The organism is Pseudomonas antarctica (genome assembly GCF_001647715.1).
Classification (GTDB): Bacteria; Pseudomonadota; Gammaproteobacteria; order Pseudomonadales; family Pseudomonadaceae; genus Aquipseudomonas; species Aquipseudomonas antarctica_A.
Genome location: NZ_CP015600.1, coordinates 575,729 through 633,399, shown reverse-complemented (window position 1 = coordinate 633,399; position 57,671 = coordinate 575,729). Strand labels below are relative to the sequence as shown.

Sequence of the window (57,671 nt, the reverse complement as noted above, 5' to 3'; positions counted from 1 at the left end):
GATTTCCACCACCTGTTGCAACGCCGCTTGCATCGCATGGCTTTCGGCCTGGGCCTCGTCTGCCATTTGCGACAGCGCGCGCAAGCTCTCGGCCACCTCATCACGCTGCAAACCGGCCGCCTTGTCGGCACCGGCATTGCGCAAGGTCATGGCGCCGATTTCCACGCCGGTACGCTGGGCCACATCCCCCGCCTCACGCACGATCGGCTGCAACTTATCCACAAAGCGATTGACCGCCGAGGCCATGTCGCCGATTTCATCCTTGCTGCTGATCTGCACGCGCTTGGTGAGGTCGCCCTCGCCCGCCGCCAAGTCATCCATGGCCGCAATCAACAGCTTCAGGCGGTTGACCACACGACGCCCCAACACGATAGCGATCAGCAGCAACACGCCGAACCCCACCACGGCGAGCCCCATGCCGATACGCCAGCGCAAGGTGCCGGCGGCGTCCTGTACGGCGCTGGTGGTGTTGGCGGTCATCTGGGTGGCGGTGGCTTGCGCCGATTGCAGGCGCGCGCCCATGGCTGACGCACTGTCCGCGGCAGCCCCTTTGAGGCTGTCACCGACCAACTGATCACTGCTGGCGATCAGTGCGGCAAAACGTTTATCGAGCGCTTGCAGATCAGTCTCCACGGACGCCGTCGAAACCCCCATGCGGACTTTGCCGATCTCGACGCCGTTGGGGCTGATGGATGCCTCAACGTAGTAAACAGCAGGATCAGCCTTCGCAGCGTCCAGCACTTTATCCAGGGCGCGGTCGCCCTGCCCTTTCGCCAGCAATGCCTGGTTGATCGGGTTGTCACGGTTGAGATAACGGGTCAGATGCTCACCGGCAGCGTCGTCGTAGACCACGAACAACACGTTGGGATTGCGCTGGGCGCGCCGGGCAAACTCCGACAAGGTCGGCACGTCACTGTCCCACATGGCACGCGGCGCCACCGAGGCCAGCAGTTGCGCCATATCATTGGCGGAGTCTTGCAGGTCTTTTTCCAGGGTCGCACGCAATTGCTTCTGCTCTTCCTGCAGTCGCGTGGAAAGTCCTGCGGTCAGGCGCTGACGGGTGCTGGAAGACAGGCTATCCAGACTCGATGTGATTTCCTTGCCGGCTTGCGCCAGTTCACCGGAGAGTTTCTGGCTGTCGATACCCAGGCGATTGCCCAAATCAGCTTCCAATGCAGTGACCGTGCTCCTCGTCAGAGCGACAGCCACCAGCACTTGCACCAAAAGAGCGATACCTAGGGTAACGAACACCGGCCGCAACAGCCGGCTTTGTAACAGTGAGAGAACAGCAGACACTGGGAATCCCTCCACCACGGGTGCCATTAATTTGATAGCACCGCGAAAGAGAGAACCAAAGCAAGGGTCGTGCCGTTTGTCTGGCGCCAATAAAAAAGGGCTCCCGAAGGAGCCCTTTACTTTTTACATCAACAGCTTATTACGCGAACGGGTGACGCAGAACGATGGTCTCGTTGCGGTCCGGACCCGTCGAAATAATGTCAATAGGCGCGCCGATCAGCTCTTCAACGCGTTTGATGTAAGCACGGGCGTTGGCTGGCAGCTCTTCCAGGGTTTTGGCACCCACGGTCGATTCGGTCCAACCCGGCACTTCTTCGTACACAGGCTGCAGGCCTACGTAGCTGTCAGCGTCAGTCGGAGCAACGTCCTTGCCTTCTGCATCTTTGTAGCCGACGCAGATGTTGATGGCTTCCAGACCGTCGAGTACGTCCAGCTTGGTCAGGCAAATGCCCGAAATGCTGTTCACATCGATTGCGCGACGCAGGATAACGGCGTCAAACCAACCACAACGACGGGCACGGCCAGTGGTCGCGCCAAACTCGTGACCTTGCTTGGCCAGGTGCGCACCGACTTCGTCGAACAGCTCAGTCGGGAACGGACCCGAACCTACGCGCGTGGTGTAAGCCTTGGTGATGCCCAGGATGTAGTCCAGGAACATAGGACCAACGCCCGAACCGGTAGCAACGCCACCGGCGGTGGTGTTGGAGCTGGTCACGTACGGATAGGTGCCGTGGTCGATGTCGAGCAACGAACCTTGGGCGCCTTCGAACATGATGTCTTTGCCAGCACGACGCAAGTCGTGCAGCTCGGCAGTCACGTCCAGCATCAGCGGCTTGAGCAGCTCAGCGTATTCCTTGCACTCGGCCAGGGTGGTTTCGAAGTCGATGGCGGGTTCTTTGTAATAACCGACCAACATGAAGTTGTGGTATTCCACCAGTTCACGCAGCTTGTCTTCAAAACGCGGCATGTTGAGCAGGTCGCCCACACGCAGGCCACGACGAGCAACTTTGTCTTCGTACGCAGGGCCGATGCCGCGACCGGTGGTGCCGATCTTCAGCTCGCCACGGGCCTTTTCACGGGCCTGGTCCAGCGCTACGTGGAAGGACAGGATCAGCGGGCAGGACGGGCTGATACGCAGGCGCTCGCGCACCGGTACGCCTTTCTCTTCCAGCTTGATGATCTCGCGCAGCAGGGCGTCAGGTGCAACCACCACGCCGTTACCGATCAGGCACTGCACGCCTTCGCGCAGTACGCCCGACGGAATCAGGTGCAAGACGGTTTTTTCGCCATCGATGACCAGGGTGTGGCCAGCGTTGTGGCCACCTTGATAGCGCACTACGGCGGCAGCATGTTCGGTCAGCAGATCAACGATCTTGCCTTTGCCCTCATCACCCCATTGGGTGCCCAGGACTACGACATTCTTACCCATAACACTTGTCCTCATTCGCGCAAACTTGGTGCCGGCGATGGCCGGCAGGAATACTCAAGAAGCCAGTGGCGATACTTGCCAAAGCCCGTTCTGCAGAATCAATTGCTGGTCGCAGTCCGCTTCACGGGCGGCGGCCAATGGCTGCCCAGGCAGGGCCTGGACGACACGCTGACCCTCACTGCGCAACTGGCAAACCTGCTGCCAGAGTGCTGCGTCCGTACTGTCGGGCATCCAGATGCCACCAGACGGCAGCTCGACCTCAGCACGCCCCAGGGTCACCAGGGTTTTCAAATCGGTAGAAAAGCCAGTCGCCGGACGTGCGCGACCGAAGTCGGCGCCGATATCGTCATAACGACCGCCTTGGGCGATGGCCTGACCAACACCCGGCACAAAGACTGCGAACACCACACCGGTGTGGTAGTGGTAGCCGCGCAACTCGCCCAGGTCAAAATACAGCGGCAACTGCGGGAACCGCGCCGACAACCGTTCGGCAATCGCCAGCACGTCATCCAGCGCCGCCAGCACTGGCGCCGGCGCATTGGCCAGGCGCTCGCGTGCAGCCACCAACACTTCACGGCCGCCGCACAGGTCAACCAGCGCGCGCAGCATGCCGGCGAGGTCAGCAGGTACACCCTCGGTAAGGGCGATCACTTCATCGATAGCCTTGCGTTGCAGGGCATCGAACAACTGCTGCTCAACTTCCCCCGACAAGCCGGCCGCACGGGCCAGGCCACGGTAGATTCCGACGTGACCCAGGTCCATGTGCACATCCGGCACGTCAGCCAGTTGCAGCATGGCCAACATCAAGCTGATCACTTCAACGTCGCTGCTCGGGCTGGCATCACCGTACAACTCGGCGCCCAGTTGAATCGGGCTACGGGACGACGACAAGGCGCGCGGCTGCGCGTGCAGCACGCTGCCGGCGTAGCACAGACGGCTCGGACCTTCGCGGCGCAGGGTATGCGCATCGATACGCGCCACTTGCGGCGTGATGTCAGCCCGGAAGCCCATTTGCCGGCCCGATTGCGGGTCGATGACCTTGAAGGTGCGCAGATCCAGGTCCTGGCCCGCGCCGGTCAGCAGGGATTCCAGGTACTCGATATGGGGAGTTACGACAAACTCGTAACCCCAGCTCTGGAACAGATCCAACACCTGGCGACGCGCTACTTCAATGCGCGCAGCTTCCGGTGGCAGTACTTCTTCGATGCCATCTGGCAGCAGCCAGCGGTCTACCGTTGCCATTACGCCATTCCCCTATGATCCGGGCGGCCAGCCCTCGGCCGAGCCTTGAGTGAAGCAGAAAATACCCGGCTCCTGCATAAACAACGCGCAAGAACGACGTGACGAACGGCCTGCAAACGGCCTCGTCGGGCACTTTCCTCGAAAAACCTGTGGCGCCTGCGCAACCAGCAACAATCAAACATGCAGACGCAAAAAAGCCGGGAATTTCCCGGCTGCCGCATCATACACCCGTTTTCTGAAAGGATCACCCCGCCAGGCGTTTTAGCCGCCCGACGGAGTGCTTCCTACAGAGTCACAGGCTGATTACTTGGACTTTTCCAGGTAGCGGAAGAAGTCGCTGCTTGGGTCCAGCACCATGACGTCGGTTTTGTTCGCGAAACTTTCGCGGTAAGCGCGCAGGCTACGGTAGAACGCGTAGAACTCCTGGTCCTGGCCGTAAGCCTTGGCGTAGATCGACGCCGCTTGAGCATCACCATCACCACGGGCCTCTTCAGACTCGCGATAAGCTTCTGCCAGCAGTACACGGCGCTGACGGTCGGCATCCGCACGGATACCTTCAGCCAGCTCGTTACCCTTGGCGCGGTGCTCACGAGCTTCACGCTCACGCTCGGTGCTCATACGCTCGAACACGCTGCGGTTCACTTCCTTCGGCAGGTCGATCGCCTTGACCCGAACATCGATCACTTCGATGCCCAGCTCTTTCTCAGCCATTGCGTTCAACGAGCGCGTGATGTCAGCCATCAGCGCATCACGTTCACCGGATACCACCTCGTGCAGGGTGCGTTTACCAAACTGGTCACGCAGGCCCGACTCCAGACGGCGCGACAAACGCTCGTCGGCAATCTGCTTGAGGCCGGAAGTCGCGGTGTAGAAACGCTCGGCATCCTTGACGCGCCACTTGGCGTAGGCGTCAACCATCACGGCTTTCTTTTCCAGGGTCAGGAAGCGCTGTGTCGGTGCATCCAGGGTCATCAGGCGGCCGTCGAACTTGCGCACCTGGTTCACGTAGGGAACTTTCACATGCAGGCCCGGCTGGACATCCGCCTGGACCACACGACCGAATTGCAGCAACACCGCGCGCTCGGTCTGAGACACGATGTAGAAGCAGTTCCAGGCAGCGATGACCACGACGACGCCCACAATCAGGGCGGTCAGCGATTTATTGCTCATCAACGACTCTCCCTGGTACGTGTTTGCTGTTGCAGCAAGTCAGCGGCCGCACGGGCGCTCGCTTCGTTAGCAGCAGCGTTCGAACCGGTGGACGGCGCGCTGGTGCTGCTACGACCACCTTCGATCATCTTGTCCAGCGGCAGGTACAGCAGGTTGTTCTGCCCACCTTTGCTGCCGGTCACGAGAACCTTGCTGGTGTTGCTGAAGACTTCCTGCATGGTGTCCAGATACAGACGCTCACGCGTGACTTCCGGCGCCTTGCGGTACTCGGCGACCAGCTTGGTAAAGCGATCCGCTTCACCCTTGGCACGCGAAACCACTTCATCGCGGTAACCGTTTGCATCCTCAAGGATACGCTGGGCCTGACCACGCGCTTCCGGCACGACGCCGTTGGCATAGGTTTCGGCCTGGTTACGCGAACGCTGCTCGTCTTCACGGGCGCGGATCACGTCGTCAAAGGCTTCCTGTACTTCGCGCGGTGCAGCTGCGCTCTGTACGTTCACCTGGGTGACGGTGATACCGGTGCGATAGGTATCGAGGAACCGTTGCAGGCGCTCCTTGATTTCGCTGGCCATCAACTCACGACCTTCGGTCAGCACCTGGTCCATGGCGGTGGAACCCACCACGTGGCGCAGGGCGCTTTCGGTTGCGTGTTGCAGGCTGATTTCAGGCTGATCAACGTTCAGCACGAAGTCCTGCAGGTTGCTGATCTTGTACTGCACGGTCAGCGGCACTTCGACGATGTTCTCGTCTTCGGTCAGCATCTGGCCCTGCTTGGTGTAGGCACGCTCACGCGTGACGTTCTCCATGTACTTCTTGTCGATCGGCGGGAAATAGATGTTCAGGCCTGGCCCGACAGTCTCGTAGTACTTGCCGAAGCGCAGCACCACGGCTTGCTCCTGCTCGTCCACCACGTACACGGCGCTGTACAGCCAGACGGCAGCCAGCACGACAAGACCCAGGCCCAGCAGGCCATAGCCGCCGCCCTTGCTTGTGCGACCGCCTTCGTCACCACCGCGTTTTTTTCCACCACCGAACAACCCATTCAGGCTTTCCTGCAGCTTTCGGAAGGCCTCGTCGAGATCTGGTGGCCCCTTGCGGTCGCCATTATTGCGGCGCTTACCACCCCAAGGATCCTGATTATTCGAGTTGCCACCCGGCTCATTCCAAGCCATAGCGCTCTCCATCTGATAAAGCAAAGACGCACCCACGGCGCGCCGACCAATGCTACAGAATGCCTGCTACTGCGGCACAACCGCTTTAGGAGGCTTTTATTGCAAAGTGTGTTGTTCGATGAACTCGGCCGGTACCACACCTTCACGACTGACCAGCCGATTCAGCTCCGAACGCGGCAATCGAACGGCCAGCAAGCTGACACCTTCTTCGTCGTATTCTTCTTTCTGTACCGCGCCCAACTCAAAAAACTGTGCACGCAGTCGAGCAAAACGCTGAGGCAAGCGCAAGGTGCCGACAAACAAATCGCTGCCCAGCAACTCGGCAATGGCCTGTTCAAGCAAATCCAAGCCAGTACCATCGCGCCCCGAAAGCCATACCCGCTGGGGCTTGCCGTTCTCATCGCGCTGGATTTGTGGCTCTACGCCTTCAAGCAAATCGAGTTTGTTATAGACCTCGAGGATCGGCAAGTCCTGTGCACCAATCTCGCCCAGCACCACCATCACCTGCTCGATCTGCAACATGCGATCCGGTTCGGCCGCATCGATCACGTGCAGCAGCAGGTCGGAGTTGCTCGACTCTTCGAGCGTAGACCGAAACGCCTCGACCAGCTTGTGGGGCAAGTGACGAATGAAACCCACGGTGTCGGCCAGGACAATCGGCCCCAGGTCGTCCAGTTCCAGACGGCGCAAGGTCGGATCAAGCGTGGCGAAGAGTTGGTCGGCCGCGTACACGTCCGATTTCGTCACTTTATTGAACAGTGTGGATTTGCCGGCGTTGGTATAGCCCACCAGGGACACGGTAGGGATATCCGCACGCATCCGGCCGCGCCGCGACTGCTCGCGCTGGCTGCGTACCTTTTCCAGGCGACCCTTGATCTGGCGCAGGCGAACCCGCAGCAGACGGCGGTCGGTTTCCAGTTGGGTTTCACCCGGGCCACGCATGCCGATACCACCACCTTGACGCTCAAGGTGAGTCCAGCCACGAACCAGGCGGGTGCTCATGTGGTCAAGCTGGGCCAGTTCGACCTGGAGCTTACCTTCATGAGTGCGGGCGCGCTGGGCGAAAATATCGAGAATCAGACCGGTGCGGTCGATCACGCGACACTCGAAAACACGTTCGAGGTTACGTTCCTGACTGGGCGTGAGGGTGTGATTGAAGATCACCAGATCGGCTTCTTCAGCATGCACCAGATCGCGTAATTCCTCGACCTTGCCGCTGCCGATCAGGTATTTGGCGGTTGGCCGATGACGCGGTACGTTAAAAAACGCAACGGTCTCGGCGCCGGCCGAATTTGCCAACTCCTGAAACTCCTGCGGATCTTCGCGCGCCTCAGGGTCCTGTCCATCCAAGTGAACGAGGATTACTCGCTCACCACCACCGTGGCGCTCAAAGAACAAAGGAGACTCCTATCAGGCGTTACCTGGCTCAGCGTCACCCTGTTCGTCACCCGCTGCGCTAGGCAGACGGATAGGACGCACTGGAACGACTGTCGAGATAGCGTGTTTGTAAACCATCTGGCTGACGGTGTTTTTCAGCAGGATCACGAACTGGTCGAACGACTCGATCGTGCCTTGCAACTTGATACCGTTGACCAGGTAGATGGAAACCCCAACTTTCTCTTTACGTAAAGTATTCAAGTAAGGGTCTTGTAGCGAATGCCCTTTTGACATGTGCCGCACTCCTTTAAGGATCAATAATAAAATTCGGAAAATAGATAGCTTATGGCCGTCACACCCCCAAGGATAGACGGCAATTGCAAGGACTCAGCTCAATATGGAGACCGTTCCCAAGTATTTCAAGGCGCGTGACAGATTGTCGCTGTCCAGGCTGTCCAACCAGTGCAAATCGCTCCAGCTGCGCAGCCAGGTGAACTGGCGCTTCGCCAATTGGCGCGTGGCAATGATGCCGCGCTCCTGCATTTCGGCTGACGTCAGCTTGCCATCCAGATGATCCCAGACTTGGCGATAGCCAACAGCACGTATCGAAGGCAACCCAGCATGCAGATCACCTCTTGAACGCAGTGCTACGACCTCGTCCACAAACCCCTGTTCCAACATAATTGTGAATCTTTGTGCAATTCGCTCATGCAGCACCTGGCGATTTGCCGGAGCAATGGCCAGATTCGCCACAGTATAGGGCAATTGTGACTGTCCAGATGCGCCTGCTTGAGCACTTTGCGCAGTTTGTTTCAGCCTATGTTCAGTCATGGTCTGGCCGCTCACGCGCCAGACTTCCAGGGCCCGGGTGAGGCGCTGGGGGTCGTTGGGATGAATGCGCGCGGCGGACACCGGATCAATAGCCGCCAACTGGTCGTGCAGGGCTTGCCAGCCAAGGCGTGCAGCTTCTTCCTCAAGCTCGGCACGCACCTGGGCGTCGGCCGGCGGCATATCCGCCAGGCCTTCCTGCAAAGCCTTGTAATAGAGCATCGTACCGCCCACCAGCAGCGGAATATTGCCCCGCGCGGTGATTTCGGCCATGGCGGCCAGGGCATCGGTACGGAAATCCGCTGCGGAATAGCTCTCGGACGGGTCGATGATATCGATCAGCCTATGCGGATGCTCGGCCAACAGCGCTTTGGATGGTTTGGCAGTGCCAATGTCCATGTCCCGGTAAACCAGTGCAGAGTCGACACTGATCAGCTCGCACGGCAACACCTTGGTCAGCTCGATAGCCAGGTCGGTCTTGCCGGCGGCCGTGGGGCCCATCAGGAAGATGGCGGGGGGCAAGGCACTCATCACCGGCCGCGCAAGAACAGTTTGTCCAAATCGTCCAGGCCCATCTGGGTCCAGGTCGGTCGGCCATGGTTGCATTGCCCGCTGCGCTCGGTGTTTTCCATGTCGCGCAGCAGGCCGTTCATTTCCGGCAAGGCCAGGCGGCGGTTGGCGCGGATCGCACCATGACAGGCCATGGTACCGAGCAGTTCGTTGATATGCGCCTGGATGCGGTCGCTGGTGCCATATTCCATCAGATCGGCCAGTACGTCGGCGACCAAACGGTTGGCCTCAGCCTGCTTGAGCAGTGCGGGAATCTGGCGGATAGCCAACGTTTCAGGGCCCAGGCGTTGCAGTTCGAAGCCCAGTTTCTGGAACACGCTGTGGTGTTCTTCGGCGCAGTCGGCCTCGCGCTGGCTGACCGCCAGGGATTCGGGCACCAACAGGGGTTGGCCGCTGAGACCTTCACTGGCCATGGCGATCTTCAGGCGCTCGTACATGATCCGCTCATGGGCGGCGTGCATGTCCACCAGCACCAGGCCGTGGGCGTTTTCCGCCAAAATGTAGATGCCCTTGAGCTGGGCCAGCGCATAGCCCAGCGGCGGAATATCACCACCGCCCTCCGGCAACGCGACAGCGCCCGGCTCGGCACCCGGCAGCGGCGCGAAGAACTCACGATAGGCCGCCTGGGCCTCAGCTACCGGCACCGTCGACTGCGGACGCGGCGTGTATTGATACTGATAACCTGCGCCTGCCCCGGAACCCGGCGCGGTATAAGCCGGTTGTGGCTGTGGCGACTGCAGCAGGTTGGCCGCCAGGCTCATTTCGCCCTGAGGACCGAACTCGCCGGCTTCCGGACCACTCGGGCGCACAACGGCCGTCACGATTGGCGCAGACAGCTGATCATCCGGGCGCACATCGCCCAGGGCGCGGTGCAAGGTGCCATACAGGAAGTCATGCACCATGCGCCCGTCGCGAAAGCGCACTTCGTGTTTGGTCGGGTGCACGTTGACGTCGACCACCGACGGATCGACCTCAAAGAACAGTACAAATGTCGGATGGCGACCGTTGAACAACACGTCGCGATAAGCCTGGCGTACCGCGTGGGCCACCAGTTTGTCGCGCACCGCACGGCCATTCACAAAGAAATACTGCAAGTCCGCCTGGCTACGGGAGAACGTCGGCAAGCCTACCCAGCCCCACAGCCGCAAGCCGTTGCGTTCGATTTCAATCGGCAGCGCCTGCTCCAGGAAGCCCGCGCCGCAGATTGCCGACACACGCCGAGCACGGGCGGCATCGTCATGGGCTTCGTGCAGGCTGAGGATAGTCTTGCCGTTGTGGCGCAAATGGAACGCCACGTCGAAGCGCGCCAGTGCCAGGCGCTTGATGACTTCTTGCAGCTGATCGAATTCGGTTTTTTCGGCCTTGAGGAATTTGCGTCGCGCCGGAGTGTTGAAGAACAGGTCGCGCACCTCAACCGACGTACCCACCGGGTGCGCCGCTGGCTGGACCCGAGGCGCCATGTCGCGGCCTTCGGTTTCCACCTGCCACGCCTGCTCGGCGTCGCGGGTGCGGGAAGTCAGGGTCAGGCGCGCCACGGAGCTGATGGACGCCAATGCTTCACCGCGAAAGCCCAGGCTCATGACCCGTTCAAGGTCTTCCAGGTCGCGAATCTTGCTGGTCGCGTGACGGGCCAAGGCCAGCGGCAGGTCATCCGAAGAGATGCCACTGCCGTCGTCGCGCACCCGCAGCAGCTTGACGCCGCCTTGCTCCACGTCGACATCAATGCGTTTGGCACCCGAGTCGATACTGTTTTCCAGCAGTTCCTTGATCACCGATGCCGGGCGCTCAACGACCTCGCCCGCCGCAATCTGGTTGGCAAGGCGCGGGCTGAGCAGTTCGATGCGTGAACCGCTGTTCAGAACTGATTCGCTCATTACTGCGCCGCCAATTCAGTGCCAGGAATGGTCAATACCTGACCGACTTTCAACTCATCGGTTTTCAGGTTATTGGCGCTGCGCAAGGTCGCGGCCGAGACCTGGAAACGCACGGCGAGCATGGCCAGGGTGTCACCGGGCTGCACGCGATGGTCGCGCGGGCCCTGGGCGATTTTCCCGGAGTCACGCAGCCAGGCGATGTAGGTGCCCGGTGGCGGGTTCTGCTGGAAGAACTGACGAATACCCGCACTGATCGAGCGGGCCAGGGCCTGCTGGTGGCCGGCACTGGCCAACTTCGAGGCTTCGTTGGAGTTGGAGATAAACCCGGTTTCCACCAGGATCGATGGAATGTCCGGCGACTTCAACACCATGAAACCCGCCTGTTCCACGCGCTGTTTGTGCAGCGAGGTCACGCGGCCAATGTTGCTCAGAACCTTCTGGCCGACGTTCAAGCTGGACGTCAGCGAAGCGGTCATCGACAGGTCGAGCAGTACGCCGGCGAGCATTTTGTCCTTGTCATCGAGGGACACGTTGCCGGCGCCGCCGATCAAGTCGGAACGGTTTTCACTGTCGGCCAGCCAACGTGCAGTTTCGGATGTAGCACCGCGGTCCGACAGGGCAAACACCGAAGCGCCAAAGGCGGCGGCCGAAGGTGCGGCGTCGGCATGGATCGACACAAACAGGTCAGCGCCCTTCTTGCGGGCGATTTCGGTACGGCCGCGCAACGGAATGAAGTAGTCGCCGGTACGGGTCAGCTCGGCGCGATAGCCTTTCATGCCATTGACCTGACGCTGCAGTTCACGAGCGATGGCCAGTACCACGTCTTTTTCGTGCTGCCCGCGCGAGCCAGAGGCACCCGGGTCTTCACCGCCGTGGCCGGCGTCGATCACCACGATAATGTCGCGCTTGCCCGCAGGCGCTGGCGGCGGCGGTGGCAGCTTGACCTGTGGTTGCGACGGGTTGACGGGCACTGCCGGCACGGTCGCAACACTTGGGGTTGGCGCAGGCGGCGGTGCGGCATCGGCGGCGTTGTCGAACAGGTCGACCACCAGCCGATTGCCGTATTGGGCGTTCGGCGCCAGCACAAAACTTTTCGGGGTCACGGCCTTTTTCAGGTCGATGACCACACGCAGATCGGTCGGCGTGCGCTGAGCCGAGCGCATCGACGTAATCGGCGTATTGGCGGTGGAGACTTTCAGCGGCGCGGCCAGGGTCGCGCCATTGATGTCGATCACCAGGCGATCGGGCGCCGTCAGGGTAAAGACGCTGTGCTGGACCGGGCCAGACAGGTCGAACACCAGTCGCGTGTTATCCGGCGCTCGCCATAGGCGAACACTTTTCACCTGTGAAGCAGCCAGAGCATTGAAAGTCATTGCCGCAAGCAACACCCCTACGACAGCAACCATCGCGCGAAAGCGCATACCTAACCCCACCAATTTTATTTGAATTCCAATGCCAGAGCAGCGCACCACGACTCACCGCGCGCACTCTGGGGCAACAACTTCAGCTGACGTCCGTGATCGTGCGGCGTAATGGTAATGGTCAGGTCCGGCTTTGGCAAAAAGCCTGTGCCTTTATCTGGCCACTCGATCAGGCACAACGCATCTTCGTCAAAGTAATCACGGATGCCCATGTACTCCAGTTCTTCGGGATCTACCAGGCGATACAGGTCGAAGTGGAAGGCGCGAACATCACCGATCTCGTAAGGTTCGACCAAGGTAAACGTAGGGCTTTTTACCGCCCCGGCGTGACCCAACCCACGAATAATCCCGCGGGACAGTGTGGTTTTCCCGGCCCCCAAATCGCCCTTGAGAAAGATCAACCCGGCACCGGCCGTAACCTGGGCAATGCGATTGCCGAACGCGACCATGGCGTCTTCATCCGCCAGGAAAAGGGTTACTTCAGACACGGCGACTGCTCCTCCAGCAATTGACGAATGGCAGGTATCAGGTCGCTGGCAGCCAAGCCGCGCCCAAAGGTGCCCTGGCGATCCCCCGCCGTGGCGTGCAGCCACACGGCCAGGCAGCTGGCTTCATAAGCGGGCATGCCTTGGGCAAGTAATGCGCCCACCAAGCCACTCAGGACGTCACCCAAACCGGCGGTGGCCATCGCCGGGTGGCCTTGGTCACATCGCGAAACACGTCCGTCCGGGCTAGCAATCAAACTGCCAGCACCCTTGAGAATAGTCACTGCATTGAATTTCTGGCTCAACGCGCGCGCCACCTTAAGGCGATCGGCCTGAACCTCGACTGTCGTGATGTCCATCAAACGCGCCGCCTCGCCAGGGTGCGGCGTAATCACGCTGTTAGCGGGAAGGCTTACGCCGCCCGTGGCCAACTGATTCAACGCATCTGCGTCCCAGACTTGCGGCTGCGAGGCATTGGCGGCGACGGACAACAGGCTTTTACCCCAGGACGCAGCGCCCAGGCCCGGGCCGATGACAATGACTGAAATCTTTTCCAGCAGCCCCATCAACTGGTTGGCCGAACTCACGCCGACGGTCATGACTTCCGGCAAGCGCGCCAGTGCGGCCGGCACGTGTTCAGGCCGGGTCGCCAGGGACACCATGCCCGCGCCACTGCGCAAGGCGCTTTCGGCACTCAACAGTGCCGCGCCGCCAAAGCCTCGGTCGCCGCCAATGACCAACAGGTGGCCGAATTGGCCTTTATGGGCGTCCGGGGCGCGCGCAGCGAGTTGCGGCAAATGGCCGTGCAACAGGGGCTGTACGTCGGTTATTGCGTGTTTTGTCTGCGGCATGCGTCTTCAAGCTCCGATGTCTGGCAGAATTATACCTATCTAACCTGCGGTTTCCCTTGTCTCATGCCTGCCATCACCACCGATCTGCCCGCCCTCGCCCAATCGATCAAAGACTGGGGCCGTGAACTGGGCTTTCAACAAGTCGGCATCAGCGGCCTGGACCTGGCCGAGCATGAGCAGCACCTGCAACGCTGGCTCGACGCGGGCTACCACGGCGAGATGGAATACATGGGCGCCCATGGCAGCAAACGCTCCCATCCCGATGAACTGGTGCCGGGCACTCTGCGCGTGGTGTCGCTGCGCATGGATTATCTGCCAGGCGACACCCAAATGGCGCAACTGCTGGCAAAGCCAGAGAAAGCCTACATCTCCCGTTACGCCCTGGGCCGGGATTATCACAAGCTGATCCGCAAACGCGTGCAGCAACTGGCTGACCGCATTCAGGCGCAGATCGGCCCGTTCGGCTTTCGCGCCTTTGTCGACAGCGCGCCGGTGCTGGAAAAAGCCATCGCCGAACAGGCAGGCCTGGGCTGGATCGGCAAAAACACCCTGGTACTCAATCGCAAGGCCGGCAGTTATTTCTTCTTGAGCGAACTGTTTGTCGATTTGCCCCTGCCGGTTGACGCCCCTCACACCACCGAACATTGCGGCCGCTGCACGGCCTGCCTGGACATCTGCCCCACCAACGCCTTCGTCGGCCCCTATGTACTGGATGCACGACGCTGCATTTCCTACCTGACCATCGAGCTCAAGAGCGCAATCCCGGAAGACCTGCGCCCCCTGATCGGCAATCGCGTGTTCGGCTGTGATGACTGTCAGATCGTTTGCCCGTGGAATCGTTTCGCCCGCGCTACCGACGAAGGTGATTTCAAGCCACGGCATAATCTGGATAACGCAGAGCTGGCTGAACTGTTTATGTGGGACGAGGATAAATTCCTCAGCAGCACGGAAGGCTCACCGCTACGCCGCGCCGGTTATGAGCGCTGGCTGCGCAACCTGGCTGTGGGCCTGGGCAATGCGCCGTCGAGCATTCCGGTGCTGGAAGCCTTGAAGGCGCGCCGCGATTACCCCTCGGACCTGGTGCGCGAACACGTGGAGTGGGCGCTTAACCAGCACGCTACGCGCTAGTGCACGTCGTCGTTGTAGACGAATTTGGGCATTTCCCAGTGAAAACGGATCGCCAGCAGGCGCAGTAGAAAGCCGCTGAACAAGGTGAGCAAAATTGCCTGCTCGCTGGGCAGTTCCAGGTACAGGCACAGCATGTAGAACCAGGCGGCGAGGAACGACACGCTGGCATACAGCTCACGACGGAAGATCAGTGGGATGTCGTTGCAGAAGATATCCCGCAGGATGCCGCCGAAAACCCCGGTGATGACGCCGCTGACCGAGGCCACCAGCATGCCGTGGCCCATTTCCAGCGCCGTCATGCAGCCAATCAAGGTGAAGGCCACCAGCCCCACCGCATCCAGCGCCAGGAACAGCGAACGCAGGTGACGCATCAGCGGCGCAATAAAGATCGTCACCAGCGCGGCGATCGAAGTCAACACTAGGTATTCCGGGTGCTTGACCCAGGTCAGCGGGTAATGCCCCAACAACACATCACGCACCGAACCGCCGCCCAGCGCCGTGACGCAGGCGATCAGCACCACGCCAAACCAGTCCATGCCGCGCCGACCGGCGGACAGGGCACCGGTCATGGCTTCGGCGGTGATGGCGATGAGGTAGAGCATCAACAGCATGATGGCGATCCTTGCAAAGAGGCCGGCAGTCTAATCATTTGCTGGTGGCACCAAAAGAGGGCGCCAGGCGAAAGACCGAGGCACGCCCTTCGCGAGCAAGCCCGCTCCCACATTTAACCGCGTCCCTCCATTGGAATGCGGTCGAAGGTGGGAGCGGGCTTGCTCGCGAAGACGCCGGGCCGGGCGCCACAGATTCAAGCCTTGATGAAATGCTTGCGATAATGCTGCAGCTCGGCGATCGATTCGCGGATATCGTCCAGTGCCAAGTGAGTGCTGCCTTTATGGAAGCTGTCCTTAACTTCCGGCGCCCAGCGTGCGGCCAGCTCTTTCAAGGTGGACACATCCAGGTTGCGATAGTGGAAGTAGCTTTCCAACCCCTTCATGTGCGTATAAAGGAAGCGGCGGTCCTGGCAGATGCTGTTGCCGCAGATCGGCGACTTGCCCTTGGGCACCCATTTTTCCAGGAAGGCGATGGTTTCGGCTTCAGCTTCAGCCATGCTGATACGGCTGTCGCGCACGCGCTGGGTCAGCCCGGAGTTGCCGTGGGTGCGGGTGTTCCACTCGTCCATGGTGGCGAGTACGGCGTCGCTGTGATGGATGGCGATCACCGGACCTTCAGCCAAGGTGTTGAGGTTGCTGTCGGTGACAATGGTCGCCATCTCGATGATGACGTCGGTGTCGGGGTTCAGACCGGTCATTTCCAGATCGATCCAAATCAGGTTCTGTGGGTTTTGCATGGCTTGATTCTCTTGGCACCTTAGCGTAGCTGCGCAGTTTAGCAGGCGGGGCCGTGCTAGACTCGCGACCGTTTTACCCAACCTTTGCATTATCGACACGGAACACCAATGGCCAAACGCCAGCTCAATCGTCGCCAAAACTGGCGCATCGAAAAGATTCAAGGTGAACGCGCCGCCCGCGCCGCCAAACGTGAATCCTCCGCCGTAGAAGCGCTCGAGGGCGGCGACCTGGGCCCCGAACAAACGGGCCTGGTGATCGCACACTTTGGTGTGCAGGTCGAAGTCGAGGCGCTGGAAGGCGAACTCGCGGGTTCTGTTTCCCGTTGCCACTTGCGCGCCAACCTGCCTGCGCTGGTGACCGGCGACAAGGTCGTGTGGCGTGCCGGCAACCAAGGCATCGGCGTAATCGTCGCCCAGTTGCCACGCACCACCGAACTGCGTCGGCCTGACAGCCGCGGGCAGCTCAAGCCGGTGGCCGCCAACGTCGACATGATCGTGATCGTGTTCGCGCCGCTGCCCGAGCCACATGCCAACCTGATCGACCGCTATTTGGTTGCAGCCGAGCATGCCGGCATTCGCCCGTTGTTGCTGCTGAACAAATTCGACCTGATCGACGAGCAGAACGCCCCGGCGCTCAATGCGTTGCTGGCGGTCTATCGCACCCTGGGTTACCCGGTGCTGGAAGTCTCGGCGCATCACGGCAACGGCATGGAACAGCTGCAACAGCAGTTGGACGGGCGCATCAGTGTGTTTGTCGGCCAGTCGGGCGTGGGCAAATCGTCGCTGGTCAACAGCCTGCTGCCGGAAGTCGACACCCGTGTCGGCCCGCTGTCGGAGCTGTCCGGCCAGGGTACCCACACCACCACCACCGCACGATTGTTCCATTTCCCCGGCGGCGGTGAACTGATCGACTCCCCAGGCATTCGTGAATTCGGCCTCGGCCACGTCAGCCGCAGCGATGTGGAAGCGGGCTTCATCGAATTCAACGACCTGATCGGCACCTGCCGCTTCCGCGACTGCAAACACGACCGCGAGCCGGGCTGTGCACTGCTCAAGGCCCTGGAAGATGGCCGCGTACAGCAGCAGCGCATGAACAGCTATCGTTCGATTATTGCGAGCTTGCCCGAGAGCAGTTACTAAACTGCTGAGACAAAAAGGCCGCGATCATCGCGGCCTTTTTGCATGCGGCTTACGAGCCGGGCGCCGGTGCAGGCGCCGTAGGATCTTTCACCCCGCCATCATCAAACAGGTTCAGCTTCTGCCGCAGCTCATGGGCAGGCAACGGCTCCTGACCTGGTGGAATGGCGTTCGGATCAGCCGGCACTTCGCCTGGCGCACCGGCACCTTGGGTCGGTGCCGATGGGGCCGCGCCTTGATCGCCTTCGATCGCACGCTGGGCTTTTTTGGTCAGCACCACGATATCGATCCGACGGTTGATCGGGTTGAACGGGTCCTTGGGATCGAACAGCTGCGAGGAGGCAAAACCCACCACGCGCGCCACTTGCGGGTCCGGATAGCTGCCCGCCACCAGCGCACGCCGGGCAGCGTTGGCACGGTTGGCCGAAAGCTCCCAGTTGCCGAAGTCGCCCTGGCCTGCATACGGCTTGGCGTCGGTGTGGCCACTGATGCTGATCTTGTTCGGCACCGCTTTGATCGTGTCGGCCATGGCCAGCAGGATGTCTTCAAAGTACGGTTTCAAACGCGCACTGCCGGAGTCGAACATCGGCCGGTTGGCGGCGTCGGTGATCTGGATGCGCAAGCCTTCCGGCGTGATCTCGAAGGAAATCTGATCCTTGAATTTCAACAGCTGCGGGTTTTCTTCAACCTTGGTCTGCAGTTCCTGCAGCAACAACTCGAGGCGCTCTTTCTCGACCTGCTCGGCCATGCTCTCGACAGTGTCGCGCTCGATCGGGATGTTTTCCTGCGGCGATTCGGTCTTGACCTCGGGGTTGATGGTGCGCTCAGGCGCCAGCTGCGGCGAGCCGCCCAGGTCAATCACAAAGGGCGTACCACTCTCCGAAAAGCCTATCGGGTCCTTGAAGTAACCGGCGATGGCGATTTTTTGTTCCGGCGTAGCGGTCGACATCAACCACAGCACCAGAAAGAACGCCATCATCGCCGTCGCGAAGTCGGCGAAGGCGATTTTCCATGCGCCACCATGGTGCCCCGCAGCGAAGCGCTTGACGCGCTTGATGATTATCGGCTGGTTGTTTTCCATGGTTTAGCGACCGCGAACCGCTTGTTCCAGCTCGGAAAAACTTGGGCGATGTTTCGGGTACAGCACCTTGCGCCCGAACTCCACCGCCAGCGATGGCGGCATACCGGACGCCGAAGCCACCAGGCACGCCTTGATCGCTTCGTAGAGGTTGACCTCTTCCTTGGCATCATGGGCCAGGCAGGTAGCGAGCGGTCCAAAGAAACCATAGGCCGCCAGAATACCGAAGAAGGTACCGACGAGGGCCGCACCCACGTGCATGCCAATGGCCTTCTGGTCGCCTTCGCCCAGGGACGCCATGGTCACCACAATACCGAGTACCGCCGCGACAATACCAAACCCGGGCATGGCGTCAGCAACGCCGGTCACGGCGTGCGAAGGGTGTTCCAACTCTTCTTTAAGGCTGAACAGCTCCATGTCGAACAAGCCTTCCAGCTCGTGAGGCGCCATGTTGCCGGAGGACATGATGCGCAGGTAATCACAGATGTAGGCGGTCATGCGCTCATCTTTGAGCACGGCCGGGTACTTGGCGAAAATCGGGCTGGCGGCGGCGTCTTCGATATCGCCTTCGATGGCCATCATGCCTTCGCGGCGGCTCTTGTTGAGGATCTCGAATATCAGACCCAGTACTTCCAGGTAGAAGGTGTGAGAGAAACGCGAGCTGAACATGCCCAGCGACTTCTTGATCACATGCATGGTCATGTAGCCGGGGTTGGCCTGCAAGAATGCACCCAAGGCCGCACCGCCGATAATCATCACTTCGAAGGGCTGGATCAGCGCAGCAATTTTACCGTGGGACAGGACGTACCCACCGAGCACGCTTGCGATGACGACGATGATGCCGATAATTTTAGCCATAGGGGATTGGTACTTGCGCCGTCGGGTTCATGGACATATTGAGTGCAGCCGAAAACTCTTGTTCTACTTATCGGCAAAACTGCGCCAGACTATAGCCCGTTAAGGCGAAAAGCCAATTCGGCCCGTTCCGGGCGTGTTGAACGCAAGTGATGATCGCGCCCCAATCATGGCAAATGAAACGACAGTACCCACTGCAAAACCCACCACACTCGCCGCTTGGATAAAGCGTCTGGACGACGTGCCGCTGCCCGTGCCTCAGGCCAGTCACGAGCGCGTGTGCAAAGCCATTCGCGACAGCCGCAGCTCATTGCGAGACATTGCCGAGCTGATGCAAAACAGCCCGGCGCTGGTGCTCAGCGTGATGCGCGAGGCCAACAGCCATACGCACAACAGCATGGCGGAACCGGCGGAAAACCTCGAAGTGGCGCTTAACCGTCTCGGTTTGAAACGCGCCGAAGAACTGCTGGCGCGACTGCCCTCGGTTCCAGCCAATGAAATCCCCTTGGCCCTGCGCCAACTGCTGCTGGTGAGCCAACACGCGTCCCAGCAAGCCAGCGGTTTGTTCGCCAGCCGCCTGGCGCGTTTGTGGCAAGACATCCACTGGGGCAGCCTGCTGTTTCTGTCCCCGCTATGGCCATTGGCCGTCGCGTATCCCAAGCTCCTGGAAGAATGGGAACTGCGGGTTATCCATAAAGGCCAGTCGGCTTACAAGGTCGAGCGGGAGCTGTTCGGTGTGCGCCTGCTGGACTTGTGCCTCGGCTTGACCGAAGCCTGGCACCTGCCGATCTGGGTCTCCCAGGGCTATAACCTGCTGCTGACCGAGCAGCGCTTGCTGGTCAAGGCGCTGCACATCGCCCGTGAAGATGACGCGCTGCGCCAGCAGCAATTACTGGATGCCGAACCCAACCTGCGCCGCTGGCTCAACCAGCCGGCGAACACCGTGCTGCTGGCCAACGGCCTGGCGATGTCGGCCCAGGAATCGTGGACCTGCCCGCACGCCGAGCGCTGGCAATACCTCACCGCGCTGTACTTGCAGGAGCCGTTGAGTGACGTGCAGCAGCAGGTTCACCAGCAAGCGGTGGCCAGCGCCCGCACCACCCTGATGCCCGATCTTTGGCACCCGGCGCTGTCGCTGATCTGGCCGTGGCATGTACAGAAAATTCATCGCGGCTTGTTGCCTGCACCGCCGCCCACCGCCGAAGCATTGGCCGTGTGGCGCAAGCGCTGTACCGAATTGCTGGTCGAGCCGAGCCGCTTTGCCAACGCCATGCACCTGACTACGTGCGCCAAAGAAGCCCTGGTCGCCAGCGGCATGCAACGGGTGTTGCTGTTTATGGCGGACCGCGCCCTGAGCACCTTGCGCGTGCATCAAGCCGACGGTTTGCCCAGGGACGCCGCGAGCCTGAGCCTGGATGTGGTCAACAGCACGCTGCTGCAGCGCCTGCTGGAAAAGCCCGCCCAGGTGCGCCTCACGCCGGACAATCACGCGCAGTTTTCCGCGCTGTTACCGCCAGTCCTGCGTCGCCTGTTTACCGGCGAACACCTGCTGTTGCGCTCCCTGAGCTGTAACGGTCGCGTGGTGATGCTGATGGTCGCCGACCAGGGCGGCGGCCCCTTCTCGGAAACCACCGTGCAGGCATTCGGCAAAACCGCCCAATGCATCGAGAAAGCGCTGCACAGCTTTACCAACCGCAGCGCCTGATGCTTGCGCTACAATCGCCCTCCTTTATCGCCAACATTTGTGCCCAGGAGACCTCACATGCCTGACTTCTCTGGCTTGCCGCTGGTGATCGAATCCAGCGACCTGCTCGGTCAACTGGATGCCGAACACCTGATTCTGGTGGACCTCACCAGTGCCGCCCGCTACGCCGAAGGGCATATCCCCGGCGCGCATTTCGTTGACCCCAAGCGCACCCAACTGGGCCAACCGCCCGCGCCGGGTTTGCTGCCGAACAAGGCCGACCTGGAAAAACTGTTCGGCGAACTGGGGCACACCCCGGATGCCACCTACGTGGTCTACGACGACGAAGGCGGCGGCTGGGCCGGGCGTTTTATCTGGCTGCTCGACGTGATCGGACACCAGAAATACCACTACCTGGACGGCGGCCTGCTGGCGTGGCTGGACGGCCAACACCCGGTATCCACCGAGGTACCGGCCCCTGTCGGTGGCCCGGTCAGCCTGACCTTGCACGAAGGCCCCACGGCCACGCGCGAATACCTGCAAAGCCGCCTCGGCGCAGCCGACCTGGGTATCTGGGACGCACGCGGCCCGCTGGAGTATTCCGGTGAAAAGGTCCTCGCCGCCAAAGGGGGTCACATCCCCGGCGCGGTGAACTTCGAATGGACCGCCGGCATGGACAAGGCGCGCAACCTGCGTATCCGCCGCGACATGCCGCAAATCCTCGAAGACCTCGGCCTGACCAAAGACAAAGAAATCATCACCCACTGCCAGACTCACCACCGCTCTGGCTTCACCTACCTGGTGGCCAAGGCGCTCGGTTATCCGCGAGTCAAAGGTTATGCCGGTTCCTGGGGCGAATGGGGCAACCACCCCGACACCCCCGTTGAGATTTAAGGTTTAAGGACACTTAATGAAAAAGCAGTTGTTTATCCTCAGCCAATACTTGCTGCCGCACCACTTGCTGTCGCGCCTGGCCGGCTGCGTTGCCGAGTGCCGCGTGCGCTGGTTCAAGAACGCCTTCACCAGTTGGTTCGCCAAGCGCTACCAAGTGGACATGTCCCAGGCGCTGGTTGAAGACCTGACCGCCTACGAGCATTTCAACGCTTTCTTCACCCGTGCATTGAAAGACGGCGCCCGCCCGCTGGACCAAACCCCAGGTGCGGTACTGAGCCCGGCTGACGGTGCCGTCAGCCAGCTTGGCCCGATTGAACACGGCCGCGTATTCCAGGCCAAGGGCCACAGCTTCAGCGTGCTGGAACTGCTGGGCGGCGACGCGGCACTCGCTGCGCCGTTTATGGGCGGTGATTTCGCCACCATCTACCTGTCGCCGAAGGACTACCACCGCGTGCACATGCCGCTGGCCGGCACCCTGCGCGAGATGGTCTACGTGCCTGGGCGGATTTTCTCGGTAAACCAGACCACCGCCGAAAACGTGCCTGAGCTGTTTGCACGTAACGAGCGTGTTGTCTGCCTGTTCGACACCGAACGCGGCCCAATGGCGGTGGTGTTGGTCGGTGCAATGATCGTTGCGTCGATTGAAACGGTATGGGCCGGGTTGGTTACGCCGCCGAAGCGCGAGCTGAAAACCTTCCGCTACGACGAAGCCGCCCGCGCGCCGATTCACTTGGAAAAAGGAGCGGAACTGGGTCGCTTCAAGCTGGGTTCGACCGCGATCGTGCTGTTCGGGCCGGATCAGGTGAAGTGGGCAGAAGAGCTGGTGGCGGGTACGCCTGTGCAGATGGGCCAGGGCATCGCACTGCCGAAGGCCTGATTCAAAGCCGATTGAAGATCAAAATGTGGGAGCGGGCTTGCTCGCGAATGCGGTGTGACAGTCAATAGAGATACCGACTGATCTACCAAATTCGCGAGCAAGCCCGCTCCCACTTTGACCAGGGTGCTTCAGTTATTTCTGCTTACAGCTGACCGTCGCGGTCACGCAGGCCCAGCAGGTACAGCACGCCATCCAGCCCCAAGGTCGAAATCGCCTGCTTGGCCGATTGCTTGACCAGCGGCTTGGCGCGGAACGCCACACCCAAGCCGGCAATCGCCAGCATCGGCAAGTCATTGGCGCCGTCACCGACTGCAATGGTCTGTTCCAGACGCAAACCTTCCTTGTGGGCCAATTCCTTCAGCAGATCCGCCTTACGCTGAGCGTCGACAATCGGCTCGACGGCCACGCCGGTCACCTTGCCATCCACCACTTCCAGCTCGTTGGCGAACACATAGTCGATGCCCAGCTTGGCCTGCAACTGCTTGGCGAAGTAGGTAAAACCGCCCGACAGGATTGCGGTCTTGTAGCCCAGGCGCTTGAGTTCGGCGAACAGGGTTTCGGCGCCTTCGGTCAGGCGCAGCGAAGCACCGATGGAGTCCAGCACGCTGACATCCAGGCCCTTGAGCAATGCCAGGCGCTCCTTGAAGCTCGCGCGAAAGTCCAACTCGCCGGCCATTGCGCGTTCGGTGATGGCGGACACCTGCTCGCCCACGCCGGCAGCCTTGGCCAACTCGTCGATGACTTCGGCTTCGATCAGGGTCGAGTCCATATCGAACACCGCCAGGCGGCGGTTACGGCGGAACAGCGAATCTTCCTGGAAGGCGATATCAACATTCAGCTCCTGGGCCACGCTCAGGAACTCGGCGCGCAGGGCTTGGGGATCAGCCGGCTCGCCGCGCACGGAGAACTCGATACAGCCCTTGCCCTTGTCGGCCGGCGTGTCCAATGGCATGCGACCCGACAAACGGTCGATATGGTCGATATTCAGACCGTACTGCGCGGTGATTGAGCTGACACGCTGCAATTGCTCGGCCGTCACCTTGCGAGTCAGCAAGGTCACGATGTGGCGCTTTTTGCCCTGGCCGTCGACCCAGTGTTGGTAGTCCGCTTCGGAGACCGGGGTGAAACGCACCTGTTGATCCAGCTTATACGCCGTAAACAGGATGTCCTTGAGTACAGAAGACGCCTGTTCAGTGCTCGGGATTTCCACGAGAATCCCGAACGACAAGGTGTCGTGGATCACCGCCTGGCCGATGTCGAGAATGCTCACACCACCCTGGGCCAGAACACCGGTAATGGCTGCGGTGAGACCCGGGCGGTCTTCACCTGTGATATTTATCAGGACAATTTCGCGCAAAGCGCACCCCCAGGCTGGAAAAAAACCGCATTCTACCCACTTTCAGTGACCATCGGGCACAGGCAGCGCTTTGCCGGTTCTAGGCCTGTCGCTATACTGCGCGTCAACTTCACGGACCAAGAGCCGAGCGCAAGTGAACCGGCCCACGCCAGTAAAAACCGATAACTTCTTCCTGCTGATCTTCCGGGCACTGCGCCACCGCCGTGTACCGATCGCATTACGCATCGCCAGCCATAACGTGATCCTGGTCGCTCTGGCCTTGGTGATCTACGCCTGCGTGATGGGTTTGCAGTTCAAGCAGGCCATGCACGAGCAAGCCGACGCCCTGGGCGAAAGCTTGACCACCCAGACCGCCACATCGGCGACTGAGTTGCTGGTGTCCAACGACATCCTCAGCCTCAACGTGCTGCTCAATAACCTGACCAAGAACCCGCTGGTGGCTCACGCTGCTATCTATAGCGTGGACAACCGGATCATGGCCGAAGCCGGGCAGCGCCCGAAAAACGGCCTGCTAGGTGAAGCCGAAGGCCTGTATCAGAGCAATATCACGTTTCAGGACGTGAAAGCGGGCCAACTGCGTATCAGCCTCGACATGCAGCAATTCCAGCAGCCGATGACCATCAGCCTGCAAAGCATGGGCATTCTCAGCGCGATCCTGCTGGCATTGGCCCTGGCCTTGAGCCTGCGCCTGGGTCGGCACATCTCCACGCCGCTGATGCAACTGCGCATCTGGCTGCGCGACATCGACGAACACACCCCGGCCACCGACCGCCAGGATGAGATCGGCGACCTCGCCCGCCAGCTTCACGCCAGCTTCGCCCCGGAACCTGTCATCGTGCCAAAGGCTGAACCCGAGCCTGAATACGACGACACCGATTACGACGACGAGCCCGAGTTTGAAGTGCGCGACCTGCGCGATCCAGACTTTGACGAAAGTGCACCGGTGGCCGGTCTCAAGCCTGCCACACGCCAGGTGATCAAGGCCGAAGAGGATGAACTGGATGATGAAGATCCGTTCTCCGACCTGCGCGACACCTCGGCCGCCGCACCCGCTGTCGCCCCAAAGCCTGAGCCGGTGAAAAACACTGAACCGCAGCACAGCGCCGTATTGGCTGTGCAACTCGGTGCCCAGGACCAACTGCGCCGCCTGCCCCGCGCCCGCCTGACGGAATTGCTGGAACGCTACCGCGACTGCCTCGACCAGGCCGCTTCGCTTTATCAGAGCGAACTGCACACCCTGAATGATGGCAGTACGCTGATGCTGTTCCACAGCGAAGACAGCGGCGAAGACTACCTGACCAACGCCATCTGCTGCGGCGAACTGCTGCGCGCCCTGGGCCATGCCCTGCAGATGGAAGTCGCGGACAGTGGCATCACGTTGCAATTGCAATTGGGCCTGACGGTGGGTGACGATCTGTTCGGCATGAGCCAGATCGACCTGCTGCTGACCGAAATTGCCCAGGATGCACTGGCCTTGTCTCAACACAGCCGCAACCTGCTGCTGGTGGAGCGCAAGATCAGCGAAGATGCACTGATCCGCCAGCGCGCACGTATCCGCCCGATTGCCAGTCCTGAAGGCGCAAGCTGTGTGGAGCGGTTGATGGAACCGTACCCGTCGATGCTTGAGCGCCAGTTGGCGCGGATGCATGAGACCCGTACCAAGCCCTAAACAACACCGATGGATCAATGTGGGAGGGGGCTTGCTCCCGATAGCAGAGTGTCAGTGAGCACATGCATTGGCTGACCCACCGCTTTCGGGAGCAAGCCCCCTCCCACATTTGGTCTGTGCCAAGCTTCGAATCGCAGACACAAAAAAGGCCCGCTGAGTCAGCGGGCCTTTTTTGTGGGTCGGTTTCAGGTCAGAACCTGAACACTTCCATATCCGTACGAATCGGCGTTGCCATCGGCATCTTCGGCTTTCCCGGCACTGCCGGTTTGGCCTGAGCCGGGGCCTGCTTACGCGGTGCCTCGGCAACCGGCGGCTGATTAGCCAGCGGCTTGAGCGCCACCGACAACTGCTGCGCCAAATGCTGCAACAGCACGCCCTGGGCCTGAACCTGGGACGCGGTGGTGCCGGTGTGCTCTTCCTGCAGATGCACGATGCGGTTATCGCGCACTTGCCCACGACGGTCGATCAAACGCCACTGCGCATCCAGGATCGCCGGCTGCGAGGCCCCCGAGTCGAGCCGCGTAATCGTCAGCAACACCTGCACATCCGGTGTGAAGCCGGTTGGCGCCGGTGCAAGCACCACGCGCTGGCTGTCGAGATGGCCTGCAACCTGGCGCAGCATCAGTTGGTTGATATCGGACGACAAACTGCCCGCCCAACGACCATCTGTGGAACCTTGCAGGCTGCCGTCGTTCTGACGTTGCAGCAGGGTTTCACGTTGCAGGTAATCGGCAACGACGACCGGGCCAAGCAATACGGCCATACCCGCCGTTTGAGCGGGCTGAGCCGGACTTCCGCTGTCCAGCTGGTACAGCGACACAGGCTGGTGTGTGCTGCAGCCCGCCAGCCCCAAAAGGCCAGCGAGCATCAAAATTAAAGGAAGGCGTGGAGCAGTCATCATCCCATCCAGGTGGCTGCCACAAGGCGAACCACAATGTAATACTAAAAATAACCTAAACACGCTCGGCCACGCCGGCGCTGGAAAGGCCATATCATCCGTGAATATGCGCCCTGACTCCAGCGCCAAAGCGTCGATCTACGCGTTAAATCGTAGATCGAGGGCTCTAATCGGCGTTAAACAGGCGTTTCCACGAGCAAAGCATCCACTCGCTGGAAACCCCGCGGCAGTTTGTTGCCGCGTCGGCCACGCTCACCCTTGTAGTGTTCAAGGTCGTCAGGGCGCAACGACAGCGTGCGCTTGCCGGCCTGGAGCACCAGGGTTGAACCTTCCGGGATCACGGCGATGTCGGTCACGTACTCTTCGCGACTGGCCACACGCTCCCCGGGAATCCCGATTATCTTGTTGCCCTTGCCTTTGCCCAACTGCGGCAAGTCGCTGATTTTGAACACCAGCAAACGCCCCTCGGTGGTCACCGACGCCAGCCAGTTGCTCTCGCGGTCGTCCACGGTGCGCGGCAGGATCACCTTGGCGTTGTTGGGCAAGCTCAACAATGCCTTGCCCGCCTTGTTCTTGGCCTGCAGGTCTTCGCCCTTGACCACAAAACCGTAACCCGCATCGGAGGCGATCACATACAGCGAATCATCGTCCGGCAGCAGCACACACTCGAAATTCGCCCCCGGTGGCGGCGTGAGGCGCCCGGTCAGTGGCTCGCCCTGGCCCCGTGCCGATGGCAAGGTGTGCGCCGGCACCGAATAACTGCGCCCGGTAGAGTCGATAAACACCGCAAACTGGTTGGAACGCCCGGCCGCAGCGGTCTTGAAACCATCACCCGCCTTGTAGGAGAGGCCGGTGGCGTCAATATCATGCCCTTTGGCGGAACGAACCCAACCCTTTTCCGACAGAACGACGGTAATTTTCTCGTTAGGTAGCAGCTCGGTTTCTGTCAGAGCTTTGGCTTCAGCGCGCTCGACGATTGGCGAGCGGCGATCATCACCATAGGTTTCGGCGTCTTTGATCAGCTCACTGCGCACCAGCTTCTTGAGTTTGGCTTCGCTGCCCAGCAGGGCTTGCAGCTTGGCTTGCTCTTTAAGCAGTGCATCTTGCTCGTCACGCAGCTTCATTTCTTCCAGTCGCGCCAATTGGCGCAAGCGGGTATCGAGGATGTAGTCGGCCTGGATCTCGCTCAGCTCGAAACGCGCGATCAGCTCGGCTTTCGGGTGCTCTGCAGTACGGATGATGTGGATCACTTCATCCAGGTTGAGGTAGGCAATCAGCAAACCGTCCAACAGGTGCAAGCGACGCTCAACCTTGTCGAGACGGAATTGCAGGCGGCGACGTACGGTCTGCACGCGGAACTCCAGCCACTCCACCAGCAGGTTGCGCAGGTTTTTCAGCTGCGGCTTGCCGTCCAGGCCGATGATGTTGACGTTGACCCGGTAGCTGGACTCCAGGTCGGTGCTGGCGAACAGATGCTGCATCAGCACTTCGTGGTCGACGCGGCTATTGGTCGGGATGATCACGATGCGGCATGGGTTTTCGTGGTCAGACTCATCACGCAGGTCCGCAACTTGCGGCAATTTCGACGGTTTGGCCTGCATCAGCGCAGCGATCTGTTCCAGCACCTTGGCACCGGACACCTGATGCGGCAGCGCGGTGACGATAATGTCGCCATCTTCGATGTGATAAACCGCGCGCATGCGCACCGAGCCCTTGCCGGTCTCGTACATCTTCAGCAGGTCGGCGCGCGGTGTGATGATTTCCGCTTCGGTCGGGTAATCCGGGCCCTGGATATGCTCGCAGAGTTGCTCGACCGTGGCTTTGGGCTCGTCCAGCAAGCGCACGCAGGCGGTGGCCACTTCACGCAGGTTGTGCGGCGGCACGTCGGTGGCCATGCCGACCGCAATGCCGGTGGTGCCATTGAGCAGGATATTCGGCAAACGCGCCGGCAACACCAGGGGTTCGTCCAGGGTGCCGTCGAAGTTCGGCCCCCAGTTAGCGGTGCCCTGCCCCAACTCGCTGAGCAGCACTTCCGAATAACGCGACAGGCGCGCCTCGGTATAACGCATGGCAGCGAAAGACTTGGGATCATCCGGCGCACCCCAGTTACCTTGCCCGTCCACCAAGGTGTAGCGGTAGCTGAACGGCTGGGCCATCAGCACCATGGCTTCATAGCACGCAGAGTCGCCGTGGGGGTGGAACTTACCGAGCACGTCACCGACGGTACGCGCCGACTTCTTGTGCTTGGAATCAGCGTCCAGGCCCAACTCACTCATGGCGTAGATAATGCGCCGTTGTACCGGCTTCAGGCCGTCGCCGATATGCGGCAAGGCACGGTCCATGATCACGTACATGGAGTAGTTGAGGTAGGCATTTTCGGTGAAGTCAGCCAGCGATCGGCGTTCTACGCCATCTAAGCTGTCTGCGAGGATGTCACTCATGCGGGCCTCATCATTGTTTGGTCTGGCGCAGCAGCAATGTGCCGCTGCGCTGGGTAAATTCAAGTTGTTTCAATGCACTCATGCCCAACAGCACCTGTTCCCCGCCCAAGCCCGGCGCCACCAGCGCACGGACGTCCTGAAGGACGATATCGCCCAGTTTCAGGCGGTCGAGCTGGGTACGGTAGCCCTGACTCCGCCCATTGGCGGTGCTCAAGGTCACCGGCATGCCACGCTTGAGCCCGAGACGGTCGGCCAATTCGGCCGGAACCGCCACGTCGGTCGCCCCGGTGTCGAGCATAAACTCCACCGGTTGACCGTTGATCTGGCCGCTGGCAACAAAATGGCCTTGGCCGTTGCCGAGCAATTTCACTTCGATGTAACCCTCGTGCTGTTCCGAGGTCACCACGGCATTCGGGTTTTGCTGACGCGCTTCCCACTGCCCAAAAAACCGTGTGGCCAAAAACAGCCCCGCTCCCCACGCCACGAACATCAGCACACGTCCGGCGCGCTTGCCGGGCGGTTGTGCACTCATGGCTGAGCGCCCCAGCCACCGGCCGGCGCGGCAAAACGATAGACCATCGGCCGTTTTTCACCATCGGCACGAGGGCCGAAATTGTTGTCGATCCCCAGCCAGGCTCCGTCGGCATCCACCACCAGTGCTTCGGCCAAACCATAAGGCTGGGCATAACGCCGATTCGGCGTCAGGGTCTCGTCGGCAAACGACCAGCACAACTCGACTTTTGCAGTGACCGCATCGCGCCGGCAAATCTGGAACGCATTGCGTTCCAGCGTAAACAGCTTGCCGTTGAACAGCGCGAGGTCGGCAAAATCCTTGGACACGGCCTTGGCATGGGTGAACTGCACCGGCTGCACTTCCTGCCCGGCCTCGCTCAGCAACACACAAGGCCCCTCACAATCCCACACACTTTGCCCGCGCTTGATCGAGATCAAGCCACGTCGCTCACGCTCGGCGGCCAGCCAGATCTGATTGCCTTGCGGGTTGATCGCCAAGCCTTCGAACAAGGCATTGAAATGCAGCAACATGCCGCTGGCCCGTGCTTCGCGCACCATGCCCGGGGCGATTTTCAACCACTGCGGCGCACCGCTCACCGGCACTTGCAGCACTGCCGCATGGGCTTCGCTGACAATGTAGCGGTTACCGGCGGCATCGCAGGTGATGCCTTCAAAGTCCAGGTCACCACCGCGAATGAACGAAGCAGCCTTGGTGCGCGAGCGCAGCCCCCACGGTAAACCGGACTCCGGCACCGGCGGCACGTCGATCTTCAGCGTTTCGGCCTTCCAGGTCGGCGCGCTGAGATCGAGGCGGTAGATCTGGTCGTCATCGCGGTCGGAAACAGTCCACAGCTCTTTGCCACACAGGGCCAGGCCCGACAGGTTACCGCCGCGCATGCCGTCCACCGGGTGTTCGGACACGAGTTTAAGCTCAACCGCGGGCGCGGCGACTACCTCGGTGGCCGCCAACCCGCTCAACATCAGGATCGCCAGGGCGAAACCTGTGCGCATCAGCCCAGAACCTCGGCCAGGTTGCCTTTGGACTCCAGCCAGGCTTTGCGATCCGGTGCACGCTTCTTCGCCAGCAACATGTCCATCATTTCCGACGTGCCGGCGAAGTCTTCCAGGGTCAACTGCACAAGGCGCCGAGTGTTCGGGTCCATGGTGGTTTCGCGCAGCTGCGGCGGGTTCATCTCACCCAGACCTTTGAATCGTGTGACCTGTGGTTTGCCGCGCTTTTTCTCGGCGACCAGACGGTCGAGGATGCCATCGCGCTCGGCTTCGTCGAGGGCGTAGAAAATCTCTTTGCCCAAGTCGATGCGGTACAGCGGCGGCATCGCGACATAGACGTGACCGGCATCCACCAGTGGGCGGAAGTGCTGGACGAACAGCGCGCACAGCAACGTGGCGATGTGCAGGCCGTCAGAGTCGGCGTCGGCGAGGATGCAGATCTTGCCGTAGCGCAGCTGGCTGATGTCTGCCGCGCCCGGGTCGACGCCGATGGCCACGGCAATGTTGTGCACTTCCTGGCTGGCCAGGACTTCGCTGCCGTCGACTTCCCAGGTGTTGAGGATCTTGCCGCGTAACGGCAGGATCGCCTGGAATTCCTTGTCCCGCGCTTGCTTGGCGGAACCGCCGGCGGAGTCACCTTCCACCAGGAACAGCTCGGAACGCATCGGGTCTTGCCCGGCGCAATCGGCCAGTTTGCCCGGCAGTGCCGGGCCAGCCGTAATGCGCTTGCGCTCGACCTTTTTGCTGGCTTTGAGGCGACGGCCGGCGTTGTTGATCGCCAACTCCGCCAGGGCCAGGCCCAGTTCCGGGTGTTCATTGAGCCACAGGCTGAAGGCGTCCTTGACCACACCGGAAACAAACGCAGCCGCCTCACGGGACGACAGCCGTTCTTTGGTCTGGCCGGAGAATTGCGGCTCCTGCATTTTCATCGACAGTACGAACGCGATGCGCTCCCACACGTCTTCCGGCGCCAGCTTCACGCCGCGCGGCAACAGGCTGCGGTATTCGCAGAATTCGCGCATGGCATCGAGCAAACCCTGGCGCAAACCATTGACGTGGGTGCCGCCCTGAGCGGTGGGGATCAGGTTGACGTAGCTTTCCTGCACGCTGTCGCCGCCTTCGGGCAACCACAGCAGCGCCCAGTCGACCGCTTCTTTATTACCGGCCAGGCTGCCGCAGAACGGCTCGTTGGGCAGGCGTTCGAAGTCGCTGACGGAGTCTTCCAGGTAGGAGCGCAGGCCGTCTTCGTAGTGCCACTCGACCTTTTCGCCGGTGCCTTTGTCTTCAAAGCTGACCAGCAGGCCCGGGCACAGAACCGCCTTGGCCTTGAGCACGTGTTTAAGGCGGCTGATGGAGAATTTTGGCGAATCGAAGTATTTAGGGTCCGGCGCGAAGTACACGCTGGTGCCGGTGTTGCGCTTGCCGACGGTGCCGATCACTTCCAGGTCGGTGGCTTTGTAGCCATCGGCGAAGGTCATCTGGTACTCGTTGCCGTCGCGCTTGACCTTGACCCGCACCAGTGTGGACAGGGCGTTGACCACCGAAATACCCACACCGTGCAAGCCACCGGAGAACTGGTAGTTCTTGTTGGAGAACTTGCCGCCGGCGTGCAGCTTGGTGAGGATCAGCTCGACGCCCGACACACCCTCTTCCGGGTGAATATCCACCGGCATGCCGCGACCATCGTCAGACACTTCCAGGGAATGGTCGGCATGGAGGATGACGTGTACCGACTTGGCGTGCCCGGCCAAGGCTTCGTCGACGCTGTTGTCGATGACTTCCTGGGCAAGGTGGTTCGGCCGACTGGTGTCGGTGTACATGCCGGGGCGTTTGCGCACCGGGTCGAGGCCCGAGAGGACTTCGATGGCGTCGGCGTTATAAGAGCTAGCGCTGGGAGTGGCCATGGGGTCTCGTCGTGAGTCGTTCGATTAAAAAGTAACCTGCGATTCTTACAGTGAAGAAAAATCGAAGGATTGATACTGATCAGGGCCAATGCCGGCAAAGCTCAACATTGCCGGCAATTGCAGGGCGAACCCTTGATAACCATGGTCGCCACCGGCCTGGATGCGCAAGGCACAGGCTCGGTAATACTGTTGGGCGAGGCGATAGTCCAGTGTTTCATCGCCGGTCTGCAACCACACCTGATAACGCGCGGCATCCTGGGGCGCCGGGACTTCCAGCTCGGCCAGTGCCGTGACGTGATCGTGGGTCAATTCCCAGGTTTCATCGGTATAAAGGTTCTTCTGGGTGCCCAGGTAACCGTCGAACATCCGATGAGGGCTGACCGCCGGGTTGACCAGCAGCGCCTTAAGGCCATGGCGTTCGGCAAGATGGGTTGCATAGTAGCCGCCGAGTGAGCTGCCGACCAGCAGCGGCCGACCCAGCTGTGCAATGGCCTCCTCCAACTGGGGAATCGCCTGGCGGGGGTGGTGATGCAGGGCCGGCACGCGCAATTGGTCGGCCAGGCCGAGGCTGTCCATCACAGTCATCAGTTGGCTGGCCTTGTTGGACGCAGGCGCGCTGTTGAAACCGTGGATATACAAGATCGAAGCGGACATGCCGGGCTCTCCGTGCTTCAGCCAAAGAGGCGCAGTTTACAGGGATCGAGGGGGTGTGTGAGTCCCTCTATCTAAAGGACACAGAAGATCCACCGTGGGAGCTGGCTTGCCTGCGATGGCGGTGTATCAGCCACACATTTGTTAACCGGCATGCCGCTATCGCAGGCAAGCCAGCTCTCACATTTTGATCAGTGTTTACAGCTTTTAGTAGCCGTTGCTGCCGTAATCCACGGTAAAGGCAAAGCCTTTGACTCGCTCAACGCCAGTTTCCAACCGTCCGTCGGCGTGCAGGCGCAGCCAGCGGTAGCCTGGCGCTTGTTCGCTGACCTGGAAGTCTTCACTGCCCGGCGTGAACTGGATGCAGGTGGACGGCGAAGCCAGCAGGCGTACACCGTTGCGTTCGCGGTCGATCTCTTGGTGCACATGCCCCCACAGCACCGCCTTGACCTGCGGAAAACGGTCGAGTACGGCAAACAAGGCGTCGGGGTTGCGCAGCCCGATGGGCTCCATCCAGGCACAGCCGATAGGCACCGGATGATGGTGAAAGCACACCAGATGGTGCCGACCCGGCGCCTCACTCAAGGACTGGGCCAACAATTGCAGTTGCTGATCTTGCAGGTAACCGGGTACCGAACCGGGAACTGCCGAATCCAGCAGGGTGACGCGCCAGTTGCCGATGTCGACCACCGGCTCCAGCAGATCACTGTGCACGGCGGCGTGCGCCATGATCTGTGGCTCGTCGTGGTTGCCGGGAATCCAGCGCGCCGGCGCATCAATCGGCCGAGTCAGGTCGCGAAACTGTTGATAAGACTCAAGCGTGCCGTCCTGGGACAAATCGCCCGTTGCCAGCACCAAATCGATCTGCGGCTGCTGCTCGCGTACCAACTCGATCACCCGCTGCAGGCTCTCGCAGGTATTCATGCCCAGCAGCGTGCCGTCGGCCTCGGCAAACAGGTGGCTGTCGGACAACTGCACCAGCAACGCCGGCGCATCAGGGTTCAAGGCGGACACGCTTGGCAAGGCGCTCTCCCAAGGCAATCACAGGAAATGGACATTTGGCGCGATTATGCTGGGGCAGGACACAAAGAGGAAAGCGGAGGAAGCAGACGCAGTTCACATCTACCGCACGACTTCAAACTCGTGGCCCAGGGCCAGGCAGTGACTCAACCATTCACCGAGGAACACATTGAGCTGTGCTTTCTCATCGGGCTGGTGCATGAACACATTCGGGTAAGGATAGATGCTGCGAAAGCGGCGTGCATGTTCGGCGCTGATCACTTCGGCCATTCGCGCATCGTGATACACCTGCACTTCCAGCTGCGGCACCGGCAGCCACGGCAGGCTGTGTTCCTGGCGCACACGCAGGGTAGTGGTGTACGGGCAGTTGACGATCACCTCGAGGGTCAGTACGCCGAGCATCTGGTCGCCGTGGGTCACGGCAATGCGCCGCGCTTCGGGGGCGTGGCGCATGTCGGGGAGCAAGCGCATCAACCGCGCATAGTTAGCCTCGCAGGCGGCTTGCAGCCCGATCAGGTCGACTCGATAACGTTCCCGTGCCTTTACTGCCATAACCCCCTCACTTCCGCGCGATTAAGCGCAAGCCATTGCAGGGCGATAATGCTGGCTGCGTTGGAAATTTTGCCGTCACGCACCGCTTGCAAGGCATCTTCGAACGCCCAAGGGGTGACGCGGATATCTTCTGCTTCTTCTTCCAGTCCATGGACGCCACCCGCCCCGGCGCTGTCGCAACGGCCCAGGTACAAGTGGACGAATTCAGTGCTGCCACCGGGCGATGGAAAATACTGGGTGATCGGCCACAGCGCGGAGAATGTAAGCCCAGCTTCCTCCTCGGCTTCGCGGTGTGCAACCTCCTCCGGTTCTTCATCCTTGTCGATCAGGCCGGCGACCATTTCCACCAGCCACGGGTTGTCGGTACGGCCCATGGCGCCGACACGAAACTGCTCGATCAGGACCACTTCATCGCGCTGCGGGTCGTAAGGCAACACGCACACCGCGTCATGCCGAACGAAGACTTCGCGATTGATCACCCGGCTCATGCCGCCATCGAATTTCTCGTGGCGCAACTGCACGCGATCAAGCGTGTAGAAGCCCTGGTAAGCAGTGTCGCGCTGAACAATCTCGATCTTGTGCGGCGTCGACTTGGCAATGTCCGTCATGTCTGTCCTCGTTATGCCCATGCAATTCGCGCCATCCTAACGCGCTCCTGCCCGTTGGTGCAGCCCCTTTCCAGTTGCCGGGATAGACGGCGGACGTCAAACTCACTCTAATCAGCTTAGTGGCGAACTGACTGCCCTGTTGGCAGTCCAAGCGCTACTCTTTTCGCTTCCCATCGATTTCCGAAGGACACACATGTCGCTTTTAAAAGTCGCCTCCGTGGCCTGTATTGCCTTGACCCTCGGTGCTTGCCAGAGCCTGTTCCAGCCCAGCTACCTAAAGCCGCTGGATACCAAGCCAGACGCCTCGGAGCAGATCAAACCCGGCTGCAACAGCCCTGATTGTCCGCTGGTGAACATCGATACCGTGCACTTCCCCACCGAGCCGCAACTCGACACGCTGGTGGAGCAGCGCCTGCTGCAAATGACCCGCACCACACCCGGCGCCAGCGTGCCGCCGACGCTGAATGCCTACCGCGACAAGTTCCTGCGCGAATCGCCCGACCGCAACAGCATGTACTTGCAGGCCAAGGTACGTGAGCAGCATGACGGACTTGTGATCATCGAGGTGTCCAGCTACCTCGACACCGGCGCCGCCCATGGCGAGCCCGGCCGTGGGTTCATCAACTATTCACGCCTGCTGCACAAGGAACTGAGCCTGACCGACATGCTGTTGCCGGGCCAGGAGCAAGCGTTCTGGAATACCGCGAAAGTCGCCCACAACAGCTGGCTGATCAACTCGCAGATGGACCGTGACCCGGAGTTCGTGAAGAGCTGGCCGTTCCAGAAAACGCCGAACGTGGCCTTGACCAGCAACGGCGTGGTGCTCAAGTACAACGTGGCGACGATTGCGCCTTACGCATTGGGGCTGATCGAAATGACCATCCCCTATGCGCGCCTCACCGGCGTACTCAAGCCCGAACTGGCGCCCGCACGCCACTGAAGGCCCGGCCCAGGATGAACTGCAGCAATCCTGCCAGCACCAGTGCCGGCAGGGTTGCGCCGATATCCGGATAAAGATTGGCGAGCAGATGATACGTGCCGATGCCGCCCAACCAGGCCACCAGCGCAGGCCAGTGCAGGTTGCCAACCGCGCCTTGGCCACGGCGGCGCAGGATAAAGTGATCCACCAGCACCACGCCGAACAAAGGCGCAAACACCGAGCCGATCAGCAACAGGAAGTTCTGATACTGCGCCAACGGTGCGAAGCAGGCGATCAACGTGCAGATCACGCCGATAGCCAGCGCCAGATGCTCGACTTTCCAACGCAACAGAATCCCGCTGGACACCGCCGCCGAGTGAATATCGGCAAAGGCGTTTTCCGACTCGTCCAACAGGATCAGCAACAGCGGAATGCCCAAGCCTGCGCCGGCCAGGGCCAGCAACAGCGCATTCACCTCACCACTCGGCGCAAACGCCAGGGTGTAGGCCACGCCCAGGCTCATCAGCCAGAAATTGCCGATAAAGAAACCCAGCGCCGTACCGCCGAAGACATGTTTGGCGCGCTTGCCGAAACGTGAGTAATCGGCAATCAGCGGCAGCCAAGACAGCGGCATGGCGATGGCGATATCAAAACCCACGGCGAACGGCATCGAGCCGTCACCGGACTTGGCCCAGAGTGCGGCGAGGTCGGCCTTGGCGAACAGGTTCCAGGTCAGCCACAGGCAGGCGGCGAGCAGCAGCCAGATGCCCCATTTGCGCAGGATTTGCCGTACGAACGTCAGCGGGCCGCTGACCGCCAGCAACGTCGCCAAACCGCCGAAAAACAGCGTCCACAGCAAAGGGTTCGCCAGCAAGCTGCCTTCGCTGAACGCGCGCGTGCCCAACAAACTGGCGGCATCGCGCATCACGATGATTTCAAACGAGCCCCAGCCGATCAGTTGCAGCAGGTTCAGCAACGCCGGCAGGCTCGCGCCCCGGGCGCCGAGGCTGAGTTTAAGCGCGGCCATGGCCGACAGGCCGGTGTCGCTGCCAATCACGCCGACGGCGGCCAGTAACAGCACGCCGACCAGGGTGCCGAGGAAAATCGCCAGCAACGAGCCGGACAAGCCCAGGCCCGGCGCGAGCAAGGCGCCGGTTTGCAGAACCATCAGGCCGATGCCGAGGGAGAACCACAGGGAGAACAGGTCGCGGGCGCCGAAGACGCGTTTGTCAGCGGGCACCGCGATGTCAGGGGAATAGGTGCTGGGTTGAATGCTCAAGGGTGTTATCTCTGAGGGACACTTTGTTGTTTGTCAGATTGCCTTCGCGAGCAAGCCCGCTCCCACATTTAGAATGCATTTCAAATGTGGGAGCGGGCTTGCTCGCGAAGAGGCCGGTACAGGCGCCTACAATCCCGGATCAGACCTTCTTGTAAAGCTGGCTCCCTTCCTGCTTGAACCGCTGCGCCTGCTCGGCCAAGCCCTTGGCCACATCCACATCCACCGCTTCAATGCGCTGGTTGGCCGCGTACTCACGCACTTCCTGGGTGATTTTCATCGAGCAGAACTTCGGCCCGCACATCGAGCAAAAATGCGCGACCTTGGCCGAGTCCTTCGGCAGGGTTTCATCGTGGTAGGAACGTGCGGTGTCCGGGTCCAGGCCGAGGTTGAACTGGTCTTCCCAACGGAACTCGAAGCGCGCCTTGCTCAAGGCGTTGTCGCGAATCTGCGCGCCGGGATGCCCCTTGGCCAAGTCCGCAGCGTGGGCGGCGATCTTGTAGGTGATGATCCCGGTCTTCACGTCATCCTTGTTCGGCAAGCCCAGGTGTTCCTTGGGCGTGACGTAGCAGAGCATGGCGCAACCAAACCAGCCGATCATCGCGGCACCAATGCCCGAGGTAATGTGGTCGTAGCCCGGTGCAATGTCGGTAGTCAGCGGGCCGAGGGTGTAGAACGGCGCCTCGTCGCAGCATTCCAACTGCTTGTCCATGTTCTCCTTGATCAACTGCATCGGCACGTGGCCCGGGCCTTCGATCATGGTTTGCACGTCGTGCTTCCAGGCAATTTTGGTCAGCTCGCCGAGGGTTTCCAGCTCGCCGAATTGCGCAGCGTCGTTGGCGTCGGCAATCGACCCCGGGCGCAGGCCGTCGCCAAGGGAGAAGCTGACGTCATAGGCCTTCATGATTTCGCAGATTTCGTCGAAATGCGTGTAGGTGAAGTTCTCTTTGTGGTGCGCCAGGCACCACTTGGCCATGATCGAACCGCCGCGCGACACGATGCCGGTGACGCGTTTGGCGGTCAGCGGTACGTAACGCAGCAATACACCGGCATGGATGGTGAAGTAGTCGACGCCCTGCTCGGCCTGTTCGATCAACGTGTCGCGGAACAGCTCCCAGGTCAGGTCTTCGGCGGCGCCGCCGACTTTTTCCAGGGCCTGGTAGATCGGCACGGTACCGATCGGCACCGGCGAGTTGCGGATGATCCATTCGCGGGTTTCGTGGATGTGCTTGCCGGTGGACAAGTCCATCACGGTGTCCGAGCCCCAGCGGATGCCCCAGGTCAGTTTCGCCACTTCTTCTTCAATGGACGAACCCAGGGCGCTGTTGCCGATGTTGCCGTTGATCTTCACCAGGAAGTTACGGCCGATGATCATCGGTTCCAGTTCGGTGTGGTTGATGTTGGCCGGGATAATCGCGCGGCCACGGGCGATTTCTTCGCGGACGAATTCGGGGGTGATGATTTTTGGCACGCTGGCGCCGAAACTGTGGCCGGCATGTTGCTGGTCGAGCAGGCCACTGGCGCGGGCTTCTTCAAGCTTCATGTTTTCGCGGATGGCGACGTATTCCATCTCGGCGGTGATGATGCCTTTGCGCGCGTAGTGCATCTGCGTGACGTTGGCGCCGGCCTTCGCGCGGCGCGGGTTCTTCACGTGGGCAAAGCGCAGGGCCGTAAGCTCGGCATCGCTGAGGCGCTGCTGGCCGAAGTGCGAGCTCAAGCCGGACAGGCGCTCGGTGTCGCCACGTACTTCGATCCACGGCGAACGTACATCGCCCAGGCCTTTGCGCACGTCGATGATGACGTTGGGGTCGGTATACGGGCCGGAGGTGTCGTACACCACCACGGGCGCGTTGATCTCACCGCCGAAATCGGTGGGGGTCACGTCCAGGCTGATTTCACGCATCGGCACACGAATGTCCGGGCGAGTGCCTTGCACGTAGATTTTTTGCGAGCGGGTAAACGGCTGCACGGAGCCGGAGTCGACCTTGGCCGATTCACTCAGGTGCACGGTGTTTTTTAATTTTGTAGTCATCACGGGCTCTCCAACTATCCAGGCGGTGGATTTTTGTCGGAGCGAACCTGGGACGGATGGACGCACTGAAAGCAGTGCTGTGCAAGGCACGAGGGCTGTTCGATTGTCGAACAACATCCCGGACGAAGCACAAGAGGACTCGCCGGGTGACGAGAAATCTTGTTCCCTACGCAGGCGCTAACCTGATCAGGTTCAACGGGATCCGGTATTTACCGATCTCAGCCTTCCAACAAGGCACCCCGACAAGAACGCGGCCAGTCTAGACCATGGCGTGGGCAAATTGCCAATAGCGGTGCATTCAGCGTGATGAATGGCGTGATTGCGGGATTGTTGCGCCGGGTCAGCCCCACTACACTCGGGGGCTGCCACAATGCTTGACGCCAGGAATGGCAAAACTTAGCCTTGGGCGCTAAATTATCGCCGTAATATTCACACTAGGGATCGCCTCATGCTGCGCAAACTTTCACTGGCTCTTGCCGTGTCTTGTGCGACCAATGGAATGGTCTGGGCAGCTGAAGCGCCCTTGTCCGCGAAAACCGATTTGGTCAGCGTCTACCAGGAAGCGGTGAACAACAACGCCGACCTGGCCGCCGCCCGCGCTCAATATGGCGCGCAAAAAGAAGTGGTGCCCCAGGCTCGCGCTGGCTTGCTGCCCAACCTCTCGGCCGGCGCCGACAGCAATAACGTGCGCACCCAGATCGCCCAACCGGCGGCCACCGCCAATCGTGACGCGCATTCCTGGCGTGCAACCCTGAGCCAGCCGCTGTTCCGCGCCGATCGCTGGTTCCAGTTGCAAGCCGCCGAAGCCGTCAACGAGCAAGCCTCGCTGCAACTCTCTGCCACCGAGCAGAACCTGATCCTGCAAAGCGCCGAAAACTACTTCGCCGTGCTGCGCGCCCAGGACAACCTGGCGTCGACCAAGGCCGAAGAAAACGCCTTCAAGCGCCAGCTCGACCAGTCCAACGAGCGCTTTGATGTGGGCCTGTCGGACAAGACCGACGTGCTGCAATCCCAGGCCAGTTACGACACCGCCCGCGCCAACCGCATCGTCGCCCAGCGCCAGGTGGACGACGCCTTCGAAGCGTTGATCACCCTGACCAACCGTCAGTACAACGCGATCCAGGGCGTCGTGCACACACTGCCGGTGCTGCCACCGGCGCCGAATGACGCCAAGGCCTGGGTTGAAACCGCCGGTCGCCAGAACCTCAACCTGCTGGCCAGCAACTACGCGGTGACCGCTGCCGAAGAAACCCTGAGACAGCGCAAGGCCGGCCACTTGCCGACCCTCGACGCCGTGGCGCAATACGAAAAGGGTGACAACGACGCACTGGGTTTCAGCAACCCTAACCAACTGCCGGTGCCCTATGGTGGCGATGTGTCCCAGCGCACCATCGGCTTGCGCCTGAACATCCCGATCTACAGTGGCGGCCTCACCAGTTCACAAGTGCGCGAATCCTATTCGCGCCTCGATCAAACCGAACAGCAACGCGAAGGCCTGCGTCGCCAGGTGGTGGAAAACACCCGCAATCTGCATCGTGCGGTGAATACCGATGTGGAACAGGTGCAGGCGCGTCGCCAGTCGATTATCTCTAACCAGAGCGCGGTGGAAGCCACGGAAATCGGCTATCAGGTGGGCACGCGCAACATCGTCGATGTACTGGATTCACAGCGCCAGCTCTACGCGTCGGTGCGCAACTACAACAACAGCCGCTACGACTACATCCTCGACAACCTGCGCTTGAAGCAGGCCGCGGGCACGCTCAGCCCAGGTGACTTGCAGGACCTGACGCGTTACCTCAAGGCTGACTACAACCCGGACAAGGACTTCCTGCCGCCGGACCTGGCCAAAGCCGCCGCCGAGCAGCTCAAGGCCCGCCCAGGCTACTGAGCACAGCACAAAACCAATGTGGGAGCTGGCTTGCCAGCGATAGCATCACCTCGGTCTACCTGATGGACCGAGGCGTTTGCATCGCAGGCAAGCCAGCTCCCACATTTGGATCAGCGTTGAATCAGTCTGTCCAGGCCATCCAGCAAACGCTTGAGCGCGCCCTGGTTGGCCTGCATCACCGCGAGCCCCGCCTGCGCCATCTTGCAGGCGTCCTGCGGCAGTTCGAACAGTTGCCGCACCGCCTCGGCTAATCCCTCAGCATCATCCACCTCACGCAACGCCCCGGCGTCGCGCATCATCGCGCTGATTTCGAGGAAGTTGAACAGGTGCGGCCCCATGATCACAGGCTTGCCCAACGCGGCCGGCTCCAGCGGATTATGCCCACCGGTCGCCACCAGGCTGCCGCCGACAAACGCACTGTCGGCCAGGGCATAGAGAAACAGCAGCTCGCCCATGGTGTCGCCGAGCAGCACCGAGGTGTGCGCGGTAACGGCTTCACCGCTGGAGCGGCGTACCGTGGCAAACCCTTGTTGCCCACACAGCTCGAACATCGGGCCGAAACGTTCCTGATGTCGCGGTACCAATATCAGCAGCGCGTTGGGATAACTTTCGAGCAGTTGGCGATGGGCGGCCAGTACCACGTCGTCCTCGCCTTCATGGGTGCTGGCGGCGATCCACACCGGGCGCTCACTGGCGCCCCACTGCTCGCGCAAGGCCGCAGCACGCACCGGCAGCTCGGGGTCGATGGTCAGGTCGAACTTGATCGAGCCGGTGACTTCGACCGTTTCCGGGCGCGCACCCAAGCTCAGAAAACGCTGGGCTTCGGTGTGGGTCTGCACCGCGAACAGGCTCATTTCAGACAGCATCGGCGCGGTCAGCTTGGCGAAACGCGCATAGCCCTTGGCCGAACGCGCCGATAGGCGCGCATTGGCCAGCGCCACTGGAATACCGCGTTGTGTGCAGGCGTGGATGTGGTTGGGCCACAACTCGGTTTCCATGATCACCGCCAGCTTGGGCTGCACGCGATCAAGAAAACGCTTGGCCGCGCAAGGCAGGTCATAGGGCAAATAGCAGTGCTGAATGCGCGGCTCATTGGCGAACAGCGCCTGGATGCGCTCGGAGCCGGTAGGCGTCATGCAGGTCACCGTGATCGGCAGCGTGGGATGGCGCGCCATCAGCCCACGGATCATTGGCGCAGCGGCAATGCTTTCGCCCACCGACACCGCATGCACCCAGATCCCGCCCGGCTGCATCACCGGCAAACCATAGGAAAAACGCTCGCCGACACGCTTGGCATAGGCCGGCGCCTTGCGCGCACGCAGCCACAGACGTAAAGCCACCAACGGCAGCGCCAGGTAAAACAGACAGCTGTAGAGAGTTCTATTCATGGCGGCGGAGTTTATCGGCTTTTTCAGTCAATCGCCTGCAAGCACTCGGCAAATCGTTCAGTCAGGAAACGCGCTGCAGGGCCGAGGTGCTCGTCACGACGCCAGACCAGTTCCACCACCAGCGCGGGCGGCGTCCATTCGCTGTTCAATTCCACCATTTGTTGGTGGTAGGTCGGGTACTGCACGATATGCCGAGGCAACCAGGCCCAGCCCAGGCCACTCATCAGCCATTCGGCCAACACGTAGAAACTGTCGGCACGCCACACCAGCGGGCTGGCGGCTTCGCTGCCGGGGTAGACACTGGTCTGGGTCGACATCAGCAACTGGCGATACTGCGCCAGGCGCTGGCAGTCCACATACTCGTCCTTGGCCAACGGGTGGTTCACGCCGCACACCGTGACCATTTCCACACTGCCCACCACCCGACGCTCAAGGGCCTCGGGCATCTGGTCGTGATAGAACAACAGGCCCAGGTCGGCTTTACGCTCCACCAGCTTGCGCGCCACATCGCCTTGCGCGGCGCTGGACAGCTGCACTTCCAGGAGTGGAAATTGCACGGCAAGCGCCTCAAGGCTATCGAGTACCGGCTGGTACAACATGGCTTCATCCTGGGCCAGGCGCAGACAGGCTTCCTCGCCGCGCGTCAGTGACAGCGCCCGGCCATTGAGCCGTTCGCACTGGCGCAGCACCTCGCGTGCCTCCTCCAGCAATACGCTGCCAGCTTCGGTCAGGCGCGGCTGGCGGCCGCTGCTACGCTCAAACAGGCTGAGCCCCAAATCAGCCTCCAACAAGGCAATTGCGTTGCTCACCGCCGATTGCGCCTTGCGCTCGCCGCGCGCTACAGCCGAGAACGAACGCTGCTCGGCGACGCTCACAAATAGACGCATCTGCTCCAGATTCCACTGCACGCTCATGGCTAGCCCATCTTTAATTCGGATAGGTAATGACTTTATCTCATCTTCTGAAGCGTTAGAATGCCGACCTAAACAAGCCTGCAACACATCGAGGACTACCCCATGAATGCCGCCTATATTTATCTGGCCATTGCCATTTGCTCGGAAGTGGTTGCAACCGTTTCCATGAAAGCCATCAAGGGCTGGAGTACGCCTCTGCCGCTGGCACTGGTCATCATCGGCTACAGCATTGCGTTCTGGATGCTGACCCTGGTGGTGCGCACTGTACCGGTGGGCGTGGCGTATGCGGTCTGGGCCGGCATGGGCATCGTGATGGTCAGCATCGCGGCGCTGTTTATCTACGGGCAAAAGCTTGATGTCCCGGCGATGCTCGGGATGGGCCTGATTGTGCTGGGTGTGGTGGTCATTCAACTGTTCTCGAAAACCGCCGGGCACTGACCGCCACTCAACAGCCTGTATACTGCGCCTCTTGTCTTGAACACTGAGGTCGCCGATGCCATCCGTTATTTCCACCGACGTTCTGATTGTCGGCGCCGGAGTTGCCGGCCTCTGGCTTAACGCGCGCCTGCGCCGCCAGGGGTTTTCCACGGTGCTGGTGGAAAGCGCCACACTGGGTGGCGGGCAAAGCGTGAAGTCCCAGGGGATCATCCACGGCGGTGCGAAGTACGCCCTGCACGGCGCCCTCACCGGCGCATCCGAAGCAATTGCCGACATGCCGCGCCGCTGGCGCGAAGCCTTGGCCGGTAACGGCGAGCTGGACTTGTCCGGCGTACGCTTGCTGTCCGAAGCCCATTACCTGTGGTCCCCCGGCACACTTGCCGGCAACCTCACCAGCTTCTTCGCCAGCAAGGCCGTGCGTGGCCGTGTCGATCAGGTCAAAGGCGACGACTTGCCCCCGGCCCTGCAGGACCGACGCTTCAAGGGCAAGGTCTATCGCCTGGCGGAACTGGTGGTGGACGTGCCAAGCCTGATCGAACGCCTGGCCCAACTGGCCGGTGATGGCTTGCTCGCCGGGCAGCACATCGAACCGCTGCTGGACGGCGACACGCTCGCGGGGTTGAAGGTCGATGGCCGCGAGATCCGCGCCCAGCGCATCGTGCTGAGTGCCGGGGGTGGCACCGCTGATCTGCTGGCCTCTTTGGGCCTCAGCCAACCCGCCATGCAAACGCGCCCGCTGCATATGATTATCGCCAAAGGCCCGGGCCTGAAGCCGTTGTATGCGCACTGCCTGGGCGGCGGCACCAAACCGCGCATCACCGTCACCACTCACCCGGCTGCCGACGGCAATTGGGTGTGGTACATGGGCGGCGATATCGCCGAGGCGGACGGCGTCGCACGCACGCCTGAAGAACAGATCGCCACCGCGCAAAAAGAGCTGGCGCAATTACTGCCGTGGATCGACATGAGCCAGACCCAGTGGGCCACGCTGCGGGTTGATCGCGCCGAGCCACTGCAATCGGGCCTGACCCGCCCCGACAACGCCTTCCTCGCCGAACAAGGCCGCCTGCTGGTGGGCTGGCCGACCAAGCTGGCGTTGGCGCCGGACTTCGCTGATCGCGTGCTCAACGCCCTGGAGCGCGACGGCATCCGCCCTAGCGCCAGCGAAACCCTGCCCGACCTGCCAAAACCGGCCCTCGGCCAACCTGCCTGGGAGCACCTGTTGCCATGAGCCTGCCAACCCTGCACGACCTGCATCGCCCACTGGGCAACACCGGCCTGCTGGTGTCGCCACTGGGCCTGGGCACCGTCAAGCTGGGCCGCGACCAGGGGGTGAAATACCCCAACGGCTTCCAGATTCCCAACGACGACGAAGCACGGATGTTATTGCGCCAAGCCCAACAGCTGGGCATCAACCTGATCGACACCGCCCCCGCCTATGGCCGCAGCGAAGAACGCCTGGGGCCGCTGTTACGCGGCCAGCGCAAGGATTGGGTGATTGTCAGCAAGGTCGGCGAAGAATTTGCCGATGGCGTGTCCCGTCATGACTTCAGTGCCGCCCATACGCGCCTGTCGATTGAGCGCAGCTTGAAAAGACTTGAAACGGATTTTATTGACCTGGTGCTGGTGCATTCCGATGGTAACGACCTGCATATCCTCAACGATTGCGAGGTGTACCAGACCCTGGCGGAGCTGAAAAAAGAGGGCAAGATTCGCGGCTTCGGCTTCTCCGGCAAAACTGTCGAAGGCGGTGTGAAGGCTCTGGAACAGGGTGATTGCGCGATGGTCACCTACAATCTGAACGAACAAGCCGAGAAAGCCGTGATTGATTATGCGGCGGCCCATGGCAAAGGCATCCTGGTGAAAAAGGCCCTGGCCAGCGGCCATGTGTGTCTTGCGCCTGGAATGGATCCAATTCGCGCCAGTTTCATGTTGTTGTTTGCGCAAACGGGTGTCGCCAGTGCTATTGTCGGGACCATTAATCCGCTGCACCTGGCCCATAACGTGGCGACCGCTGCCCAAGTCATTCGTCAACTCTGATGCCGCCGACGCGGCCGACCCCGTCGCAAAAAGGAGCCGACATGCCGCGTACGCTCATTAGAAAAAACCCCAGCAACTTTAAAACACTGCCGCTGCACGTCGAAGCCACCCCCGAAGGCCTGAGCTACCAGAGCGTGGGCATGCCGCTCAACTTTGCCCAGACCCTGCAACGGCGCAAGCCGGTGGAGGTGGCTGACCCCGAGCGTTTCGCCCTCGAGCTGGCGAACCTCGGCGTGTCGGTGCGCCTGACCCTGCACTGGCAGAACAAGGATTACTGGGTGCTGGTGCGCCAACGCCGCCAGGACCGTGGCGATGTAGTGCTCAAACTGATCTCCGGCTACGTCCCCGCCCACGAACTGAACCTGCCGCTGCACACTGCCATTCAGGAAATTGCCGAAGAGTGCCTGCTGGAAACCCCCGAGGGCTGGTTGGGCGGGCGCTTCAATGACACCTGGCTGCCGGCACCCTACTCTGCGGCCTTGCATTACCGTGAAGCCTTGCCGTTTCGCTTGAGCCCTTTGTCCGGTGCCGCACGCCCGGTACGCTGCGCGACCACGCAATTGATCGAACGCCCACGGGCTTACGTGCACCTGCCCACAGCGTCGCTGCAATTGATTTATGACCTGCGCCTGGAAGTGCCGAAGGAAGCCAAGTCCCTTAGCCTGTTCCATGTGGATGAACGGCTTGAAGGCGACCAACTAGTGGCGCGCCTGGACCGCCAGCGGCCCGACCTGTACCTGATGCCCCTGAAAGATGGCCAGCCGCTTGCCGAGCTGTACACCGTCAAGAAAGACCAGCTTTACCCGGCCAGTACGCGAGGCTTGTACCTGGCGGAAAGTTTCGCCCAGCAGGAGGGTTGGCTGGTGCGCGACGAGCGAATTCGCTGGAAGGATTGGGTCAGGCAGCAAGGCCTGGCAGAGCCGGAAAAAGAATCGAAGCTCAAGCGCTTGACCGGCAAGGCCCGGCAGATGCTGCGCAAGATCGTGCCGAAGAAAAAGGCCAGCCGCTGAACTCAAAAACGAAGCAGATCAATGTGGGAGCGGGCTTGCTCGCGAACGCGGTGCATCAGTTACACATGTACTGACTGACACGCCGCATTCGCGAGCAAGCCCGCTCCCACAGTTGATTGTGTTCAGCTGTTTAGTAGCCGCTCCAGGCCGACCTTCAACGGGGTTGGCTCAGGCAGCGTGAAACTGCTCAGCAACCGTTGGTTGTTGGCCCGCGAATGCCGAATATCCCCCGAACGCGCCGGCCCGTAGGTGATTACCGGCAACTGCCCCACCACCTCTTCCAGTGCCTGCAATACCTGCTTGAGCGTGGTGGTGCGATTCCAGCCGACGTTGATCGCACCCAACGGTGCCTCAGGCGCTTCAATGGCCTGTACCAACACATCCACCAGGTCTTCCACGTACATGAAATCGCGGGTTTGCTCGCCATCGCCAAACACGCTGATCGGCACACCCTGTTGCACGCGCTCGCTGAAAATACTGATCACACCCGAGTACGGCGACGAAGGGTCCTGGCGTGGCCCGAAGATATTGAAGAAGCGGAAAATCACCGGTTCCAGACCATGCTGGCGGCGATAGAAATCGAAGTAATGCTCACCGGCCAATTTGTCCGATGCGTAAGGCGTCAGCGGTGCCTTGGTGGTCTCTTCATCAATCGAAGCGCCCTCGCCATTGTTGCCATACACCGCAGCGCTGGAAGCAAACACCACACGCTTCACACCGGCCTTGCGCATGGCTTCGCAGACATTCAAGGTGCCGACAAAATTGCTTTGGTGCGTGCTGACCGGGTCATCCACCGAAGCTTGCACGGAAGCTACTGCCGCCAAGTGCACCACCGCCGTGGCGCCGACGGCGGCTTGCGCCACCAGTTCGGCGTTGGCGACATCACCTTCAATCAGCTGTACGCGCGGGTTGTCCAACGGCACATTGCTGCGCTTGCCGGTGGACAGGTCATCCAGCACCCGCACGGCGTAGCCTTTTGCGAGCAATGCATCGACCAGGTGCGAGCCGATGAAGCCGGCACCACCGGTGATAAGGACCCACTTATCTGCGTTACTCATTGTTGCGGATCTTCTCGACAATGGCCGTGGTCGAGCTGTTTTCAACCAGCCCCAGCACTTTTACCGTACCGCCGTAAGCGCTGACGATGTCTGCGCCCACGACTTGATCAACGGAGTAGTCGCCGCCCTTGACCAGCACGTCTGGCTTGACTTGGGCCAACAGGTTTTCCGGGGTGCCTTCAGAGAAGCTGATCACCCAGTCCACAGCACCCAAACCGGCCAATACGGCCATGCGTCGGTCAACACTGTTGATCGGACGGCCCGGGCCTTTCAAGCGGCTGACCGAGGCGTCGTCATTGACGGCGACGATCAGGCGATCGCCTTGAGCGCGCGCCTGTTCCAGGTAAGTCACGTGACCGGCATGCAGGATGTCGAAGCAACCGTTAGTGAACACAATGCTTTCTTTGTGGGCACGGGCATCGTCAATCGCCAGCAGCAATTGTTCGAGACTCAGCACGCCACGCTCCGAGCCTTCGGAACGCTGGATCGCCCGGCGCAACTCAGGTGCGCTGATGGCAGCGGTACCCAGTTTGCCGACCACAATGCCCGCCGCCAGATTGGCCAGGGCCACGGCGTGGGGCAATTCTTCACCGGCCGCAATGGACGCCGCCAGGGTGGAAATCACCGTATCACCGGCACCGGTGACATCGAACACTTCACGGGCCCGCGCCGGCAGGTGCATCGCCGGGTGGCCCGGGCGCAGCAGGGTCATGCCGTGCTCACCACGGGTGACCAGCAAGGCACCTAGGTCGAGGTCGGCCATCAGCGCGGCGCCCTTGGTCACCAGTTCGTGCTCATCGGCGCAACCGCCGACGATGGCTTCGAACTCGCTGAGGTTTGGCGTGATCAGGCTGGCGCCCCGATAAATCGAAAAGTCCTTGCCCTTGGGATCGGCCAGCACCGGGATGTTGCGGGCCTTGGCGGCCTGGATAAGCACTTGATGATTCTTCAGGGCGCCTTTGCCGTAGTCGGACAGGACCAGCACCTTGATGCCTTCGAGCAACGCGTCAACCTGACCGCTCAGGGCCAGGGCGTCGGTGGCGAAGGGTTCTTCGAAATCGATACGCAGCAATTGCTGGTGACGGCTCATGACCCGCAGCTTGACGATGGTCGGCTGATGGGCAATGCGCTGGAACAGCGCGCGCACGCCTGCACCGCGCAGGCTGTTAGCCAGGCTGTCGGCGGCTTCGTCGTCGCCGGTTACACCCACCAGGGAGGCCGGTGCGCCGAGGGCGGCAATATTGAGGGCAACGTTGGCAGCGCCACCTGGACGGTCTTCGATTTGCTCGACCTTGACTACCGGTACCGGTGCCTCAGGGGAAATCCGTGAGGTACCGCCATGCCAGTAACGGTCGAGCATGACATCGCCGACCACCAAGACAGGGGCTTGATCGAATCGCGGCATGGACAACTTCATGGAGCAACCCACATACAAAATGAACAGGGGCGCGATATTAGCACAGGGTTACAGGCGGCTTGTGGAGGGCGTGACAGAAGATTGTGTGGCAGGCCTGCCAGGGAATCCACCGATGAACACCGGCGGGAGCGGGCTTGCCCGCGACAGCGTTGAATCAGTCGAAACATTCGGTGACTGACACTGTGCTATCGCGGGCAAGCCCGCGCCCACAGGGTTTTAGGTGATGTCGGCAGACACCGGCGCGTCCAGGCCCATGGCATGCAGACGCGCGTAATAGCCGTTCTGCTTGAGCAACTCGGCGTGGGTACCGCGCTCGACAATCCGGCCGTCGTCCATCACCAGGATCAGGTCGGCCTTCTCGATAGTGGACAAGCGGTGCGCAATCACCAGGGTGGTGCGGCCCTGCATGACCTTGTCCAGAGCCGCCTGAATGTGCCGTTCGGATTCGGTGTCGAGGGCCGAGGTGGCCTCGTCGAGAATCAGCAGCGGCGCATTCTTGAGCAAGGCCCGGGCGATTGCCAGGCGCTGGCGTTGGCCGCCGGACAACAGCACGCCGTTTTCGCCCACCTGGGTATCGAAGCCTTTGGGCAACTGGTCGATGAAGTCCTTGGCATAGGCATCCGCCGCCGCCGCTTCAACGTCTGCCCGTGGCGCACCGGCCAGGTCGCCGTAGGCGATGTTGTTGGTCACGGTGTCGCTGAACAGGGTGACATGCTGGGTCACCTGGGCAATGTGCTTGCGCAGGTTGAGCAGTTTGTAATCTTCGATCTCTACACCGTCGAGCAGGATTTCGCCGCTTTCATGGTGGTAGAACCGCGGGATCAGGCTGGCCAGGGTCGACTTGCCGCTGCCGGAGCGGCCCACCAGAGCGATCATCTGCCCAGGTTCGGCCGTAAAGCTGATGTCCTTGAGCACATGGCGTTCGGTGCCGGGGTAGGTGAAGTTCAGGTTACGTACGTCCAGGCGGCCGCTGACCTTGTCGCGTTCGACGGTGCCGCGGTCGACTTCCTTCTCTTCGTCCAACTGTTCGAAAATGCTTTCAGCACCCGCCACGCCTTTCTGGATGGTCGAGCTGACTTCCGAGAGTTGACGGATGGGCTTGGGTAACAGGCCGGCCAAGGTGATGTAGGCAACCATGTCGCCAGCAGACGCATCGCCGCGAAGGTAAAGCACCAGGAACATCAGCACGGCCATGGCGGTGTAGATCACCAGTTGCAGCAACGGCGTGTAGATCGCCCCGGTGCGGGTCATGCGCAGCTGCTTGTCGGTGTTGCCCTGGCTGGCCTTGAAGAAGCGCTTCTCTTCGTAGACTTCGCCGCCGAAGCTGCGCACCACGCGGTAGCCCTGGATGGTTTCGGAAGCCACGTGGGTCACGTCGCCCATGGCCACCTGGATCTTCTTGCTCTGCTTGCGGAATTTCTTGCTGGCCGTGCTGACCATCACCGCAATCAGCGGCAGGATGGCGATCATCACCAGCGTCAAGCGCCAGTTCATGAACAGCAGTGAGGCAAACAGGAAGATCACCGTCATGCCTTCGCGAATCACCACCTTGATGGCATCGGTCGCCGCACCCGTGACCATGGTCACGTTAAAGGTGATGCGGGAAATCAGATGCCCGGAGTTGTGGTTATCGAAGTAGCGGTTGGGCAGCGTCAGCAGGTTATTGAATAACTGCACGCGCAGGTCGTGGACCAGGCCCAGGGAGACCTTGGCCAGCAGGTAGTTGCCCAGGAACGAACCCAGGCCCTGCCAGGCCGCGATCAGAATGATCAATAAAGGCACGGCTTGCAGCAATTGCAGGTCGCGCAGGAACGGTACGTTGGGGAACAGCACCGCTTCCGGGTTGGATAGGCCGTCGACGAAGTACTTGAGGATGTACCCCAGCATGGGCTGGGTCGACGCGAAAATCAGAAATCCAACGATACTCAGCGCGAACAAGCCGGCATAGGGCTTAACGTACATGAGCAGGCGGAAGTATATTTTCAAGCTCGAAGGGCTTGCGCTCGGACTGGAGTCGGTCATATCACGCGGCGTTTTGAAAAAGGAGGCTGACTTTAGCACAGCTTCTCTGTTGTACTTGCACCCGGTATAACCCACGGCCCGGTTGGATCCAACCGACGACATTACATAGCGACTACTTTAAGATGGTCGGCTTTCTCAATTCTGGAATGGCTTTTCTGTATGCACTCCAAGCGCCTTGCCTACGGCTCAAATCGCGTTTTCGACTTCCTGGTCCTATGGATTTTGCCCATTGGCTTGTTGTTGCTCCTGAGTTCGCTGTTCTACGTCACCAATCGCAATGTCATGCACCGGTTCTACTACGGTTTTTTCAGTGTGCCGACCTTGTTCCTGCTGTGCTTGCGCCCTCGGGAAATCAAGGAGCTGTTGCGTGAACCCCTGATCGTCGCGTTCCTGGCGTTTTGCGCCTGGGCGCTGACCACCGTGTTGTGGAGCCCGGAACCTACCGGCGACTCCAACCTGTTCAAGGTGCCACTGCAAACGTTCATGCTGTTTGCCGGCTGCGGGCTGCTGCTGCATTACCGCAAAGAGCTGTTCAAGCCGATATTCTTCAGTGCCGCCGTGATCGCGCTGGTGGTGTGCCTGTGCAACCTGGTGGCATTCGCCAAAGGCTTCGAGCCCGGCCTGAGCATGCGCATGATCGGGGGCCGTGGTGCCCTCGACAACCCACTGCTCAGCTCCCACCTCTTCGGCTTTTTCTGCGTCTATTGGCTCTATATCTGCATCACCACCCAGCGCCTTCGCGTGCTGTGCTTCAGTGCGCCTGCACTGGCGATCATGACGTTAGCGATCCTGGCCACCGGCTCCCGCACGCCGCTGGTTGCGCTGACGCTGGCCGCCGTATGGATCGCCTTTGTCAGCCGCAATCGCCGCTCGGCACTGATGATTGCAACCCTGGTGCTGGGGGCTGCGGCGCTTCTGCTGTTTTATCCCGAAGCAATTACCGAGCGTGGCAGTTCGTACCGCTTTGAGTTGTGGGGCATGACGCTGCAGCGTATCGCCGAGCACCCCTTCATCGGACACAGCTACGACTCCGAATTGTCCCTGATCGTGGGCGGTGTCGAGCTGATGGAACCCCACAGCTTTGCGCTCGGCGTGCTCTATTACGTCGGCATCATCGGCTTTATCCCGTGGATCTTCATGCTTGGCTGGGGCCTGTACAAAGGCTTTAAAGAGCGGGCACAGCCGCTGTTCCTAATGACTTCCGCCCTGCTGGCCTACGGCATCGGCGCCGGCCTGACCGAAGGCGGTGGCATCCTGTCGCGGCCCAAGGAGCACTGGTTCCTGCTGTGGATCCCCCTGGCCCTGATCGCCGGCCTGAGCATCGCCAAACGTCGTGGCAGCCTGCTGCGCATTCCGGTGCAAACGCCCAAGCAGCAGGCGTTTGAAGCACTGCGCAGCGGCGCTGATGTCATCGAGGAAGATGGTCTTGGGCCGAAAGTCCTGCGCCTGCAGGATGGTAGCTTCCTCAAGCTGTTCCGGGCCCGCCGCTGGTACACCTCCGGCATGTTCAACCCCTATTCGGAACGCTTTGTCAGCAACAGCGAACAACTGCGACGGCTAGGCATTGCATCACCGGCCATCCTTGATCTGTATTACCTGCAGGATGGCAGCAGCGCCGTGCACTATCGGCCGCTGCCCGGCCTGACGCTGCGTCAGGCCCTGCAAAGCCTGGACAGCAGCCTGCGTGAATCGCTGATTGAACGGTTCGGCCGGTTTATGGCTCAGTTGCACGAGCGCGGTGTGTACTTCCGCTCCCTGCATTTGGGCAATGTGCTGCTCTTGGAAGACGGTGAGTTCGGCCTGATTGACGTGGCAGACATGCGCATCTTTCCGTCAGCGCTGCGCAACACGCTGCGCCAGCGCAACTTGAAGCATATGCAACGCTATTCGCAGGACCGCAACTGGTTGTTCGAAACCCACTTCGAACAGCTGGCCAACGGGTATGCGTCGGTCGCATCGCCGCAAGCCACGCTGAAAATCCGCGAGCAGGTCCTCACACTCGCTCGCCCTGCCACCTGAAGGCGAGCCCGGTGCGCCCCTGAAACGGGGCGCACTCACGCGGTATCAGTCTTTTTCCAGCGGGGAAAAGTACAGTCGGCCAAGGCCGCGCCAGGTTTTCTTGTTCCAGGCACCAAACGGGATCTGCGCCAACAGCTCTCGCGCCAATGCACGATTGCGATTGGACGTCTTGAGGAACATGGAGCTTAGGAACTTGTAACGCACCTCGTCATATTGCGGGTGGTCACTGAACAGCGCGTAGGAACGCAGGATGTTGTCGATCATGAATCGATGATTCTTGTACGAGTTGGTAGCGTGCTTGCGGTAGCGCGCCATCACCACGTTCAAACCGTCGATGAAGTACCCGGCGCGGGTAATCTTCAGCTCGATCAACAAGTCTTCCAGGCGAATCTGCGGGTCGAACCCACCGACCTTTTCCAGCGCCTCGCGCCGGATCATCAGCGTGGGCGCTGGCGGGTAGGGTTTGCGCTCCAGAAACATATCGTCGAAGTCCAGGCGCCGAAAAGGCACATCCCGGCGCTGGCGCTTCTCGGGAAACAGCTCGCCGTTGGAGTCGATCAGCTCGATATTACCGGCACAGATACCCACCTCAGGCTTGCCATCCATATAGGCCACCTGGGTCGCTATGCGCTCCGGCAACATGATGTCGTCGGAGCCGAACGGCACAATCAGCGGGCCTTGAGAGCGGGCAATCGCGCCATTGAGCGTATTGGTCAGCCCTTGATTCTGCTGGACACGAAAGTCGAAGGCATGGTGTTCCTGCAATCGACGAATGCGCTCGACACTGTCGTCTGTCGACCCATCGTCAATCACCAACAGCTCGATGTTGGGATACGTCTGGTTCAGGACACTGAGGATGCTTTCCTCAATGTAGGGCGCATGGTTGTAAGACGCGATGATCACCGTGACCAAGGGCTGACTCTGGTTCATACATTGTTCCTGCGTGCTTGAGCCAATCCTGAATCAATCAGTTCCAGGTATTCCTGGCGGAACACCTCAATGTCGTGCTGCGCCTGAAGGTACTGATAAGCCTGCTCGCCTTTCTGCGCGAGCGCTTCATCGGACAGCGCCAGGTAGGTGTCCAGCGCCTGGGTCAGCTCGGGCACGTTGGCCGGCTCCACGGCCAGGCCACCCGCGCCTTCAATCAGCGGCAGCATGGCCGGTACGCTTGAGGCGATCACTGGCAGGCGACCGCTCATGCCTTCCAGCAATGCCAGGCCCAAGCCTTCTGCCAGCGAAGGCATCGCCCAGATATCAAAGGCGCGTACGTATTGCAGGGCATTTTCCTTGAAGCCCAGCAAATGCACACGACCCGCCAGACCAAGGCTGTTGATTTGCGCGGCCAGGTTGGACTCTTCGCGCCCGGCACCAATGATGGCGAGCTGCGCCGAAGGGTATCGGTCTTTAAGCGCCGCAAATGCCTGCAACAAATAGGTGTGGCCCTTCACCGGCACCAGTCGCCCCAAGGCGCCGATCAACCGAACCGAAGGGTCGATGCCCAGCAACTCGCGCGCGCGTTCACGCGAATGCTGCAAGCCTTCGGCCTGCTCGATGTCGATGGCATTGGTAATGGCGTAGGTATTGCGGTCGGTAAACCCGCACTTGCAGTCCAGCAGGTACTGCTTGACCGCTGGCGACACGCCGACAAAACGCCAGTGCTCGTCGATCCAGCGCTGGGCCTGCTTGCGTCGGTAAAGGCGGTCGTACTCGCCAAAGCCGTGGGAGATGCCGATGCACAACGGGATCTTCAACCAACGGTTCAGCTGCAACATCATGTTGACCGGCTTGAAGCGGTTGCACACCACGACGTCAAACTTTTCCTTGCGGCAAAACTGATACAGCCGCCACATGGCGCGAAGTCTCAAGCCCTTGAGCGACTTGTCGGAAAACTCAAAGTAAACGGACGTGGCGGCGCGACTGACCGGGTCCGCAGGCCCAGGCCGGCCACGCAAAAAGGCGGCGGTGACTTCATAGCGGTCCGCAGGCAATGCCTTGACGATCTGTTCGGCCAGGTCGGCAAAATCATGGGATTTAACATTGTAGTCAGGCTGCAATTGCAGGACCTTGAGACGCCGACTCATAACTCTCCTCGATGGAAACCTGTGGCATCAACAACCCAGGTTTTTTCAGCGGCCAGCGTCTCGATGTACGCGGCGTCTGGCGCCGGCAGCAACGGCCACTGATTACGCTTCCAGCAGACAAAATGGAAATACGGAAATTCCCGACCGCCATCCCTGTCGTTGGTCAGGCGACCATTATTCCAGAACCATTGATGCGGGAAGCGATCACTGCCGTCGTGCCATTTGATCGCACCACCCGGCGTACTGAACGCCTCGGTGAATTCACTGCGCCGACGCCACGGGTTGAGCTTGCCTACCAGCTCGAACAGCGGCTTCGGAAAATTCTTGCGCCACAGGAAAATCCTGCTGAACGCGCCTTCATCCAGGGCATGATGCTCCTGATCAGTGAAGCGCGCTTCCCAATCCTTGATCTGCATGAACACTTGGCGCTTTCTGGCGGTATTGCGCATCAGGCACAAATGGCCGGCCACCCGCCGCTCATGGGTCGAGAACAGGTCATAGCCGGCCAACCGATCAGCAGTGAAGTATTCGCGCAGGTTGCCATAGATCAGGTCGAGGTCGCCAAACGCCCAGAAATCGTAGCCATTGAGGCGGTCAGCATGAATGTGCCCCAGCGCTGGCTTGATATCACACAGCTTGTACGGCGCCTGGGGCGCAAAGTTGATGTACAACCGCTGTGACACCAAAGCGCAGTAATCGGCAAAGCTAATACTTTCAATCCGGACGTTGTCCGGCACGTTGGCCGGTATCGGACAGTCGCTGAATAACAACCAGTCGATGTCCGCGTTGCGTCTGCAGCTTTCGAGAAAAAACGGCATCCAGAATGGCCAGTGACCAAAGTACGGGATAAGAAAAAGGATGCGGGGGCATGGATTAATCACTGGGGACTCACTGTCATTTTTTTACTGGGACGTGCTGCACGCCACTTCGTTGCTTAACGTTACTTGTGCTTGATGAACCAAAAAAGTTCATGCCGCCGGACGGCCTTGCGAAAAAACTCATTTTCACCCCACGGCGAAACGGCTCTTCCCGCCAGCAGGCGTTGTATGACACGCCGCACCCGCCGCTTGAACGGCATCCTCGGTTGCAGGTCATGCATCATGCCCAACGACATCGCCTTGTCACATTGCCGGTCTTGGGATAACGGCAGGCAATAAGGCGACAAAGTGTAAGTGGAATCAAAGGCTGGCGGCAAAGCAACACCGTTGCCCGAATCCCCCATAGGCCAGCGGTCGTTGTCATGCAGATGGTTGGCGTAGCCGAGCAAAGTGGTCGGCTGCCACTCCAGGCCCTGCAAGGCTTCCAATACGGCCTGCTGGGCGCAGATATGGTCAGGGTGCGGGTCAAGCACCGGATGGGGCAACACGATGACTTCAGGGCGCGCCATCAACAGCAAGGCCCGCAGGTCAGCCAACAGATTGTTCCAGGTTGGCTGGCCGTCGGTGTCGGCAGGCAAGGGGAAAGGGTTGAATTGGCGAAATACACGAATATCGCTCAGCTCGGCCTCTCGAGAAGCCACTGCGCGATCCGGCTCGGCCTTCATCGCCGCCAACTGCAGGCAAAAATACCCAAGCTGAACGGAGTGTTCTTGCGGCACCCCGGCCCAACGCGGCACAGCGATGCTGTCCCAGGCGCGCAAACGGCCCTTGAGCCGTGCCGCCTCAGGCTTGCCCAAGCCCATTTGCTGATAGTGCTCGGCTTCAATCTCGCCGGCCGTCAGCGTCACGATCCAGGGTTGCGCCGCCTGACTGTACAGGCCAAAAGCTGCAAGCTCGGCATCATCGGCATGGGGCGCAATCACCATCACCCGCTGCTGGCGCACATCA

Annotated in this window: 50 protein-coding genes, 1 pseudogene and 1 riboswitch (2 of these 52 running past the window's edge); of the genes and pseudogenes, 13 read left to right on the top strand and 38 right to left on the bottom strand. The window is 60.8% G+C overall.

All coding sequences use genetic code 11. The annotated features are described in order from the left end of the window. From A7J50_RS32195 to A7J50_RS02510, 13 genes and pseudogenes are all read right to left on the bottom strand, one after another. A protein-coding gene (locus A7J50_RS32195; protein WP_410524791.1) for a methyl-accepting chemotaxis protein crosses the window boundary here: on the bottom strand, window positions 1-66 show its 5' portion. Its footprint begins 639 nt before the window's first position; the window shows 66 of its 705 coding nt (coding positions 1-66); its start codon is at window positions 64-66; the stop codon falls past the left edge of the window. A 201-nt stretch (window positions 67-267) separates the two neighbouring features. Then, window positions 268-321 (bottom strand): annotated as a pseudogene (locus tag A7J50_RS32190) (hypothetical protein); the annotation flags it as partial. A gap of 1,114 nt (window positions 322-1,435) precedes the next feature. Then, window positions 1,436-2,725, bottom strand: a complete 1,290-nt coding sequence (locus tag A7J50_RS02560) for an adenylosuccinate synthase (protein ID WP_064450408.1) — start codon at window positions 2,723-2,725, stop codon at window positions 1,436-1,438. A gap of 54 nt (window positions 2,726-2,779) precedes the next feature. Further along, window positions 2,780-3,967 (bottom strand): ATP phosphoribosyltransferase regulatory subunit, encoded by a 1,188-nt coding sequence (locus tag A7J50_RS02555; RefSeq protein WP_064450407.1) that lies wholly within the window; start codon window positions 3,965-3,967, stop codon window positions 2,780-2,782. 303 nt (window positions 3,968-4,270) lie between these two features. Next, complete coding sequence (hflC, locus tag A7J50_RS02550; protein WP_003217510.1) at window positions 4,271-5,137, bottom strand: protease modulator HflC; 867 nt, start codon at window positions 5,135-5,137, stop codon at window positions 4,271-4,273. After that, window positions 5,137-6,312: an FtsH protease activity modulator HflK gene (hflK, locus tag A7J50_RS02545; RefSeq protein ID WP_012721916.1), complete on the bottom strand. Its 1,176-nt coding sequence runs from the start codon at window positions 6,310-6,312 to the stop codon at window positions 5,137-5,139. Before hflK ends, hflC begins: the two co-directional genes overlap by 1 nt. Window positions 6,313-6,408: 96 nt before the next feature. Then, window positions 6,409-7,710: a ribosome rescue GTPase HflX gene (gene hflX / locus A7J50_RS02540; protein ID WP_064450406.1), complete on the bottom strand. Its 1,302-nt coding sequence runs from the start codon at window positions 7,708-7,710 to the stop codon at window positions 6,409-6,411. A 12-nt stretch (window positions 7,711-7,722) separates the two neighbouring features. Further along, complete coding sequence (gene hfq / locus A7J50_RS02535; protein WP_003188059.1) at window positions 7,723-7,983, bottom strand: RNA chaperone Hfq; 261 nt, start codon at window positions 7,981-7,983, stop codon at window positions 7,723-7,725. A gap of 93 nt (window positions 7,984-8,076) precedes the next feature. Then, complete coding sequence (gene miaA, locus A7J50_RS02530) at window positions 8,077-9,048, bottom strand: tRNA (adenosine(37)-N6)-dimethylallyltransferase MiaA (protein ID WP_064450405.1); 972 nt, start codon at window positions 9,046-9,048, stop codon at window positions 8,077-8,079. After that, window positions 9,048-10,961 carry a DNA mismatch repair endonuclease MutL gene (gene mutL / locus A7J50_RS02525; RefSeq protein WP_064450404.1) on the bottom strand — a complete coding sequence of 638 codons (1,914 nt, stop codon included), beginning with the start codon at window positions 10,959-10,961 and terminating at the stop codon, window positions 9,048-9,050. Before mutL ends, miaA begins: the two co-directional genes overlap by 1 nt. After that, window positions 10,961-12,382: an N-acetylmuramoyl-L-alanine amidase gene (locus A7J50_RS02520; RefSeq protein WP_064450403.1), complete on the bottom strand. Its 1,422-nt coding sequence runs from the start codon at window positions 12,380-12,382 to the stop codon at window positions 10,961-10,963. Before A7J50_RS02520 ends, mutL begins: the two co-directional genes overlap by 1 nt. 17 nt (window positions 12,383-12,399) lie before the next feature. After that, window positions 12,400-12,870, bottom strand: coding sequence for a tRNA (adenosine(37)-N6)-threonylcarbamoyltransferase complex ATPase subunit type 1 TsaE (gene tsaE / locus A7J50_RS02515; protein ID WP_064450402.1), 471 nt, complete (start codon window positions 12,868-12,870; stop codon window positions 12,400-12,402). Then, the gene (locus tag A7J50_RS02510) at window positions 12,858-13,718 is read right to left on the bottom strand and encodes an NAD(P)H-hydrate dehydratase (protein WP_064450401.1); all 861 of its coding nucleotides are present in this window, start codon (window positions 13,716-13,718) and stop codon (window positions 12,858-12,860) included. The genes tsaE and A7J50_RS02510 overlap by 13 nt, the downstream gene beginning before the upstream one ends. 63 nt (window positions 13,719-13,781) lie before the next feature. Between A7J50_RS02510 and queG the strand changes: the two genes are divergently transcribed. After that, window positions 13,782-14,846 (top strand): tRNA epoxyqueuosine(34) reductase QueG, encoded by a 1,065-nt coding sequence (queG, locus tag A7J50_RS02505; protein ID WP_064450400.1) that lies wholly within the window; start codon window positions 13,782-13,784, stop codon window positions 14,844-14,846. On the opposite strand, the gene A7J50_RS02500 is transcribed toward queG, so the two are convergent. Both A7J50_RS02500 and orn read right to left on the bottom strand, forming a co-directional pair. Continuing rightward, entirely contained in the window at window positions 14,843-15,460 is a 618-nt protein-coding gene (locus tag A7J50_RS02500) for a trimeric intracellular cation channel family protein (RefSeq protein ID WP_169875734.1), read from the bottom strand. The two genes, queG and A7J50_RS02500, sit on opposite strands and share 4 nt — an antisense overlap. A 191-nt stretch (window positions 15,461-15,651) precedes the next feature. Continuing rightward, complete coding sequence (gene orn / locus A7J50_RS02495; protein ID WP_003171343.1) at window positions 15,652-16,194, bottom strand: oligoribonuclease; 543 nt, start codon at window positions 16,192-16,194, stop codon at window positions 15,652-15,654. 108 nt (window positions 16,195-16,302) lie between these two features. Between orn and rsgA the strand changes: the two genes are divergently transcribed. Next, the gene (gene rsgA / locus A7J50_RS02490) at window positions 16,303-17,334 is read left to right on the top strand and encodes a small ribosomal subunit biogenesis GTPase RsgA (RefSeq protein WP_003171340.1); all 1,032 of its coding nucleotides are present in this window, start codon (window positions 16,303-16,305) and stop codon (window positions 17,332-17,334) included. Between the two features lie 49 nt (window positions 17,335-17,383). Here rsgA and motB read toward each other — a convergent pair whose 3' ends face one another. Continuing rightward, window positions 17,384-18,412, bottom strand: coding sequence for a flagellar motor protein MotB (gene motB, locus A7J50_RS02485; protein WP_064450399.1), 1,029 nt, complete (start codon window positions 18,410-18,412; stop codon window positions 17,384-17,386). Between the two features lie 3 nt (window positions 18,413-18,415). Further along, window positions 18,416-19,267, bottom strand: coding sequence for a flagellar motor stator protein MotA (motA, locus tag A7J50_RS02480; protein WP_064450398.1), 852 nt, complete (start codon window positions 19,265-19,267; stop codon window positions 18,416-18,418). Window positions 19,268-19,433: 166 nt separating this feature from the next. Between motA and A7J50_RS02475 the strand changes: the two genes are divergently transcribed. From A7J50_RS02475 to asd, 3 genes are read left to right on the top strand one after another with little or no spacing between them, the layout of a single operon-like run. Continuing rightward, entirely contained in the window at window positions 19,434-20,969 is a 1,536-nt protein-coding gene (locus A7J50_RS02475; RefSeq protein ID WP_064450397.1) for an HDOD domain-containing protein, read from the top strand. A gap of 57 nt (window positions 20,970-21,026) precedes the next feature. Beyond that, the gene (locus A7J50_RS02470; RefSeq protein WP_064450396.1) at window positions 21,027-21,842 is read left to right on the top strand and encodes a rhodanese-like domain-containing protein; all 816 of its coding nucleotides are present in this window, start codon (window positions 21,027-21,029) and stop codon (window positions 21,840-21,842) included. Window positions 21,843-21,858: 16 nt separating this feature from the next. Continuing rightward, on the top strand, window positions 21,859-22,719 hold the full coding sequence (gene asd, locus A7J50_RS02465) for an archaetidylserine decarboxylase (protein WP_064450395.1): 861 nt from the start codon (window positions 21,859-21,861) through the stop codon (window positions 22,717-22,719). Window positions 22,720-22,861: 142 nt separating this feature from the next. Here the strand turns inward: asd and serB are convergent, their stop codons facing one another. Beyond that, window positions 22,862-24,076, bottom strand: a complete 1,215-nt coding sequence (serB, locus tag A7J50_RS02460; protein ID WP_064450394.1) for a phosphoserine phosphatase SerB — start codon at window positions 24,074-24,076, stop codon at window positions 22,862-22,864. A gap of 133 nt (window positions 24,077-24,209) precedes the next feature. On the opposite strand from serB, the gene A7J50_RS02455 reads away from it, so the two are divergent. After that, a complete protein-coding gene (locus A7J50_RS02455) occupies window positions 24,210-25,745 on the top strand; it encodes an AhpA/YtjB family protein (protein ID WP_064450393.1) in 1,536 nt (511 codons plus the stop codon). A 190-nt stretch (window positions 25,746-25,935) separates the two neighbouring features. On the opposite strand, the gene A7J50_RS02450 is transcribed toward A7J50_RS02455, so the two are convergent. The 9 genes from A7J50_RS02450 to A7J50_RS02410 all read right to left on the bottom strand — a co-directional run bounded on the left by A7J50_RS02450 (window position 25,936) and on the right by A7J50_RS02410 (window position 35,343). Next, entirely contained in the window at window positions 25,936-26,646 is a 711-nt protein-coding gene (locus A7J50_RS02450; protein ID WP_064450392.1) for a PqiC family protein, read from the bottom strand. 173 nt (window positions 26,647-26,819) lie between these two features. Beyond that, window positions 26,820-29,084: a DNA topoisomerase IV subunit A gene (parC, locus tag A7J50_RS02445; RefSeq protein WP_053254034.1), complete on the bottom strand. Its 2,265-nt coding sequence runs from the start codon at window positions 29,082-29,084 to the stop codon at window positions 26,820-26,822. Window positions 29,085-29,094: 10 nt separating this feature from the next. Continuing rightward, window positions 29,095-29,616 carry a retropepsin-like aspartic protease family protein gene (locus A7J50_RS02440; protein WP_064450391.1) on the bottom strand — a complete coding sequence of 174 codons (522 nt, stop codon included), beginning with the start codon at window positions 29,614-29,616 and terminating at the stop codon, window positions 29,095-29,097. Further along, entirely contained in the window at window positions 29,613-30,608 is a 996-nt protein-coding gene (locus tag A7J50_RS02435) for an esterase-like activity of phytase family protein (RefSeq protein WP_064450390.1), read from the bottom strand. Before A7J50_RS02435 ends, A7J50_RS02440 begins: the two co-directional genes overlap by 4 nt. Next, window positions 30,608-32,512 carry a DNA topoisomerase IV subunit B gene (parE, locus tag A7J50_RS02430; RefSeq protein ID WP_064450389.1) on the bottom strand — a complete coding sequence of 635 codons (1,905 nt, stop codon included), beginning with the start codon at window positions 32,510-32,512 and terminating at the stop codon, window positions 30,608-30,610. Before parE ends, A7J50_RS02435 begins: the two co-directional genes overlap by 1 nt. Window positions 32,513-32,557: 45 nt before the next feature. Further along, the gene (locus A7J50_RS02425) at window positions 32,558-33,166 is read right to left on the bottom strand and encodes a YqiA/YcfP family alpha/beta fold hydrolase (RefSeq protein ID WP_064450388.1); all 609 of its coding nucleotides are present in this window, start codon (window positions 33,164-33,166) and stop codon (window positions 32,558-32,560) included. Window positions 33,167-33,370: 204 nt separating this feature from the next. Next, window positions 33,371-34,186, bottom strand: a complete 816-nt coding sequence (gene cpdA, locus A7J50_RS02420) for a 3',5'-cyclic-AMP phosphodiesterase (RefSeq protein ID WP_064450387.1) — start codon at window positions 34,184-34,186, stop codon at window positions 33,371-33,373. A 99-nt stretch (window positions 34,187-34,285) separates the two neighbouring features. Beyond that, window positions 34,286-34,735 carry a DUF1249 domain-containing protein gene (locus A7J50_RS02415; protein WP_017138485.1) on the bottom strand — a complete coding sequence of 150 codons (450 nt, stop codon included), beginning with the start codon at window positions 34,733-34,735 and terminating at the stop codon, window positions 34,286-34,288. Further along, window positions 34,726-35,343: an NUDIX domain-containing protein gene (locus A7J50_RS02410; RefSeq protein WP_064450386.1), complete on the bottom strand. Its 618-nt coding sequence runs from the start codon at window positions 35,341-35,343 to the stop codon at window positions 34,726-34,728. The genes A7J50_RS02415 and A7J50_RS02410 overlap by 10 nt, the downstream gene beginning before the upstream one ends. 193 nt (window positions 35,344-35,536) lie before the next feature. On the opposite strand from A7J50_RS02410, the gene A7J50_RS02405 reads away from it, so the two are divergent. Next, on the top strand, window positions 35,537-36,283 hold the full coding sequence (locus tag A7J50_RS02405; protein WP_064450385.1) for an RsiV family protein: 747 nt from the start codon (window positions 35,537-35,539) through the stop codon (window positions 36,281-36,283). Here A7J50_RS02405 and cytX read toward each other — a convergent pair. Both cytX and thiC read right to left on the bottom strand, forming a co-directional pair. Continuing rightward, window positions 36,252-37,541, bottom strand: coding sequence for a putative hydroxymethylpyrimidine transporter CytX (cytX, locus tag A7J50_RS02400; RefSeq protein ID WP_064450384.1), 1,290 nt, complete (start codon window positions 37,539-37,541; stop codon window positions 36,252-36,254). The genes A7J50_RS02405 and cytX overlap by 32 nt on opposite strands. A 139-nt stretch (window positions 37,542-37,680) precedes the next feature. Beyond that, entirely contained in the window at window positions 37,681-39,570 is a 1,890-nt protein-coding gene (gene thiC, locus A7J50_RS02395) for a phosphomethylpyrimidine synthase ThiC (protein ID WP_064450383.1), read from the bottom strand. Between the two features lie 146 nt (window positions 39,571-39,716). After that, a riboswitch (TPP riboswitch) is annotated at window positions 39,717-39,822 on the bottom strand. 196 nt (window positions 39,823-40,018) lie between these two features. On the opposite strand from thiC, the gene A7J50_RS02390 reads away from it, so the two are divergent. Continuing rightward, on the top strand, window positions 40,019-41,458 hold the full coding sequence (locus A7J50_RS02390) for a TolC family outer membrane protein (RefSeq protein ID WP_064450382.1): 1,440 nt from the start codon (window positions 40,019-40,021) through the stop codon (window positions 41,456-41,458). Window positions 41,459-41,568: 110 nt separating this feature from the next. Here A7J50_RS02390 and waaA read toward each other — a convergent pair whose 3' ends face one another. Together waaA and A7J50_RS02380 are read right to left on the bottom strand one after the other, a co-directional pair. Next, entirely contained in the window at window positions 41,569-42,846 is a 1,278-nt protein-coding gene (gene waaA, locus A7J50_RS02385; RefSeq protein ID WP_064450381.1) for a lipid IV(A) 3-deoxy-D-manno-octulosonic acid transferase, read from the bottom strand. Between the two features lie 23 nt (window positions 42,847-42,869). Continuing rightward, window positions 42,870-43,760, bottom strand: coding sequence for a LysR family transcriptional regulator (locus tag A7J50_RS02380; RefSeq protein ID WP_064450380.1), 891 nt, complete (start codon window positions 43,758-43,760; stop codon window positions 42,870-42,872). 102 nt (window positions 43,761-43,862) lie between these two features. Here A7J50_RS02380 and A7J50_RS02375 point away from each other — a divergent pair, with 102 nt between their 5' ends. The 4 genes from A7J50_RS02375 to A7J50_RS02360 are packed head-to-tail and all read left to right on the top strand — an operon-like array spanning window position 43,863 to window position 47,248. Next, window positions 43,863-44,198: a DMT family transporter gene (locus A7J50_RS02375; RefSeq protein ID WP_064450379.1), complete on the top strand. Its 336-nt coding sequence runs from the start codon at window positions 43,863-43,865 to the stop codon at window positions 44,196-44,198. A gap of 55 nt (window positions 44,199-44,253) precedes the next feature. Further along, a complete protein-coding gene (locus A7J50_RS02370; protein WP_064450378.1) occupies window positions 44,254-45,429 on the top strand; it encodes an NAD(P)/FAD-dependent oxidoreductase in 1,176 nt (391 codons plus the stop codon). Continuing rightward, window positions 45,426-46,238: an aldo/keto reductase gene (locus tag A7J50_RS02365; protein ID WP_064450377.1), complete on the top strand. Its 813-nt coding sequence runs from the start codon at window positions 45,426-45,428 to the stop codon at window positions 46,236-46,238. The genes A7J50_RS02370 and A7J50_RS02365 overlap by 4 nt, the downstream gene beginning before the upstream one ends. Window positions 46,239-46,279: 41 nt before the next feature. Next, window positions 46,280-47,248 (top strand): hypothetical protein, encoded by a 969-nt coding sequence (locus tag A7J50_RS02360; RefSeq protein WP_064450376.1) that lies wholly within the window; start codon window positions 46,280-46,282, stop codon window positions 47,246-47,248. Between the two features lie 122 nt (window positions 47,249-47,370). Here the strand turns inward: A7J50_RS02360 and A7J50_RS02355 are convergent, their stop codons facing one another. From A7J50_RS02355 to msbA, 3 genes are all read right to left on the bottom strand, one after another. Beyond that, window positions 47,371-48,306, bottom strand: a complete 936-nt coding sequence (locus A7J50_RS02355; RefSeq protein WP_064450375.1) for an NAD-dependent epimerase/dehydratase family protein — start codon at window positions 48,304-48,306, stop codon at window positions 47,371-47,373. Beyond that, a complete protein-coding gene (gene hldE / locus A7J50_RS02350; RefSeq protein WP_064450374.1) occupies window positions 48,299-49,723 on the bottom strand; it encodes a bifunctional D-glycero-beta-D-manno-heptose-7-phosphate kinase/D-glycero-beta-D-manno-heptose 1-phosphate adenylyltransferase HldE in 1,425 nt (474 codons plus the stop codon). The genes A7J50_RS02355 and hldE overlap by 8 nt, the downstream gene beginning before the upstream one ends. Before the next feature lie 216 nt (window positions 49,724-49,939). Next, window positions 49,940-51,745 carry a lipid A export permease/ATP-binding protein MsbA gene (gene msbA, locus A7J50_RS02340; protein ID WP_064454845.1) on the bottom strand — a complete coding sequence of 602 codons (1,806 nt, stop codon included), beginning with the start codon at window positions 51,743-51,745 and terminating at the stop codon, window positions 49,940-49,942. A gap of 159 nt (window positions 51,746-51,904) precedes the next feature. On the opposite strand from msbA, the gene A7J50_RS02335 reads away from it, so the two are divergent. Then, window positions 51,905-53,764 (top strand): bifunctional O-antigen ligase/aminoglycoside phosphotransferase family protein, encoded by a 1,860-nt coding sequence (locus A7J50_RS02335; protein WP_064450372.1) that lies wholly within the window; start codon window positions 51,905-51,907, stop codon window positions 53,762-53,764. Between the two features lie 45 nt (window positions 53,765-53,809). Here A7J50_RS02335 and A7J50_RS02330 read toward each other — a convergent pair whose 3' ends face one another. The 4 genes in view from A7J50_RS02330 to A7J50_RS02315 are tightly spaced (at most 59 nt apart) and all read right to left on the bottom strand, a layout consistent with a single transcriptional unit that may run on beyond the window. Beyond that, a complete protein-coding gene (locus A7J50_RS02330; protein ID WP_064450371.1) occupies window positions 53,810-54,694 on the bottom strand; it encodes a glycosyltransferase in 885 nt (294 codons plus the stop codon). Beyond that, window positions 54,691-55,845: a glycosyltransferase family 4 protein gene (locus A7J50_RS02325; RefSeq protein WP_064450370.1), complete on the bottom strand. Its 1,155-nt coding sequence runs from the start codon at window positions 55,843-55,845 to the stop codon at window positions 54,691-54,693. The genes A7J50_RS02330 and A7J50_RS02325 overlap by 4 nt, the downstream gene beginning before the upstream one ends. Continuing rightward, window positions 55,842-56,726, bottom strand: coding sequence for a DUF6625 family protein (locus A7J50_RS02320; protein WP_064450369.1), 885 nt, complete (start codon window positions 56,724-56,726; stop codon window positions 55,842-55,844). The genes A7J50_RS02325 and A7J50_RS02320 overlap by 4 nt, the downstream gene beginning before the upstream one ends. A 59-nt stretch (window positions 56,727-56,785) precedes the next feature. Beyond that, window positions 56,786-57,671: the 3' portion of a PIG-L deacetylase family protein gene (locus A7J50_RS02315; protein ID WP_064450368.1), read on the bottom strand. 530 nt of this gene lie beyond the right edge of the window; the window shows 886 of its 1,416 coding nt (coding positions 531-1,416); its start codon lies beyond the right edge, outside the window; the stop codon is at window positions 56,786-56,788.

Coding starts and splice junctions, on each gene's coding strand:
- A7J50_RS02560 (WP_064450408.1), bottom strand. CDS start 2,725: ATGGGTAAGAATGTCGTAGTCCTGGGCACCCAATGGGGTGATGAGGGC.
- A7J50_RS02555 (WP_064450407.1), bottom strand. CDS start 3,967: ATGGCAACGGTAGACCGCTGGCTGCTGCCAGATGGCATCGAAGAAGTA.
- hflC (WP_003217510.1), bottom strand. CDS start 5,137: ATGAGCAATAAATCGCTGACCGCCCTGATTGTGGGCGTCGTCGTGGTC.
- hflK (WP_012721916.1), bottom strand. CDS start 6,312: ATGGCTTGGAATGAGCCGGGTGGCAACTCGAATAATCAGGATCCTTGG.
- hfq (WP_003188059.1), bottom strand. CDS start 7,983: ATGTCAAAAGGGCATTCGCTACAAGACCCTTACTTGAATACTTTACGT.
- miaA (WP_064450405.1), bottom strand. CDS start 9,048: ATGAGTGCCTTGCCCCCCGCCATCTTCCTGATGGGCCCCACGGCCGCC.
- mutL (WP_064450404.1), bottom strand. CDS start 10,961: ATGAGCGAATCAGTTCTGAACAGCGGTTCACGCATCGAACTGCTCAGC.
- A7J50_RS02520 (WP_064450403.1), bottom strand. CDS start 12,382: ATGCGCTTTCGCGCGATGGTTGCTGTCGTAGGGGTGTTGCTTGCGGCA.
- A7J50_RS02510 (WP_064450401.1), bottom strand. CDS start 13,718: ATGCCGCAGACAAAACACGCAATAACCGACGTACAGCCCCTGTTGCAC.
- queG (WP_064450400.1), top strand. CDS start 13,782: ATGCCTGCCATCACCACCGATCTGCCCGCCCTCGCCCAATCGATCAAA.
- orn (WP_003171343.1), bottom strand. CDS start 16,194: ATGCAAAACCCACAGAACCTGATTTGGATCGATCTGGAAATGACCGGT.
- rsgA (WP_003171340.1), top strand. CDS start 16,303: ATGGCCAAACGCCAGCTCAATCGTCGCCAAAACTGGCGCATCGAAAAG.
- motB (WP_064450399.1), bottom strand. CDS start 18,412: ATGGAAAACAACCAGCCGATAATCATCAAGCGCGTCAAGCGCTTCGCT.
- motA (WP_064450398.1), bottom strand. CDS start 19,267: ATGGCTAAAATTATCGGCATCATCGTCGTCATCGCAAGCGTGCTCGGT.
- A7J50_RS02475 (WP_064450397.1), top strand. CDS start 19,434: ATGGCAAATGAAACGACAGTACCCACTGCAAAACCCACCACACTCGCC.
- A7J50_RS02470 (WP_064450396.1), top strand. CDS start 21,027: ATGCCTGACTTCTCTGGCTTGCCGCTGGTGATCGAATCCAGCGACCTG.
- asd (WP_064450395.1), top strand. CDS start 21,859: ATGAAAAAGCAGTTGTTTATCCTCAGCCAATACTTGCTGCCGCACCAC.
- A7J50_RS02450 (WP_064450392.1), bottom strand. CDS start 26,646: ATGATGACTGCTCCACGCCTTCCTTTAATTTTGATGCTCGCTGGCCTT.
- parC (WP_053254034.1), bottom strand. CDS start 29,084: ATGAGTGACATCCTCGCAGACAGCTTAGATGGCGTAGAACGCCGATCG.
- A7J50_RS02440 (WP_064450391.1), bottom strand. CDS start 29,616: ATGAGTGCACAACCGCCCGGCAAGCGCGCCGGACGTGTGCTGATGTTC.
- A7J50_RS02435 (WP_064450390.1), bottom strand. CDS start 30,608: ATGCGCACAGGTTTCGCCCTGGCGATCCTGATGTTGAGCGGGTTGGCG.
- parE (WP_064450389.1), bottom strand. CDS start 32,512: ATGGCCACTCCCAGCGCTAGCTCTTATAACGCCGACGCCATCGAAGTC.
- A7J50_RS02425 (WP_064450388.1), bottom strand. CDS start 33,166: ATGTCCGCTTCGATCTTGTATATCCACGGTTTCAACAGCGCGCCTGCG.
- A7J50_RS02415 (WP_017138485.1), bottom strand. CDS start 34,735: ATGGCAGTAAAGGCACGGGAACGTTATCGAGTCGACCTGATCGGGCTG.
- A7J50_RS02410 (WP_064450386.1), bottom strand. CDS start 35,343: ATGACGGACATTGCCAAGTCGACGCCGCACAAGATCGAGATTGTTCAG.
- A7J50_RS02405 (WP_064450385.1), top strand. CDS start 35,537: ATGTCGCTTTTAAAAGTCGCCTCCGTGGCCTGTATTGCCTTGACCCTC.
- thiC (WP_064450383.1), bottom strand. CDS start 39,570: ATGACTACAAAATTAAAAAACACCGTGCACCTGAGTGAATCGGCCAAG.
- A7J50_RS02390 (WP_064450382.1), top strand. CDS start 40,019: ATGCTGCGCAAACTTTCACTGGCTCTTGCCGTGTCTTGTGCGACCAAT.
- waaA (WP_064450381.1), bottom strand. CDS start 42,846: ATGAATAGAACTCTCTACAGCTGTCTGTTTTACCTGGCGCTGCCGTTG.
- A7J50_RS02380 (WP_064450380.1), bottom strand. CDS start 43,760: ATGAGCGTGCAGTGGAATCTGGAGCAGATGCGTCTATTTGTGAGCGTC.
- A7J50_RS02375 (WP_064450379.1), top strand. CDS start 43,863: ATGAATGCCGCCTATATTTATCTGGCCATTGCCATTTGCTCGGAAGTG.
- A7J50_RS02370 (WP_064450378.1), top strand. CDS start 44,254: ATGCCATCCGTTATTTCCACCGACGTTCTGATTGTCGGCGCCGGAGTT.
- A7J50_RS02365 (WP_064450377.1), top strand. CDS start 45,426: ATGAGCCTGCCAACCCTGCACGACCTGCATCGCCCACTGGGCAACACC.
- A7J50_RS02360 (WP_064450376.1), top strand. CDS start 46,280: ATGCCGCGTACGCTCATTAGAAAAAACCCCAGCAACTTTAAAACACTG.
- A7J50_RS02355 (WP_064450375.1), bottom strand. CDS start 48,306: ATGAGTAACGCAGATAAGTGGGTCCTTATCACCGGTGGTGCCGGCTTC.
- hldE (WP_064450374.1), bottom strand. CDS start 49,723: ATGAAGTTGTCCATGCCGCGATTCGATCAAGCCCCTGTCTTGGTGGTC.
- msbA (WP_064454845.1), bottom strand. CDS start 51,745: ATGACCGACTCCAGTCCGAGCGCAAGCCCTTCGAGCTTGAAAATATAC.
- A7J50_RS02335 (WP_064450372.1), top strand. CDS start 51,905: ATGCACTCCAAGCGCCTTGCCTACGGCTCAAATCGCGTTTTCGACTTC.
- A7J50_RS02330 (WP_064450371.1), bottom strand. CDS start 54,694: ATGAACCAGAGTCAGCCCTTGGTCACGGTGATCATCGCGTCTTACAAC.
- A7J50_RS02325 (WP_064450370.1), bottom strand. CDS start 55,845: ATGAGTCGGCGTCTCAAGGTCCTGCAATTGCAGCCTGACTACAATGTT.